Source organism: Candidatus Pelagibacter sp. HIMB1483 (genome assembly GCF_052048135.1).
GTDB lineage: Bacteria > Pseudomonadota > Alphaproteobacteria > Pelagibacterales > Pelagibacteraceae > Pelagibacter.
Genome location: NZ_JBNAIM010000002.1, coordinates 690,699 through 746,824, shown reverse-complemented (window position 1 = coordinate 746,824; position 56,126 = coordinate 690,699). Strand labels below are relative to the sequence as shown.

Annotated in this window: 65 protein-coding genes, 4 tRNA genes and 1 riboswitch (2 of these 70 cut by a window edge); of the genes, 26 read left to right on the top strand and 43 right to left on the bottom strand. The window is 27.0% G+C overall.

The window, feature by feature from the left end; all coding sequences use genetic code 11:
• Both thiL and ACTTAV_RS04630 read left to right on the top strand, forming a co-directional pair.
• Positions 1-76, top strand: the 3' portion of a protein-coding gene (thiL, locus tag ACTTAV_RS04635; RefSeq protein WP_440670534.1) for a thiamine-phosphate kinase. 884 nt of this gene lie to the left of the window's left edge; 76 of the gene's 960 nt are visible here — the last part of the coding sequence; its start codon lies off the left edge, out of view; its stop codon occupies positions 74-76.
• A gap of 78 nt (positions 77-154) precedes the next feature.
• Positions 155-2,260 carry a sodium-translocating pyrophosphatase gene (locus ACTTAV_RS04630; protein ID WP_440670533.1) on the top strand — a complete coding sequence of 702 codons (2,106 nt, stop codon included), beginning with the start codon at positions 155-157 and terminating at the stop codon, positions 2,258-2,260.
• On the opposite strand, the gene bamE is transcribed toward ACTTAV_RS04630, so the two are convergent.
• Positions 2,247-2,732 carry an outer membrane protein assembly factor BamE domain-containing protein gene (gene bamE / locus ACTTAV_RS04625; RefSeq protein ID WP_440670532.1) on the bottom strand — a complete coding sequence of 162 codons (486 nt, stop codon included), beginning with the start codon at positions 2,730-2,732 and terminating at the stop codon, positions 2,247-2,249. The two genes, ACTTAV_RS04630 and bamE, sit on opposite strands and share 14 nt — an antisense overlap.
• Between bamE and ACTTAV_RS04620 the strand changes: the two genes are divergently transcribed.
• From ACTTAV_RS04620 to ACTTAV_RS04595, 6 genes are read left to right on the top strand one after another with little or no spacing between them, the layout of a single operon-like run.
• A complete protein-coding gene (locus tag ACTTAV_RS04620; RefSeq protein ID WP_440670531.1) occupies positions 2,731-3,198 on the top strand; it encodes a ubiquinol-cytochrome C chaperone family protein in 468 nt (155 codons plus the stop codon). The genes bamE and ACTTAV_RS04620 overlap by 2 nt on opposite strands.
• Before the next feature lie 2 nt (positions 3,199-3,200).
• Entirely contained in the window at positions 3,201-3,383 is a 183-nt protein-coding gene (rpmF, locus tag ACTTAV_RS04615; RefSeq protein ID WP_440670530.1) for a 50S ribosomal protein L32, read from the top strand.
• A gap of 14 nt (positions 3,384-3,397) precedes the next feature.
• Positions 3,398-4,399, top strand: a complete 1,002-nt coding sequence (plsX, locus tag ACTTAV_RS04610; RefSeq protein ID WP_440670529.1) for a phosphate acyltransferase PlsX — start codon at positions 3,398-3,400, stop codon at positions 4,397-4,399.
• A gap of 4 nt (positions 4,400-4,403) precedes the next feature.
• On the top strand, positions 4,404-4,703 hold the full coding sequence (locus ACTTAV_RS04605) for an integration host factor subunit alpha (RefSeq protein ID WP_440670527.1): 300 nt from the start codon (positions 4,404-4,406) through the stop codon (positions 4,701-4,703).
• Positions 4,696-5,067 (top strand): MerR family transcriptional regulator, encoded by a 372-nt coding sequence (locus ACTTAV_RS04600; RefSeq protein ID WP_440670526.1) that lies wholly within the window; start codon positions 4,696-4,698, stop codon positions 5,065-5,067. Before ACTTAV_RS04605 ends, ACTTAV_RS04600 begins: the two co-directional genes overlap by 8 nt.
• Position 5,068: 1 nt before the next feature.
• Complete coding sequence (locus ACTTAV_RS04595) at positions 5,069-5,260, top strand: 50S ribosomal protein L33 (protein ID WP_440670525.1); 192 nt, start codon at positions 5,069-5,071, stop codon at positions 5,258-5,260.
• Here ACTTAV_RS04595 and ACTTAV_RS04590 read toward each other — a convergent pair whose 3' ends face one another.
• The gene (locus ACTTAV_RS04590) at positions 5,261-5,551 is read right to left on the bottom strand and encodes a chorismate mutase (RefSeq protein ID WP_440670523.1); all 291 of its coding nucleotides are present in this window, start codon (positions 5,549-5,551) and stop codon (positions 5,261-5,263) included. It abuts the gene before it with no gap.
• A gap of 88 nt (positions 5,552-5,639) precedes the next feature.
• Between ACTTAV_RS04590 and ACTTAV_RS04585 the strand changes: the two genes are divergently transcribed.
• Complete coding sequence (locus ACTTAV_RS04585) at positions 5,640-6,620, top strand: COX15/CtaA family protein (RefSeq protein ID WP_440670522.1); 981 nt, start codon at positions 5,640-5,642, stop codon at positions 6,618-6,620.
• Here the strand turns inward: ACTTAV_RS04585 and ACTTAV_RS04580 are convergent.
• Complete coding sequence (locus ACTTAV_RS04580; RefSeq protein WP_440670521.1) at positions 6,613-7,941, bottom strand: O-acetylhomoserine aminocarboxypropyltransferase/cysteine synthase family protein; 1,329 nt, start codon at positions 7,939-7,941, stop codon at positions 6,613-6,615. The genes ACTTAV_RS04585 and ACTTAV_RS04580 overlap by 8 nt on opposite strands.
• Positions 7,942-7,944: 3 nt before the next feature.
• A riboswitch (SAM riboswitch) is annotated at positions 7,945-8,011 on the bottom strand.
• 139 nt (positions 8,012-8,150) lie between these two features.
• Between ACTTAV_RS04580 and rplM the strand changes: the two genes are divergently transcribed.
• The 6 genes from rplM (at position 8,151) to ACTTAV_RS04550 (ending at position 13,391) form a co-directional block, all read left to right on the top strand.
• Complete coding sequence (rplM, locus tag ACTTAV_RS04575; protein ID WP_440670520.1) at positions 8,151-8,609, top strand: 50S ribosomal protein L13; 459 nt, start codon at positions 8,151-8,153, stop codon at positions 8,607-8,609.
• A gap of 1 nt (position 8,610) precedes the next feature.
• On the top strand, positions 8,611-9,048 hold the full coding sequence (gene rpsI / locus ACTTAV_RS04570) for a 30S ribosomal protein S9 (protein ID WP_440670519.1): 438 nt from the start codon (positions 8,611-8,613) through the stop codon (positions 9,046-9,048).
• A 33-nt stretch (positions 9,049-9,081) separates the two neighbouring features.
• Positions 9,082-10,104, top strand: a complete 1,023-nt coding sequence (gene argC, locus ACTTAV_RS04565; RefSeq protein ID WP_440670518.1) for an N-acetyl-gamma-glutamyl-phosphate reductase — start codon at positions 9,082-9,084, stop codon at positions 10,102-10,104.
• A 220-nt stretch (positions 10,105-10,324) separates the two neighbouring features.
• Complete coding sequence (locus ACTTAV_RS04560) at positions 10,325-11,617, top strand: homoserine dehydrogenase (RefSeq protein WP_440670517.1); 1,293 nt, start codon at positions 10,325-10,327, stop codon at positions 11,615-11,617.
• Positions 11,617-12,519: an AEC family transporter gene (locus ACTTAV_RS04555; protein ID WP_440670516.1), complete on the top strand. Its 903-nt coding sequence runs from the start codon at positions 11,617-11,619 to the stop codon at positions 12,517-12,519. Before ACTTAV_RS04560 ends, ACTTAV_RS04555 begins: the two co-directional genes overlap by 1 nt.
• Before the next feature lie 20 nt (positions 12,520-12,539).
• Complete coding sequence (locus ACTTAV_RS04550) at positions 12,540-13,391, top strand: DMT family transporter (RefSeq protein ID WP_440670515.1); 852 nt, start codon at positions 12,540-12,542, stop codon at positions 13,389-13,391.
• Positions 13,392-13,842: 451 nt separating this feature from the next.
• Here the strand turns inward: ACTTAV_RS04550 and ACTTAV_RS04545 are convergent, their stop codons facing one another.
• Positions 13,843-14,112, bottom strand: a complete 270-nt coding sequence (locus tag ACTTAV_RS04545; protein ID WP_440670513.1) for a methylated-DNA--[protein]-cysteine S-methyltransferase — start codon at positions 14,110-14,112, stop codon at positions 13,843-13,845.
• A gap of 23 nt (positions 14,113-14,135) precedes the next feature.
• Positions 14,136-14,627 carry an RDD family protein gene (locus tag ACTTAV_RS04540; RefSeq protein ID WP_440670512.1) on the bottom strand — a complete coding sequence of 164 codons (492 nt, stop codon included), beginning with the start codon at positions 14,625-14,627 and terminating at the stop codon, positions 14,136-14,138.
• Between the two features lie 80 nt (positions 14,628-14,707).
• Between ACTTAV_RS04540 and ACTTAV_RS04535 the strand changes: the two genes are divergently transcribed.
• On the top strand, positions 14,708-15,613 hold the full coding sequence (locus ACTTAV_RS04535; protein WP_440670510.1) for a site-specific integrase: 906 nt from the start codon (positions 14,708-14,710) through the stop codon (positions 15,611-15,613).
• A gap of 28 nt (positions 15,614-15,641) precedes the next feature.
• Here the strand turns inward: ACTTAV_RS04535 and ACTTAV_RS04530 are convergent, their stop codons facing one another.
• From ACTTAV_RS04530 to ACTTAV_RS04500, 7 genes are all read right to left on the bottom strand, one after another.
• Positions 15,642-17,747, bottom strand: coding sequence for a glycosyltransferase family protein (locus ACTTAV_RS04530; protein WP_440670508.1), 2,106 nt, complete (start codon positions 17,745-17,747; stop codon positions 15,642-15,644).
• A 1-nt stretch (position 17,748) separates the two neighbouring features.
• Positions 17,749-17,979 carry a GIY-YIG nuclease family protein gene (locus ACTTAV_RS04525; protein ID WP_440670506.1) on the bottom strand — a complete coding sequence of 77 codons (231 nt, stop codon included), beginning with the start codon at positions 17,977-17,979 and terminating at the stop codon, positions 17,749-17,751.
• Between the two features lie 23 nt (positions 17,980-18,002).
• Positions 18,003-18,077, bottom strand: a tRNA-Glu gene (locus ACTTAV_RS04520).
• Between the two features lie 45 nt (positions 18,078-18,122).
• Positions 18,123-19,073, bottom strand: coding sequence for a class II fructose-bisphosphatase (glpX, locus tag ACTTAV_RS04515; protein WP_440670505.1), 951 nt, complete (start codon positions 19,071-19,073; stop codon positions 18,123-18,125).
• Positions 19,073-20,062: a putative transporter gene (locus ACTTAV_RS04510; protein WP_440670503.1), complete on the bottom strand. Its 990-nt coding sequence runs from the start codon at positions 20,060-20,062 to the stop codon at positions 19,073-19,075. The genes glpX and ACTTAV_RS04510 overlap by 1 nt, the downstream gene beginning before the upstream one ends.
• Positions 20,063-20,066: 4 nt before the next feature.
• Positions 20,067-20,348 (bottom strand): ETC complex I subunit, encoded by a 282-nt coding sequence (locus ACTTAV_RS04505; RefSeq protein ID WP_440670501.1) that lies wholly within the window; start codon positions 20,346-20,348, stop codon positions 20,067-20,069.
• A 4-nt stretch (positions 20,349-20,352) separates the two neighbouring features.
• Positions 20,353-20,429 (bottom strand) — tRNA-Pro (locus tag ACTTAV_RS04500).
• A gap of 179 nt (positions 20,430-20,608) precedes the next feature.
• Between ACTTAV_RS04500 and ACTTAV_RS04495 the strand changes: the two genes are divergently transcribed.
• Genes ACTTAV_RS04495 through ACTTAV_RS04485 form a run of 3 tightly spaced genes read left to right on the top strand, consistent with a single transcriptional unit; the run spans position 20,609 to position 22,808 of the window.
• Positions 20,609-21,091 carry a zinc-ribbon domain-containing protein gene (locus tag ACTTAV_RS04495; protein WP_440670499.1) on the top strand — a complete coding sequence of 161 codons (483 nt, stop codon included), beginning with the start codon at positions 20,609-20,611 and terminating at the stop codon, positions 21,089-21,091.
• 2 nt (positions 21,092-21,093) lie between these two features.
• Positions 21,094-22,266 carry a Na+/H+ antiporter NhaA gene (gene nhaA, locus ACTTAV_RS04490; protein ID WP_440670497.1) on the top strand — a complete coding sequence of 391 codons (1,173 nt, stop codon included), beginning with the start codon at positions 21,094-21,096 and terminating at the stop codon, positions 22,264-22,266.
• Entirely contained in the window at positions 22,263-22,808 is a 546-nt protein-coding gene (locus tag ACTTAV_RS04485; protein WP_440670495.1) for a glutathione peroxidase, read from the top strand. The genes nhaA and ACTTAV_RS04485 overlap by 4 nt, the downstream gene beginning before the upstream one ends.
• On the opposite strand, the gene ACTTAV_RS04480 is transcribed toward ACTTAV_RS04485, so the two are convergent.
• The 9 genes from ACTTAV_RS04480 to rarD are packed head-to-tail and all read right to left on the bottom strand — an operon-like array spanning position 22,803 to position 31,138.
• Positions 22,803-23,573 (bottom strand): MBL fold metallo-hydrolase, encoded by a 771-nt coding sequence (locus ACTTAV_RS04480; RefSeq protein WP_440670493.1) that lies wholly within the window; start codon positions 23,571-23,573, stop codon positions 22,803-22,805. The two genes, ACTTAV_RS04485 and ACTTAV_RS04480, sit on opposite strands and share 6 nt — an antisense overlap.
• Positions 23,574-23,579: 6 nt before the next feature.
• Positions 23,580-24,341, bottom strand: a complete 762-nt coding sequence (locus tag ACTTAV_RS04475) for a TatD family hydrolase (protein WP_440670492.1) — start codon at positions 24,339-24,341, stop codon at positions 23,580-23,582.
• Entirely contained in the window at positions 24,334-25,872 is a 1,539-nt protein-coding gene (metG, locus tag ACTTAV_RS04470) for a methionine--tRNA ligase (RefSeq protein ID WP_440670490.1), read from the bottom strand. The genes ACTTAV_RS04475 and metG overlap by 8 nt, the downstream gene beginning before the upstream one ends.
• Positions 25,865-26,785 (bottom strand): AAA family ATPase, encoded by a 921-nt coding sequence (locus tag ACTTAV_RS04465; RefSeq protein ID WP_440670489.1) that lies wholly within the window; start codon positions 26,783-26,785, stop codon positions 25,865-25,867. The genes metG and ACTTAV_RS04465 overlap by 8 nt, the downstream gene beginning before the upstream one ends.
• Positions 26,782-27,393 (bottom strand): dTMP kinase, encoded by a 612-nt coding sequence (tmk, locus tag ACTTAV_RS04460; protein WP_440670488.1) that lies wholly within the window; start codon positions 27,391-27,393, stop codon positions 26,782-26,784. The genes ACTTAV_RS04465 and tmk overlap by 4 nt, the downstream gene beginning before the upstream one ends.
• Positions 27,386-28,537, bottom strand: a complete 1,152-nt coding sequence (locus ACTTAV_RS04455; RefSeq protein WP_440670486.1) for a D-alanyl-D-alanine carboxypeptidase family protein — start codon at positions 28,535-28,537, stop codon at positions 27,386-27,388. Before ACTTAV_RS04455 ends, tmk begins: the two co-directional genes overlap by 8 nt.
• Positions 28,530-29,282, bottom strand: a complete 753-nt coding sequence (locus ACTTAV_RS04450; protein ID WP_440670484.1) for a hypothetical protein — start codon at positions 29,280-29,282, stop codon at positions 28,530-28,532. Before ACTTAV_RS04450 ends, ACTTAV_RS04455 begins: the two co-directional genes overlap by 8 nt.
• Positions 29,272-30,273, bottom strand: coding sequence for a lytic murein transglycosylase (locus ACTTAV_RS04445; RefSeq protein WP_440670483.1), 1,002 nt, complete (start codon positions 30,271-30,273; stop codon positions 29,272-29,274). The genes ACTTAV_RS04450 and ACTTAV_RS04445 overlap by 11 nt, the downstream gene beginning before the upstream one ends.
• Positions 30,260-31,138 carry an EamA family transporter RarD gene (gene rarD, locus ACTTAV_RS04440; RefSeq protein WP_440670481.1) on the bottom strand — a complete coding sequence of 293 codons (879 nt, stop codon included), beginning with the start codon at positions 31,136-31,138 and terminating at the stop codon, positions 30,260-30,262. Before rarD ends, ACTTAV_RS04445 begins: the two co-directional genes overlap by 14 nt.
• 88 nt (positions 31,139-31,226) lie before the next feature.
• On the opposite strand from rarD, the gene ACTTAV_RS04435 reads away from it, so the two are divergent.
• Positions 31,227-31,316: transfer RNA gene (locus tag ACTTAV_RS04435), tRNA-Ser, on the top strand.
• Between the two features lie 4 nt (positions 31,317-31,320).
• On the opposite strand, the gene ACTTAV_RS04430 is transcribed toward ACTTAV_RS04435, so the two are convergent.
• On the bottom strand, positions 31,321-31,581 hold the full coding sequence (locus tag ACTTAV_RS04430; RefSeq protein WP_440670480.1) for a succinate dehydrogenase assembly factor 2: 261 nt from the start codon (positions 31,579-31,581) through the stop codon (positions 31,321-31,323).
• Between the two features lie 22 nt (positions 31,582-31,603).
• Between ACTTAV_RS04430 and recG the strand changes: the two genes are divergently transcribed.
• Positions 31,604-33,655, top strand: a complete 2,052-nt coding sequence (gene recG, locus ACTTAV_RS04425; RefSeq protein WP_440670479.1) for an ATP-dependent DNA helicase RecG — start codon at positions 31,604-31,606, stop codon at positions 33,653-33,655.
• Here recG and ACTTAV_RS04420 read toward each other — a convergent pair.
• Positions 33,652-34,269: a DUF502 domain-containing protein gene (locus ACTTAV_RS04420; RefSeq protein ID WP_440670478.1), complete on the bottom strand. Its 618-nt coding sequence runs from the start codon at positions 34,267-34,269 to the stop codon at positions 33,652-33,654. The two genes, recG and ACTTAV_RS04420, sit on opposite strands and share 4 nt — an antisense overlap.
• A gap of 111 nt (positions 34,270-34,380) precedes the next feature.
• On the opposite strand from ACTTAV_RS04420, the gene ACTTAV_RS04415 reads away from it, so the two are divergent.
• Positions 34,381-35,208 carry a M48 family metallopeptidase gene (locus ACTTAV_RS04415; protein WP_440670477.1) on the top strand — a complete coding sequence of 276 codons (828 nt, stop codon included), beginning with the start codon at positions 34,381-34,383 and terminating at the stop codon, positions 35,206-35,208.
• Between the two features lie 6 nt (positions 35,209-35,214).
• Here ACTTAV_RS04415 and ACTTAV_RS04410 read toward each other — a convergent pair.
• The 6 genes from ACTTAV_RS04410 to ssb all read right to left on the bottom strand — a co-directional run bounded on the left by ACTTAV_RS04410 (position 35,215) and on the right by ssb (position 40,577).
• A tRNA-Lys gene (locus ACTTAV_RS04410) sits at positions 35,215-35,290 on the bottom strand.
• A gap of 80 nt (positions 35,291-35,370) precedes the next feature.
• Entirely contained in the window at positions 35,371-36,483 is a 1,113-nt protein-coding gene (tgt, locus tag ACTTAV_RS04405) for a tRNA guanosine(34) transglycosylase Tgt (protein ID WP_440670476.1), read from the bottom strand.
• 6 nt (positions 36,484-36,489) lie between these two features.
• Complete coding sequence (locus tag ACTTAV_RS04400; RefSeq protein ID WP_440670475.1) at positions 36,490-37,050, bottom strand: peptidylprolyl isomerase; 561 nt, start codon at positions 37,048-37,050, stop codon at positions 36,490-36,492.
• Entirely contained in the window at positions 37,043-37,537 is a 495-nt protein-coding gene (coaD, locus tag ACTTAV_RS04395; protein ID WP_440670474.1) for a pantetheine-phosphate adenylyltransferase, read from the bottom strand. The genes ACTTAV_RS04400 and coaD overlap by 8 nt, the downstream gene beginning before the upstream one ends.
• Positions 37,537-40,116, bottom strand: a complete 2,580-nt coding sequence (gene gyrA / locus ACTTAV_RS04390) for a DNA gyrase subunit A (RefSeq protein ID WP_440670473.1) — start codon at positions 40,114-40,116, stop codon at positions 37,537-37,539. The genes coaD and gyrA overlap by 1 nt, the downstream gene beginning before the upstream one ends.
• Positions 40,117-40,121: 5 nt before the next feature.
• Complete coding sequence (gene ssb, locus ACTTAV_RS04385) at positions 40,122-40,577, bottom strand: single-stranded DNA-binding protein (RefSeq protein ID WP_440670472.1); 456 nt, start codon at positions 40,575-40,577, stop codon at positions 40,122-40,124.
• A 90-nt stretch (positions 40,578-40,667) separates the two neighbouring features.
• Between ssb and uvrA the strand changes: the two genes are divergently transcribed.
• The gene (uvrA, locus tag ACTTAV_RS04380; RefSeq protein WP_440670471.1) at positions 40,668-43,523 is read left to right on the top strand and encodes an excinuclease ABC subunit UvrA; all 2,856 of its coding nucleotides are present in this window, start codon (positions 40,668-40,670) and stop codon (positions 43,521-43,523) included.
• 45 nt (positions 43,524-43,568) lie between these two features.
• Positions 43,569-44,171 (top strand): urate hydroxylase PuuD, encoded by a 603-nt coding sequence (locus ACTTAV_RS04375; protein WP_440671030.1) that lies wholly within the window; start codon positions 43,569-43,571, stop codon positions 44,169-44,171.
• Here ACTTAV_RS04375 and secF read toward each other — a convergent pair.
• From secF to ACTTAV_RS04310, 13 genes are read right to left on the bottom strand one after another with little or no spacing between them, the layout of a single operon-like run.
• Positions 44,168-45,055, bottom strand: a complete 888-nt coding sequence (gene secF / locus ACTTAV_RS04370; RefSeq protein WP_440670470.1) for a protein translocase subunit SecF — start codon at positions 45,053-45,055, stop codon at positions 44,168-44,170. The genes ACTTAV_RS04375 and secF overlap by 4 nt on opposite strands.
• Complete coding sequence (gene secD / locus ACTTAV_RS04365) at positions 45,056-46,609, bottom strand: protein translocase subunit SecD (protein WP_440670469.1); 1,554 nt, start codon at positions 46,607-46,609, stop codon at positions 45,056-45,058.
• Between the two features lie 15 nt (positions 46,610-46,624).
• Positions 46,625-46,912 (bottom strand): preprotein translocase subunit YajC, encoded by a 288-nt coding sequence (yajC, locus tag ACTTAV_RS04360; protein WP_440670468.1) that lies wholly within the window; start codon positions 46,910-46,912, stop codon positions 46,625-46,627.
• A gap of 54 nt (positions 46,913-46,966) precedes the next feature.
• The gene (gene serS / locus ACTTAV_RS04355) at positions 46,967-48,226 is read right to left on the bottom strand and encodes a serine--tRNA ligase (RefSeq protein ID WP_440670467.1); all 1,260 of its coding nucleotides are present in this window, start codon (positions 48,224-48,226) and stop codon (positions 46,967-46,969) included.
• Positions 48,219-48,989, bottom strand: coding sequence for a twin-arginine translocase subunit TatC (tatC, locus tag ACTTAV_RS04350; RefSeq protein WP_440670465.1), 771 nt, complete (start codon positions 48,987-48,989; stop codon positions 48,219-48,221). Before tatC ends, serS begins: the two co-directional genes overlap by 8 nt.
• Positions 48,979-49,191 (bottom strand): Sec-independent protein translocase protein TatB, encoded by a 213-nt coding sequence (gene tatB, locus ACTTAV_RS04345; RefSeq protein WP_440670464.1) that lies wholly within the window; start codon positions 49,189-49,191, stop codon positions 48,979-48,981. Before tatB ends, tatC begins: the two co-directional genes overlap by 11 nt.
• Before the next feature lie 5 nt (positions 49,192-49,196).
• Positions 49,197-49,397: a twin-arginine translocase TatA/TatE family subunit gene (gene tatA / locus ACTTAV_RS04340; protein ID WP_440670463.1), complete on the bottom strand. Its 201-nt coding sequence runs from the start codon at positions 49,395-49,397 to the stop codon at positions 49,197-49,199.
• Between the two features lie 50 nt (positions 49,398-49,447).
• Entirely contained in the window at positions 49,448-50,149 is a 702-nt protein-coding gene (gene scpB, locus ACTTAV_RS04335; protein WP_440670462.1) for an SMC-Scp complex subunit ScpB, read from the bottom strand.
• Entirely contained in the window at positions 50,146-50,886 is a 741-nt protein-coding gene (locus tag ACTTAV_RS04330; protein ID WP_440670461.1) for a segregation and condensation protein A, read from the bottom strand. Before ACTTAV_RS04330 ends, scpB begins: the two co-directional genes overlap by 4 nt.
• A 9-nt stretch (positions 50,887-50,895) precedes the next feature.
• Positions 50,896-51,843, bottom strand: coding sequence for a glycoside hydrolase family 3 N-terminal domain-containing protein (locus ACTTAV_RS04325; RefSeq protein WP_440670460.1), 948 nt, complete (start codon positions 51,841-51,843; stop codon positions 50,896-50,898).
• Positions 51,836-52,099 carry a hypothetical protein gene (locus tag ACTTAV_RS04320; RefSeq protein ID WP_440670459.1) on the bottom strand — a complete coding sequence of 88 codons (264 nt, stop codon included), beginning with the start codon at positions 52,097-52,099 and terminating at the stop codon, positions 51,836-51,838. The genes ACTTAV_RS04325 and ACTTAV_RS04320 overlap by 8 nt, the downstream gene beginning before the upstream one ends.
• Entirely contained in the window at positions 52,099-53,832 is a 1,734-nt protein-coding gene (argS, locus tag ACTTAV_RS04315; RefSeq protein ID WP_440670458.1) for an arginine--tRNA ligase, read from the bottom strand. The genes ACTTAV_RS04320 and argS overlap by 1 nt, the downstream gene beginning before the upstream one ends.
• Positions 53,829-54,947: a deoxyguanosinetriphosphate triphosphohydrolase gene (locus ACTTAV_RS04310; protein WP_440670456.1), complete on the bottom strand. Its 1,119-nt coding sequence runs from the start codon at positions 54,945-54,947 to the stop codon at positions 53,829-53,831. Before ACTTAV_RS04310 ends, argS begins: the two co-directional genes overlap by 4 nt.
• Before the next feature lie 50 nt (positions 54,948-54,997).
• Between ACTTAV_RS04310 and ACTTAV_RS04305 the strand changes: the two genes are divergently transcribed.
• Positions 54,998-55,315, top strand: coding sequence for a HesB/IscA family protein (locus ACTTAV_RS04305; protein ID WP_440670455.1), 318 nt, complete (start codon positions 54,998-55,000; stop codon positions 55,313-55,315).
• Positions 55,315-56,091 carry an exodeoxyribonuclease III gene (gene xth, locus ACTTAV_RS04300; protein WP_440670453.1) on the top strand — a complete coding sequence of 259 codons (777 nt, stop codon included), beginning with the start codon at positions 55,315-55,317 and terminating at the stop codon, positions 56,089-56,091. The genes ACTTAV_RS04305 and xth overlap by 1 nt, the downstream gene beginning before the upstream one ends.
• Here xth and ACTTAV_RS04295 read toward each other — a convergent pair.
• Positions 56,083-56,126, bottom strand: partial view of an Ldh family oxidoreductase gene (locus ACTTAV_RS04295; protein ID WP_440670452.1) — the final stretch only. 955 nt of this gene lie beyond the right edge of the window; only the last 44 of its 999 coding nucleotides appear in the window; its start codon lies beyond the right edge, outside the window; the stop codon is at positions 56,083-56,085. The two genes, xth and ACTTAV_RS04295, sit on opposite strands and share 9 nt — an antisense overlap.

The following is a 56,126-nucleotide window of genomic DNA, read 5'->3' as shown; positions in this document are numbered from 1 at the left end:
GCAAAAATCACAAATTATCGATGAAAAAAATAAGAAAATTGCGCTTAAAAATAAAGGTTATTTTCATAAATTTTAAAAGTTAATTATTGCGTTTTATAGCTTTTTTTGTATTGTCCGGCTTTTAAAAACAAACAACAACTTAATTAAGGTCAATATGAACTCTACAGTCGAAACTATACTTTTGTATACCATTGCAGCAGGACTTTTATCCATTGTTTATGGATATTTTACAGGAAAAAATATTTTAAATTCAAGCGCAGGTAACTCAAAGATGCAAGATATTGCATCTGCTATTCAAATAGGAGCTAAAGCTTATTTAGCCAGACAATATAAAACTATTGCAATTGTTGGTGTTGTTGTTTTAATAATAGTTAGTGTTGCATTTAGTCCCCTTGTTGGACTAGGTTATCTTATTGGTGCAGCTTTATCAGGTATTGCTGGTTATGTTGGGATGTTAGTTTCCGTTCAAGCAAACGTGAGAACAGCAGAAGCTTCTCGTAAAGGTTTATCAAGTGGTCTTTCTGTTGCTTTTAAATCTGGAGCTGTCACTGGAATGCTTGTTGCTGGTTTAGCTTTATTAGCTATTGCTGTTTATTATTATTTATTATTAAAATTTAATGTTGATGAAAGAGAAATAGTGAATGCACTAGTGGCTTTAGGTTTTGGTGCATCTTTAATTTCAATTTTTGCAAGATTAGGTGGAGGAATTTTTACAAAAGGAGCTGATGTTGGAGCTGATTTAGTTGGAAAAGTTGAAGCTGGAATACCAGAGGACGATCCAAGAAATCCAGCGGTAATTGCAGACAATGTCGGAGATAATGTAGGTGATTGTGCAGGTATGGCAGCTGATTTATTTGAAACTTATGCTGTAACTATTGTTGCTACTATGGTCTTATCATCAATTTTTTTCCCAGGAGATATGTCAATGATGATTTATCCTTTAACAATCGGAGGAGCATGTATTTTGACATCAATAATAGGAACTTTCTTTGTTAAGCTTGGTAAAAGTAAAAATGTAATGGGAGCTTTATATAAAGGATTTGTTGTTTCTGCTTTAACTTCATTAGCAATATTATATCCAGTAACTGATTTTGTTTTAGGATTAGACAATTCATACAATCTAAATAATAGATCATTTTCTGGTATGAGTTTATATTATTGTGGTGTTATAGGTTTAGTAATTACAGGTTTATTAATTTGGGTTACTGAATACTATACTGGAACTAACTATAGACCAGTTAGAAGTGTTGCGAGCTCTTCTACAACTGGACATGGCACAAATGTTATTCAAGGTTTAGCAATTTCTTTAGAAGCTACAGCTATACCAGCTTTAATAATTGTTGCAGGTATTTTGCTAACTAATCACATCGCTGGTTTGTATGGTATAGCTATTGCTGTAACAACAATGTTAGCTTTAGCAGGAATGGTGGTTGCTCTTGATGCTTATGGACCTGTGACAGATAATGCCGGTGGTATTGCTGAAATGTCTAAGTTACCAAACAGTGTTAGAAAAACTACTGACGCACTAGATGCAGTTGGAAATACAACAAAAGCTGTTACAAAAGGCTATGCTATTGGATCAGCGGGTTTAGGTGCTTTGGTTCTTTTTGCTGCCTATACAGAAGATATAAAACATTTTTCAAAAGTAGCTGGATCAAAATTAGAGGGTATTGTGGTTACTTTCGATTTATCAAATCCATATGTAGTTGTTGGTTTGTTAATTGGAGGAATGCTTCCATATTTATTTGGTTCTATGGGAATGCAAGCCGTTGGTAGAGCAGGTGGTGCTGTTGTTATAGAGGTTAGAAGACAATTCAAAAAGTATCCAGGTATAATGAAAAAAAAACAAAAACCTGATTATGCTAAATTGGTAGACTTGTTAACAGTTGCTGCAATTAAAGAGATGATTATTCCATCTTTATTACCTGTTTTGTCACCAATAGTTTTATATTTTGTAATTTTTGCGATTGGTGGTCAAGTTGCTGCATTAGCGTCTGTTGGTGCTATGTTGTTAGGTGTAATCATAACTGGATTATTTGTAGCGGTATCAATGACAGCAGGTGGTGGTGCTTGGGATAATGCAAAAAAATATATAGAAGATGGAAATCATGGTGGGAAAGGATCAGAGGCTCATAAAGCAGCTGTTACAGGTGATACGGTTGGAGATCCTTATAAAGATACAGCGGGTCCAGCAGTAAACCCAATGATAAAAATTACTAATATTGTTGCATTACTATTATTAGCCGTTATCGCTGGTTAATTTCTTTTCTTTTTTTGGCCCTCACACCAAGAGGGTCATTAATTTTTTGTCTCATACTAGACATGAAATCATATATAAAAGAATTTCTAGCAAATGAAGCTTGCGTTGTATCTTTTACTATTTTAATCTTTTTCATATCTTCCATATTATAAAATTCTTTTTTTTGAAGTACTCCATAATTATCAATTTCTAAAACAAGAACATCATTTTTAAAAATTTTCATTTTACCTAAATTTTTTATCTTTGATTGAGTTTGTTTTCTCTCTATATAAATCCAGATATCATTATCAAATTTACTTTGAGTTGAAGGTGCGCCTAATATCATTCTGATGTCATTAGTGGTGCTCTCGTTTACAATTAATGATTTTTGTTTTTTTTCTAAAAAAGGTACCCCATGATGTTTGACAACTTTTTTAAAAGAACAATTTGTTACTATTATTGCAAAGAATATTATATATAATAATTTAATCATGAGTGAAAACTATATTAATATTTATAACAATTTAATCAATTTCTCTAGAAATAAAAATTTATATAAATCGTTAAATCGAGAAGATAATTTTTCTGATCGTTTAACACTTTTTCTCATTCATTTTGCTTTTTTTTTAAAAAACTTTAAAAACAAGGAAAATAAAGACATTTTACAAAAAATCTATGATTTTAATTTTAGGCAATTGGAACTCAGTATACGTGAAATTGGTTATGGGGATCAGTCAATAAACAAAAAAATGAAAATATATCTAAATTTATTTCATGCTATAGTTTCGGATATTCATTTCTGGGATGATCTGGATAAAAATGAAAAATCTAATAAACTCTCTTTTTTTTTAGAAGATTTTTCAAAAATAGACTTTTTAGTTGAATATTTTGATGATTTTAACCTAGATTTAAAGAAAAAAACTTTGACCTTTTTTTTAAAAGGTGTAATTAAACCATAATTATGGCTGTACCTAAACGAAAACAAACACCTTCAAGAACTGGTATGAGAAGATCTCAGAATATGAAATTCTCATCGAAGAATATCGTTGAAGACAAGAAATCTGGTGAATATAGATTATCTCATCATTTAGATTTGAAAACTGGAATGTATAAAGGTCGTCAAGTTTTAGATCCAAAAGATTAAAAATATTTAGAACAATGTCAAATTTAATTAAAATTGCAGTTGATGCAATGGGAGGTGATGGTTCACCTAAAAAAATTATTGATGGCATCATTCACAACAATAAATCAAATAAAGAAAACTATTTTAAAATTTTCGGTAATAAAAATGAAATTGAAAAATATATAAATAACAAAGTTGATAAAAGTTATTATGAGATAATTCATACTAATAGTATTGTCAAAAGTACAGATAGTCCACTTGAAGCTGCTAAAAGAGGAAAAGACACCAGTATGTGGCTTGCAATTGAAAGTGTAAAAAAAAAAGAAGCAGATATAGTTATATCTGCGGGTAACACAGGTGCATTACTTGTAATTGCTAAATTGAATTTAAAAATGATTGAGAATATCGATAAACCTGCATTGTCAGCTTTATGGCCAAATAAAAAAGGAATGAGTGTTGTTTTAGATCTTGGTGCTAATATCGAATGTAACTCAAAAAATTTAGTTGATTTTTCAATAATGGGAGCTGCTCTTTATAAATCTTTATATCCAAATGAAATACCAAATACAGCTTTATTAAATATTGGTTCCGAAGAATTAAAGGGAAATGAAACAATAAAAGAAACATTCAAGATTTTAAATGAAAAAAATTCTAATAATTTTAAATTTGACGGGTACATCGAAGGAAATGAGCTAATGAATGGAAATGTTAATGTGATTGTTTCCGATGGTTTCACTGGCAATGTTGCTTTAAAAACAGCTGAAGGAACTGCAAATTTTATTACCGAAGAACTTAAAAAAGTATTCAAAGGTTCAATTTTAGGAAAAATTTCAGCAATATTAAATATATCAAATTTAAATAAATTCAAAAAAAGATTAGACCCAAGACTTTATAATGGTGCGATATTTATTGGATTAGACTCACCAGTTGTTAAGAGTCATGGAGGGACAGATTTTATTGGATTTTCTAATTCTCTTAATGTTTGTAATAGAATAATAAAAGGTAATTTAATAGATAAAATTAGAGACAATATTTGATTAAATGAGAATAAATTTAACTAAAAAAGACTTAGTTAATATTGTTTATATGCAAATAGGTTTTTCAAAACAAATTTCAGAAAACCTTATTGATGAATTTTTTTCAATTATTATTAAAAATTTAATTAAAAACAAGAATGTTAAAATATCAAAATTTGGAACATTCTCAATTCGATCAAAAAAATCTAGGATTGGTAGAAATCCAAAAACAAAAGAAGAAAAAACCATATCATCAAGAGATGTAGTTCTCTTCAAACCTTCTAAAGAATTTAAAGAATTTTTAAATAAAAGTAATAATGATTAAATCAAATGAATCTTACAAAACTATTGGTGAAGTTGTTAAGTTATTAGGATTAAAATCAAGAAAAGGACAAACAGTTCCTACTCACACCATCCGTTTTTGGGAAAAAGAATTTAAGCAAATTAAACCAATGATTTTAAATGGTAACAGAAGATATTATGATAAAGAAAATATTGAATTATTAAAAAAGATCCATTTTTTATTAAAAGACCAGGGTATGACGATTAACGGAGTTAAAAAAATACTAAATAATAAAGAACCTTTAAAACTTGACGAAACACAAAATAATTCTATAAAGGCTCATAAATTAAAAAACAAGTTAGTAAAAATTTCTAATATTGTTAAAAGTTTAAAAAAACTAAAATAACATGGCAAAAAAAACACACGTAAAAGTAAGATTGGTTCCAGAATCTAAACCTGATAGTCCTTTTTTTTATTATGTTAAAAAACCTGCTGGTGGTGAAAAAGCTAAAATTAAACTAAAAGCAAAAAAATATAATCCAGCCACAAGAAAGCACGAAGTTTTTGTTGAAAAAAAACTTCCACCACATAGTAAATAATTATTTTTTTTTGAAATTTCTTTTTTCGTAATCAATATAAGACCAAATCATATTTTTCCAAATACGATTTGTTATTTTTGGATCTATTTTTAGTTTTTTTGACTTACCATTTATTTTTTTTAGAATAAAATTAATTCTTTTTTTATCTACGATTTCATTTTTATATGTTTTTAATTTTAAAACTTCTTTTACAAGATTTGTTCTATATTTAACCAAAGATAATAGCTTATTATCTAATTTATCTAGTTTTGATCTAATAATTTCTAATTTTTTTTTGTTACTAGGCGACATTAATTTTATTGGATTAATTAATAATTATTATATTTATTAAGTCATGTACAGAGAGAATAATCATTTAAACTCCCATCTAAAAATATGGATGCTGGTATTATTAGCAATGATAATACTTATTATTTTAGTAGGTGGACTTACCAGGTTAACTGACTCTGGTTTATCTATTACTACCTGGGAATTATTTGTAGGTTCATTACCTCCATTAACAACAGACAAATGGATGGAATATTTTAATCTATATAAAACCATACCAGAATTTAAAGAACAAAACTTTGATATGACTTTAAATGAATTCAAAGTCATCTTTTGGTGGGAATGGGCTCACCGTCAATTAGGAAGATTAATTGGTTTAACAGTTTTGATACCTATGATTTATTTTACTTTTAAAAATGGATTTTGGATTTTAAAAAAATATGGAGTAATTTTTTTTCTTGTATGCCTACAAGGATTTATTGGTTGGTACATGGTTTCAAGTGGATTAGTTGAAAGGGTAGATGTTAGTCACTATAGATTATCTGTACACTTATTAACGGCATTCCTTATATTATCTATCGTTTTCTGGAAATTTCTTCAGTTAACCAATCTTAAAGAAAATCAGATCTCAATAAGATTATACTTAATCAAATTTTTTATATTATTGATATTTTTACAATTAATAATAGGAGCATTTGTATCGGGTATGGATGCAGGAAAAATTTACAATTCTTGGCCTATGATGGGATCAAATTTTTTTCCTGATGATAGTAGATATAATGAATTTCTTAGTTTAAAAGTTTTTGATAATCCTTCGATTGTACAATTTTTACACAGACTTTTAGCTTATCTAATTATTGTAAATTATATTTATTTATTGATTCTTGCTTTCAAAGAAACAAATAAAGTAGTTTTAAAACCAGTTTTGATTATTGGAATTATCTTATTATTTCAAGTTGGATTGGGAATTCTAACAATTTTATCTGGTGTAAAAATTGTTTATGCTTCTTTACACCAGATAAATTCTATTTTTATAATACTTTCAACTTTATATTTTCTTTATATTTCAAAATACAAAGATGTAATTAACTAACAGCTTTAAGATTACCTTTTGAAGATTTATTTAGGGCTTGATCTAAATCTTCAATAATATCATCAATATGCTCTATACCAATGCAAAGTCTTACATAACTTTGTGTTACTCCAGAAGCAGCAAGCTCTTTTTCATTTAATTGGCTATGAGTGGTACTAGCAGGATGTATTGCTAAACTTCTAGCATCACCAATATTTGCTACATGATAAAACATTTTTAAAGATTCAATAAATCTTTTACCAGCTTCAATACCACCTTTCAGTTCAATTCCTACCATTGGACCGTTTCCACCTTTAAGATATTGTTTAGCTCTATCAGCAATTGGTTTATCATGTTCTGTAGAGTATATAACTTTAGTTACTTCTTTGTGTTTCTTAAGAAAATCAACAACATATTCCGCATTTGCACAATGTTGTTTCATTCTTAAAGCAACAGTTTCAAGTCCTTGAATAATAGCAAAAGCATTATCTGGTGAACATGCTGAACCTAAGTCTCTTAACAAACAAACTCGAGCTCTCACTGCAAAAGGAACATTTGCCCCAGTGAGTTCAGGTACAACTTTTCCCCAAACAGCACCATTATAACTAGCATCTGGTTCGTTAAACAAAGGTTGTCTTTTGGGATCAGCTGTCCAATCAAAATTTCCACTATCAACAATACTTCCAGCAATAGCAGTTCCGTGACCACCGATATATTTTGTTAGTGAATGAATAACTACGGCGGCACCATGCTCAATTGGTTTACAAATTACAGGTGCTGCAGTGTTATCCATTATTAGAGGGATATTGTATTTTTTGCCTATATCTGAAACTTCTTTAATCGGAAAAACCCTTAAGTATGGATTTGGTAAAGTTTCTCCATAAAAAGCTCTAGTTTTATCGTCGATTTTTTTTTCAAAATTTTTAGGATCTTTTGGATCAGCATATCTTATTTCAATACCAAGTTTACTTAGTGTGTGTGTAAACAAAGATACAGTTCCACCATATAAATCTGTTGAACTAATAATATTATCACCAGCTTGGGCAACATTTAATATTGAAAATAATGATGCAGTTTGTCCAGAAGAAACTGTTAAACAGGCCAAACCTCCTTCAAGTGCTGCAATTCTTTTTTCTAAAACATCATTTGTGGGATTCATTATCCTTGTGTAAATATTACCAAACTCTTTTAATGCGAAAAGATTGGCCGCATGATCTACACTATTAAATTGATAAGAAGTTGTTCTATAAATTGGAACAGCGACAGCATTTGTTGCTGGATCACTTCTGTAATCACCACCATGTATAGCTATGGTCTCAGGGTTATTTCTTTTTTTACTCATCATCTACTCCTTTTTTAGTGCTTTAACTTTGTGTAAGGCGCACAATACAGTTCAAATGCCTACCGATTATGTTATGAAAAATTCCTTTTTAGCAGTTATATGCCCGCAATAGGATCAAATCGGCAGTGTTTTTTTAACAGATTAGAGTTATTTTACAAGGCAAATATCAAATTGACTTTGGAGTTAATAATAGTATTAATCCTCGCACAATGACAAAATTTGTAAAAAAAGATCAAATATCCTCTTCTTGGTACGAAATTGATGCCAAAAATGCTGTGGTTGGAAGACTTGCAACAATAGTTTCAAAGATTATTAGAGGTAAAAATAAAACAACTTATACACCTCATATGGATCATGGGGATTTTGTTGTTGTTAAAAATATTGAACAAGCAAAATTTACAGGTAAAAAATTTCAAAATAAAAAATATTATAGACATACTGGACATCCAGGGGGCATTAAAGAAACTACACCTGAAAAATTACATGAAAAAAAACCTGGTGAAGCTTTAAAATTAGCAGTTAAGAGAATGTTGCCAGGTGGTGTATTAGGGAGAAAACAATTAACTAAATTAAAGATTTACTCAGGCAATGATCATCCGCATTCAGCTCAAAATCCAAAAATTATTGAATTAAACAAATTAAATAACAAAAACATAATTAGAAATTAATATGGAAAATACTCAAACAACAACAAAAACACCTAAATTAAAACTAGATTTTAAAGATAGTAAGTACGCAACAGGAAGAAGAAAAACTTCAATTGCTAGAGTTTGGTTAAAAAAAGGTACTGGAAGAATATACGTTAACGGTAAACTTTATAGTGACTATTTTTCAAGTGATAATCATAAAATGCAAATTACAAGACCATTTGAGATAATTAATCAGCCTACAGAATTTGATGTGAGATGTAATGTTAAAGGTGGTGGTCCCACAGGACAGGCAGGAGCTATGGTACATGGTATCTCAAAAGCTTTGGTCTTATTTGATGAGAATCTTAAATCAACCCTAAGAACGGAAAAACTGACCACTAGAGATTCTAGGGCAGTTGAAAGAAAAAAACCTGGAAGAAGAAAAGCAAGAAGAAGTTTCCAGTTTTCTAAAAGATAATTTTTTTTTAATTTTAAACTGTTATAATAAAAAATGCCTAAACTTAACGTTTTAGTTACTGGTTCTACTGGCTATATAGGAATTCAACTAATTAAATTATTAGTTAAACATAAATATGTAAAAATTAAATATTTGTGTGGAAATTCATCTATTGGGAAAAAAATTTCAGATTATGATAATTCAAGAACTTTAATTAAGTTACCTAAAATTATTAAATTTAATAGAAAATATTTAAAAGATGTTGATATTATTTTTACTGCATTACCTAATGGTGAGGCTCAAGTCATTTCAAGAAATTTAAATGATAAGAATATATTAATCGATCTTGCAGCAGATTTTAGATTGGAAAAAGCTTCTGATTATTTGAAATGGTACAAACAAAAACATAAAGCTATTAATAATATTAAAAATAGCATTTATTCATTACCTGAAATAACTGGAAAAAAAGTAAAAAATTTTAAAATAATTTCTTGTCCAGGATGTTATCCAACTTCAATTCTTTTGCCTTTGCTTCCATTGTTAAAAAAAAGATTAATTAAAAAAGATAATATTATCATAGACTCTAAATCAGGATACTCTGGTGCTGGACGTGGTGTTCATAAAAAATACAAAGATAAAAATTTATATGAGTCTCTTAGTGCTTATGGAATTGGTTTTCATAGACATAATCCTGAAATTGAACAAATGATTAAAAGATACTCTAAATTAAAAGCCATTTTTGATTTTACTCCTCATTTATCCCCAATGTTTAGAGGTATATTAAGTACCATCTATGTAGATTTAAATAAAACAGGCTCACAAACAAAACTTATTAAAACTTTATCTAATTTTTATAATAAATCTACTTTTGTAAAAATAATGAGTAAAGATAAATTGATCAGTACTAATGATGTGATAAATTCCAATTATTGTCATATTTCAATTTGTAAAACAAAAAATAAAAATAGAATAATCATATTATCTGCAATAGATAATTTAATAAAAGGTGGAGCAGGACAAGCTATTCAAAATATGAATATAAAATATGGCTTTCCAATAAATACAGGTCTAAAATGAGATTTTTCTTATACATCATTTTAACTATATTGATTACTAATTGTTGATTAAATAAAGACTCTAAATATTGGACTGAAGATAGTATAAAGAAAAAAGCAGATAACAAAAAATTAATTGAAATAATTAAAAAATCTAATGATATTAGATCAATGTCTGTTGAAGAGTATGAAATTTATATGGATGATTATATTAAAAAAAGTAAATTTCCGGACATTAACGAATGAATAAAATAGTAAACATAGCTATAGTAGGTTTAGGTCAAGTTGGTATTTATCTTTACAATGAACTAAATTCTAAAAAAAAAGAAATTGAGATTAAAACTGGAAAAAAAATTAATATTGTAGCTATCTCAGCCAAAAATAAGAATAAGAAAAGAAGATTTAAGATTAATAAAAATATTTTTTATTCAAATCCTATAAATATTTTTAAAGAAAAAAAAATTGATATTTTATTTGAGTCTATTGGACAGTCAGATGGCATTTCAAAAAAAGTTGTCGAGTATGCTTTAAAGAATAAAGTTAATGTAATTACCCCTAATAAAGCTTTAATAGCTAAACATGGCGATGCGCTTGCTAAACTAGCTGAAAAAAATAAAGTTAATTTAGAATTTGAGGCATCAGTTGCTGGTGGAATTCCTATTCTAAGGACAATTAAAGAGGGTCTGGCAACTAACAAAATCAATAAAGTTTATGGAATATTAAATGGAACGACTAATTATATTTTATCTGAAATGGAAAATAGTAATGAAACATTCGATAACGTTTTGCGAAAAGCCCAGAAACTAGGTTATGCTGAACCTGGTAATCCGAAATTAGACTTAAATGGCTTCGATGCTTTTGCAAAAATAAGAATTCTATCAGCACTTTCATTTAATATTAAAATTTCAAAAGCTAAATGTATAATGGAAGGAATTCAAAATATTAAACTAGAAGATATCAAGATTGCTAGTCAATTGGGTCTTAGAGTTAAATTATTAGGTATTTCTCAGATGATTAATGGACAGTTATTTGAAACGGTTCATCCATGTTTAGTAAACAAAAATACTTACATAGGAAATGTAAATGGGGTTATGAATGCTGTTATTACGGAGGGTAAGCCTGTAGGTGAAAGTGTTCTACAAGGTGAGGGGGCAGGTCCTGGACCTACATCTTCATCTTTGCTATCTGACCTATTGTCTATTTTAAGAGGTAATATTAAATATCCGTTTGGGATTTCATCATTAAAAAGAAGGTCAATTAAAGCATTTAATAATGATAATTATACAAATTCTTTATATCTCAGATTCGAAGTAAGAGATAAACAAGGTGTTCTTTCGTTAATAACTAATCGATTAGCTAAATATAAAATTTCAGTAAAAAGAATAATTCAGACACCAGATAAGAAGAATAAAAAAGCAACTATTGTTATAATCACACATAAAACATCTGAAATTAATGCAAAAAATTGTTTATCTATATTTAAGAAAAACAAGAATATTCTTAAATTTCCAACATTAATTAGACTTTATAATTGATGGCTATTTACATAAAACTTTTTGAAGTTTTGTTCCCAGTATTTTTTGTTGTAGGTATTGGGTATTATTTAGGTAAAAAAAATCCCAAAATCGATACATCATTTATTACTAATTTTGCTGCCAATGTAGGTACTCCTGCAATGATTATCTATGCTTTAAATCCAACAAATATATCTTTCAATGTATTCAAAAGTTATTTTTGGTATTATTTAATTGCTATTGGTGGTTTTTTTATAATTGGTTTTGTATTTTTATCTATATTAAAAACAAAAGATATCATTAGAGAATTACCACCATTTGTAATGCCTAATACTGGTAATATGGGTCTTCCTATATGTTTGTTTGCTTACGGTTCGCAGGGATTAGGTGTTGCTGCTGCAATATCAGCATTAATCATCTTATGTCATTTTACCTTAGGTGTTTTTTTAGCTGATAGACGTTTTAGTTTAGATGTTATTTTAAAAAGCCCACCATTTTACGCGATCATAATTGCTGTTATTTTACTTTATTATGAGATTAAACTTCCTGTATTTATTGAAAACACAACTTTCTTATTAATGTATGCTACAATTTTTTTAATTTTAATGTCTTTAGGCATAGCATTAACAAGATTAAAAGTTTTTTCTTTTAATAAAGCATTATTTTCTTCAATAGGTCGAGTAATTCTTGGTCCTGTGGTAGGTTATCTATTAATTATTTACTTTAATTTAGACGGTTTTGCTGCTGGTGCTTTATTAATACAATGTTCAATGCCTAGTGCAGTATTAACTTATTTAGTAGGCTCAATGTATTCTCCAAAAAAAATAGTTGATAGTATTGCTAGTATGATTGTTGTCTCTACTCTAATGTCATTTATTACTATTCCATTAGTTGTATTCTTTGCTTTAAAATACTTTAATTAATCTATATCCTTCTTTTACAAATGAAGGCTATAACTTTTAATCTTTTAGCGTGGGTAATGCTTCCTATAATGGATGGATTTGCTAAATATTTAAGTGCAGATCTTCCAGTATTACAAATTACATGGGCAAGGTATTTTTTTACAGTGGCTTTCACTTTTCCAATTATGTTTTTCTTTTTTCGAAAAAATCTTGTGTGGACGGATAAACCAAAATTGCAATTCATTAGAGGTTTAATTCTTTTAACTGCAAATATTTGTTTCTTTTATGCAATTTCGGTTATTTCTTTAGCAAAAGCATTAACTCTAGCTTTTGTTGCTCCTTTAATTGTTACAGCTTTTTCTCCAGTTTTTTTAGGTGAGAAGGTGGGTTTTAGAAGATGGTCTGCAGTAATTATAGGTTTTATAGGTTCTTTAGTAGTTATAAGACCAGGATTTGTAGAAATTAACTTAGCAAGTGTAGCCGCTCTTAGCACAGGTGTAATGTATGGGTTTTATTTAATAATTACTCGTAAGTTAAGTACCTCAGATAATCCATTATTAACTTTATTGTTAACCGGTGTAGTAGGGGCCATAATTATATCCAGTGTAATGCCATTTGTATGGGTTAAACCTAGCTTAAATCAGTGGTCTATGATGGCTGCGATAGGTATATTTGCCTGTATAGGTCATTTATTCTTAATATTGTCTCTTAAATACGCTGACGCTTCAAAATTAGCTCCATTTAGTTATTTTGAGATCATTACCAACATCATTATAGGCTATTATTTCTTTAATGATTTCCCTGATAATTGGACTTTCTTAGGATTATTTATTATTGTATTAAGTGGTATCTATATCTCCAAAAGAGAGAACTTAATTAAGAAAGTAAAATAATAGGTACTATTTATTTACTAATATATAAAGTATTACATTAAGTTTATTAACTAAATTATTGTTTTTATTGGATTTTTTATAATATATGAAATTATAATATTATGATCAATCTTAAATATAAATAGACATAATTACTATAATAGTTACTTATTTTTTTCAAAATAATGAAAAATATTAAAAAAACCAACAAAATTAACCTTTTTTAACCATACCAAATATTAAATTGATTGAAAAATAGGATGGTCTAAAAGTGTTGATATAGTTGAATAGTAGAGCGATGCACTAATTGAATATACCGTTTAAACGGCCATAGAGGGGTCTATTTTAAGTGTAGCCTCATATATGGTACAACTGAAGGGTGAACTTTGCAAATTTACAAGAAATCAATTAGAAAGATCAAAAAACGTTGAATTTATTGACTTTTTTAATGTAAAAAAGCCCTAAAATAGGGCTAAATTATTACTTTTTCAGATTTAAGTAATTTGAGCTTTTGCCTAATTCCACCTCTCCCAGAGTAGCCTCCAAGACCTCCATCAGACCTAATCACCCTATGGCAGGGTATTTTTGGAGCATATGGGTTTTTAGCACAAGCATTAGCTACAGCTCTTGCTGATTTAGGGCTTTTTATAGCAATAGCTACCTGTTTATAGGTTTTTACCTTACCTTTTGGTATTGTTTTAAGGTATTTCCAGACTTTTAATTGAAATTTTGTTCCTTGCACTGATTTTTAGCGTAAAGTAATTATTATTTAACTTTAATACATAAAGTTCTAGAAATCAAATTATGTAGACCTTGTTTTCTTGAGGTAAAACCAATCATAAAAAAACCTATAAATAGTATTAAAGAAGAGATTATAGTTAGATAGAAATTGCCTGTAGCTCTCCAAAAACCAATTTTTTGGTGATTTTCGTTACTAATTTGAATATCTAAAGCCCTCATTCCAAAAGTTGCTTGTTTTGTTGAAGAATGTTGTATTGCAAAATATAACCAAGTAACAAAAAAACTTGCTATCCAGCCAATAACTGGAATGAAAATTAGGACTATTTCAATTATAATCAATATTATCAAATCTATAAAACCAGCAATGAATCTTTGCCAGAATCCAGCATATATTTGTTTTTTACCTAACTTTTTATAAGGTTTTTTTTGAATTAACGTTAAACAAAGTATTAAAGCAATTAGAGCTGGTGAAAATAATATTATAACTATAAGTGTTTGCCAAATTCCTATGGACATAAATTATTAAATTATTTCATTTGACATTATAAATCTATTAATATATAACTTCCGATAATTAATGGTTATCGGAAATATATATGAATAATTTAGTAACTGATGTTAAAAGCTTAGAAATAGAAACTTTAAAAAATTTAAAGAATTCAAAAGCTAATAATACTTTAAGAGCTTACCGATCTGATTTTAAGGACTTTTCAGGATTTTGTGCAAAAAATTGCTTATCTTCAATGCCAACACAGCCAAAAATTATAGCTCTGTATATTACTCATCTCTCAAAATCATCAAAATTTAGTACATTAAAAAGAAGAATTGCATCTATAAGCGTATTACATAAGCTAAAAGGGCATTATCTGGACACTAAACACCCAATAATAATGGAGAATTTACATGGTATTAAAAGAACTATAGGGTCAAGACAAAGATCAAAAAAACCTATATTAATCAATGAGTTAAAATTAATAATTAAAGCAATAGATAAAGAAAAAAGTAGGGATAAAGCTTTAATTTTAATTGGTTTTGCTGGTGGATTTAGAAGATCTGAGCTTGTAAATCTTGATTATGAAGATCTCGAATTTGTTACAGAAGGTGTAAAAATTCTTATAAAAAAATCAAAAACAGATCAATCAGGTGAAGGAAGTGTTAAGGCCATCCCCTACTTTGATAACAGAGAGTTTTGTCCTGTTACAGCACTTAAAGATTATGTTAGCGAAAAATTTACAGAAAAAAATGAGGGTAAACTTTTTAAATTATCAGATAAATCAGTTGCTTTAATTATAAAAAAATATGCAGAAAAAGCTGGCTTAGACGCATCAAGATATGCTGGACATAGTTTAAGATCAGGATTTGCAACTACAGCTGCAGAATTTGGAGCAGAAGAGAGAAACATAATGGTCATGACAGGTCATAAAACTACACAAATGGTTAGAAGATATATTCAAGAGGCAAATTTGTTTAAAAATAATGCATTAAATAAAATTAAAATATAAATCTAAATTTTAATAAATAAAATTGATTTTAAGTGAGAGAAACTATTTTTCCTAAAGATAGATCAACAATATATTTAGCAATTTTAGTCTCATTAAATAGTTTGAAATATTTTTCTTTACCTTTTCTAGCGATATTTTTTCTTAATTTATCATTTTTTTTTAAAAATTTAATCCTACTTGCCAGATCATCAACAGAGTCATAAAAAACAATCTCATTTTTATTGAAAAATTTATTCATTTCAACTTTTTTATCAATAAAAACTAATAATCCATTTCCCATAAGTGAAGCAATTCTATTGCTTGAATAATGTTTTGTAGGTTCCCCCCTACTAAGATTTAAAGCCATTTTTGAGTTAAGAAGTGATTTGTAAAATTCATTACCCCAAACTGGTTCTTGTTTTCCAATTCCATAAAAATCATATTTTATTCCATCAATTTTTTTTATAAGTTTTTCTAAAAAAACAACTCTATTGTCAGTTTTTCCAACTTTTAAAGTTGCTCGATTAACCCCGTGACTCATTGCGTAAAAAATATCATTTTCAGGTTTATGTTTGAAAACATCAAAGCATTCAATATTTTTATCTACAGGTGTCATAAAAAAATGTATATTTTTTGAGTATTTCTTAGGCAAGTTAACAACTGATGGACTTGTTGTGATGAAAGAATGGTCTACAAATGGTAAAAATTTATTTAATTTATGGATATTTTCTGATGTATCTGGCAAGTTTTTCATCAAAGGATCCTCATTCCACTGCGATATAATTATATTCTTATTAAGTGATCTAAAATCAGTTAAAATATCTTGATTAATATTATCTGAGTGACCAAAAATGATTAGGTTTGGATTATAATTTCTAAATGTTTCAATTAAATATTCATGAAATTTGTCTTTAAAATTTAAGAAATTTAACCTTTTATTTTGCCTAACAAAATCTCTATCACTAATTTCAATTACATCATGTCCATTTCTTATAAAACCATTAGTAAATTTTTTTCCTAATGAAAGGTTATAAATTCTATGATTAAGTTTTTGTGCTAAATTATAGATATTTATTATTCTTAATTTATTCTTCAAAAAGTTGATTTTTTTAAATGGAAATAATGAGCTTCTCATTAAATCTATAACTTTTGAATTATTCTTAAGATTATGTTTAATATTCATTTGACTATTTAATTGAATTTTTTTTCTTAAACTTTTATTTTTAATCAATTTAATAGTTTCGATTTCAATATTTCTAACATCCAACTTTTTAAGTTTTATTGCATAATCTGTTGTCTCAGGAAGGCCTCCTTTATTTGAAATAATAGTAGCACAACCTCTTGAAGATGCCTCCATAGAGGTTCGACCAAAAGGCTCTTCCCATCTTGAGGGTATTATGGCTATTTCAGATTTACTTAAATATTTAAGAACTTTATTATGGGGTATTTGACCCAAAGATTTATGTCTAATATGTGTGGGAAAGTTTTGAAATCTTTTTTCTTCACCTATAGAATATGCAATCCAATCTTTGTTAAAATCCAAAACTTTAAACATTGCTTTACAATATAAATCATATCCTTTTGACTCATTTAATTTTCCCACAAATATAATTTGTTTGTTTTTTTTGACCTTTTTTTTGAATGGATCAATACTATGATAAATAATTTGTGTCTTATTATCGGATAAATTTGGTAATCCTTCAAAAAATTTTTTTTTTACCCATTTTGTTATAAAGATAATTTTATCAACACTATTTAATAAATAAATTCTATCATTAACAGTTTTTGCACCTTTCATTGTTGTTGGATCATTATGAAAATATAAAATTATTTTTGAATTTGTTTTTTTATAAAATTCCCTAATCATTATTGGTCTATTGTGTAACTCGATAATATCAAAATTCATATTTTGTATTTTTTTTATAATCCTATTTGAATATTCTTTTGTAGTGCTGCTTAATCTCGAATTAATAGTATTTATATTAATATTTATATAGTTTTTTGTTAAAAATTTTTTATTTGATGTGTTACCAAAAATAAAAATATTTTTTTTATAAATGGAATCTCTCATGAATTCGCTAATCCATAAAGCTACTGCTCCTGCTCCTTTTTCTGTATAATTTTCTTTATAAGGAAGAATAGATGCAATTTTCATATCAATTATTTATTAATAAATATTTTCTTTTTTTTTTATTTTTTTTTAAATGATACTCAAAGGACATAGCCTTTCTTTTATCATAAAATCTTTTTTTATAGATAATTTTCCACTCATAACCACGAGTTGACTTTGCTCCTTTACCAGTATTATGCTTTTTTAGTCTTAAATTTAAGTTATTTGTATATCCAACGTACGATTTTGTTATCTTATTATTTACGCTTTTAAGCATATAAACATAAAATATCATAAATGTGGCGGTCCCTAGGGGAATCGAACCCCTCTTTCGAGGATGAAAACCACGTGTCCTAACCGATAGACGAAGGGACCAAATTTGTTTTTTTTATTGTATAATAGCTTCTTTATCAAGTGTTATTAGGTTGCATTAATCTTTTGTTTAGCTTTAATATTCTTTTTAAGGCCAGTAGATTTATGAGTAATCAAAGTGTCAGTAATAATTGTATTATTCTCAATTTTGATACCCGAAACAAGCTCACCAGATGTTATGCCGGTCGCACAAAATATTGTGTCTCCTGTTACAATTTCATTTAAAAAATATTTTTTATTTAAGTCTTCAATTCCCATATTTTTTGCTCTTAATTTATCATTATCTTTTTCAAATAAAAATCTACCCTGAAAAAAACAATTAAACGAATCTAATGCTGAAGCTGCCAATACACCCTCTGGACCACCACCAATCCCTAAAAAAATATCAACATTGTATTTTTCATCAGTTACCAATAAGGCACCAGAAACATCTCCATCAGTAATAAGTTTAAGTTTAACTTTCATTTTTATCAATTCATCAATAATTTCTTTATGCCTAGGTCTATTAAGAATACAAGCTGTTAAATTTTCTGGTTTTTTATTCTTAAAATCAGCCAAGTTATGAATATTTTTTCTAACTGTGAAATCTAGATCAATTATTTGATCATTTGGTACGTTTGCTGAAATTTTATTCATATATGTTTCTGGGGCATTAAATAAATTGTTTTTTTCTGCTACAGATATTACTGAAAGAGCACCAGGGAGATTGTAAGCTGCAAATTTCGTACCTTCAAGTGGATCAACAGCTATGTCTAATTCTGGGCCAGACATTGTACCAAGTTTTTCACCTATAAATAACATGGGAGCTTCATCTAATTCACCTTCACCAATAACTACTCTACCTTTCATATTTATATTGTTTAATTCTGATCTCATAGCATCAACAGCAGCTTTATCTGCATGATCTTTATTTTTTTTTCCAACAAAATTATTACTTGCTATAGCTGCTTGAGTAGAAACTTTTAAAAAAAGATTTTCAAATTTTTTATCTAAAGCCATTAAGATACAGTTTCCATTTTGGATATTTCTAATTTTTCCTCAAATTCTCTTAATCTTTTCCAAACCGAAATTAATTCAACAATTGTAGACCAGCTTTTAACTAAATATTGTAAAGATCCCTCTACCCTTCCAAAAGCTCTAGTAATTTGTTGAACAAAACCCAATGTAATTGCTCCTGTAACTATAGTTGGAGCCAAAGCTAAATAAGGGACGATTACCATTCCTTGAAAATAACTCCACTTAACAGTGTTGAAATATAAGTAATGAAAATAAGACTTATAGTGAATTCCTCTTACTCTATTATATAGTTGTCCTATTGTTGGTGGTGCGGCTCTAATTGGATCATCTTCACCATGAACTAATTCTTTTCTATAACCTGCTTCTTCTTTTTGAATATCATATTCAATGCCAGGAAGTTTAATACCAACAGCAGCCAAGAGTAATGTTCCACCTAAAGCAGAAATTATAGCAACCCATACTAAAGCATGATCCACCTCCCCAATCCATGGTAATACATCTATTTGTTTTGATAAGCCCCAAAGAATAGGAGTGAATGCAATAAGTGTCATTATACTATCTAATAGTCCAGTTCCCAATCCTTCCATTATTCTTGCAAATTTTAATGTATCTTCTTGAACTCTTTGGGAAGCACCTTCGGTTAATCTCGCTTTTAACCATTGTTCATGGTAATAATCAGCCATTGATGTTCTCCATCTAAAAACCCAATGACTGGTAAAAAACCCTGTGAATACTGCTATAAGAATCCAAAGAGCTGCAATTTTTGCAAATGTAAAAAGATAACCAATAAACTCTGTTTCAGAAACTGAATTTGGAGTAGTTAAAGCTTTTTGTAAAGTATCATAGAACTCACCAAACCATTCATTAATTTTTACATCCAATTGAACTTGATACCAAGTTGAAACAAGAATAAAAATTGATCCGAAGATACTCCATAAAAACCATTTTTTTTGAACAAAAAATTTAAACATATATTTATTTTAAAAAATTATTAGCGTATGATTTTTTAACAATTTTTCTTTTTTTTGGCTCAATAATTTCAAATTCTATTTTTTTCTTTTTTGCATAATTGATTGCTAGTTCTTTTGTAGAAAACTCAAGTCTTAATTCGCTGTAAGTATCATTAGAACTTTCCCATCCCATTAAAGGATTTTTAGTAGGGTCATTTGTTTCAAATTCCAAAACCCATTTATCTAATTTACCTAAACCAGATTGCATGGCACTTTTATTTGGTTTGTAAATTTTAGCTTTTTTCATAAAGTGGTCGGAGTGGCAGGATTCGAACCTGCGACCCTCTGGTCCCAAACCAGATGCGCTACCAGGCTGCGCTACACTCCGAATGAGATCGTTATAGCGTTTTTGCTTATGTTTTCAATAAAAAGAAAAAGAGATTATTATAAGAAAAAGTAGTAATAATTGATTTCAACTTATATTTTTTCATATAATTTCTATTAACATTTGGATTAAAAACATTTTAATAGATATAAAAGAACCTATCATTTGTGATATAAAAAAATATGATTATACAATGTATTAATTGCAATAAAAATTTTGATGTAAATTCAGAACTTATACCAAGTTCTGGGAGAACTATTCAATGTGGCTCATGTAAACATGTATGGTTTTTTGATCCAAAAAGATTAATTGTTAAAAAAAAAGTAGATTTTGAAAATATTAAAATACAAGAAAAAAAACCTCTCTCAAAAATAAAATCAACCAATAATAAAAAATCAGAAATAGAGATTAAGAAAAAAAATATTAATGAATCTAAGAATAATAAGAATTACGAAATAACCCAATATCATGGTAAAAAGAATCTTTCATTAAGTAGCTTTTTGTCATATTTAATAGTGATAATAATCTCTTTTGTGGCTTTGATAATTGTTGTTGATACTTTTAAAAATCCTTTATATCAGATCTTTCCAAATTTGGAGTTAACAATGTTTAATCTATTTGAAACATTAAAAGATATAAAACTGTTTATTAGAGATTTAATTTAACTATGATTAATTATTTATCAAAACCTTTTAAATGGTTTTTTAAACTTGAGGCAGCAAGTGGTTTGGTTTTATTATTTGCTGCAATAATTGCATTAATAATAAGTAATTCAAATTTAGCTGATTTTTATTTTTCAACTTTAAATAAATATTTATTTATAGGTATAAATAATTTTGGATTAAAATTATCAGTTATTCATTGGATAAATGATGCATTAATGGCAATTTTCTTTTTCTTTGTAACATTAGAAATAAAAAGAGAATTTTTGCAGGGAGAACTTTCTAATATCAAGCAAGCTTTATTGCCAATTATTGCTGCTATTGGTGGAATGTTAGTACCAGCATTATTCTATGTTTATATAAATTTTGGCGATAGTGAAACCTTAAATGGGTGGGCTATACCATCTGCTACTGATATAGCTTTTTCTTTAGGTGTTTTATCTTTGTTAGGGAAAAGAGTTCCATTATCTTTAAAAGTTTTTTTAACTGCACTTGCAATTATAGATGATTTGGGAGCTATAGTTATTATAGCACTTTTTTATTCAGGTGATTTAAATATAAAATATTTAAGTCTCATGTTATTAACATTTATTATTTTATTAGTAATAAATAAATTTAATATCAAAAAATTTTTACCATATTTAATTGTTGGATTATTTCTTTGGGATTTTACTCATAATTCTGGAATACATGCCACAATAGCTGGCGTCTTATTAGGAATGACAATTCCTCACAGAAAAAAAGAGAAAGATTTTTCATTATTAATTAAAGTAGAGCATGCTATTAGTCCATACGTAGCTTTTGGAATAATGCCATTATTTGCATTTGCTAATGCTGGTGTATCATTAGAAGGTTTGTCACTATCTTCTTTATTAGATAAAGTGCCCTTAGGAATTTTATTAGGATTATTTGTTGGAAAACAATTAGGTGTCTTCATATTTTCATATGTATCAATAAAAACTAAAATTGCTCAAATGCCTAATAATTCAAATTGGTTTAATTTTTATGGTGTTGGAGTTTTAACTGGTATAGGTTTTACAATGAGTCTTTTTGTTGGAAATTTAGCATTTGTTGAAAATGTTCAATATATGGATGGAGTGAAAATTGGAGTACTGACAGGGTCACTTTTATCGACTTTATTTGGTTATTTTTTAATATTACTCACCCCAAATAAATGAATAAATTTATATTTATAGGATTAGCTTTAATTATGTTTTTTTTTAAAAGTTCAGTTACAGCAAATTATGAGAAGGTTTTTTTTGATTTAAAAATAGAAGATATATCTGGAGAGATAATCGAGCTAAATAAATATAAGAATAAAGTCATTTTACTTGTTAATACAGCAAGCTATTGTGGTTTTACAAAACAATATGACGAACTTCAAACATTATGGGAATTATATGAATCAAAAGGATTGATTGTTATTGGTGTTCCATCAAATTCATTTAATCAAGAAAAAACAAATAATTCTGAAGTAAAAGAGTTTTGTGAAGTAAATTTCAATATTACCTTTCCATTAACCAGTATTACAGAGGTTAAGGGAGAAAAAGCGCATGAAATATTCAAATGGGCTAAAGACAATTATGGAAAATCAGCTATTCCTAAATGGAACTTCCACAAGATTTTGATAAATAAAGAAGGTAAAGTTGAAGATACATTTTCATCTTTAACTAAACCGTTGTCGAAAAAAATTATAAATAAGATAGAAAATATTTTATAAATTTATAGCCATACCATCATGAGCTGGAATGATGTCTTTAGGTAGAATTTTTTTTAATTCTTTATAATCTAAAACAGGAGATAAGTTAGTTAAGATAGCTTTTTTTGGTTTAAATTGTTTGATCGTTGATAATGATGCATCTAAGTTAAAATGTGAAGGGTGATAGTTATACCACAAGCAATCAATTATTAAGTATTGAAGATCTTTGAAATATTTAAAATCTTTATTATAAATTTTATTAACATCACTTATGTAAGCTAATTTTTTATCAATGATAAAACAATTAGATTTAACTTTACCATGCTCGACTATAATTGATTTAATAGGTAGTTTTTTTTTATTATTTTTGGTTAAAATAATTTTGGGCAATTTGTTTAATCTTAAAGTCGCTGGGTATTCTTTTGAATAACTGCTAAAAATATATGAAAAACTTTGTTTTAAGTATTTGGAAGTGTATTTATCTGCATAAACGTTAATTTGTTTTTTATCTCTTAAGAAAAAGGATCTTAAATCATTTATTCCATGTGTTTGATCACCATGCATATGTGAAAAAAGAACTTTATCAATTTTTTTTATCTTATGTCTTAATAATTGTTGACGCAAATCTGGTGATGTATCAATTAAAATGTTTTCATCAGATGTTTGAAGTAAAGCTGAACATCTTGTCCTATAATTTCTTTTATTCTTAGGGTCACAATTGCCAAAAAATCCATCTGGTCTTGGTACACCCATTGAACTTCCACATCCCAGTATAATAAATTTCATAGAATTCTAATTTGAAAAAAGATTATTAAAATTATTTGTAGTACTTTGAATAAGTTTGTTTTTATCTACACCTTTTATATTTGCAAGTTTTGACGCAGTAAAATCAATATAAGATGGCTCATTTTTTTTCCCTCTTTTAGGTTCTGGAGCTAAAAATGGGCTATCTGTCTCGATCAAAATTTTATCTAAAGGTAAAAATTCAAATGTTTTTTGTAAATCTTTAGCATTTTTAAAAGTTATGATTCCACTTGCTGAAAAAAAAGCATTCAACTCTAAAAGTTTTTCTGCAAATTTTTGTGATCCTGTAAAACAATGCATTAGAATTTTTAGATCTTTATTTTTGTATTCATTTAATATTCTAAATGTATCTTCTTCTGCATCTCTTGAATGAATAATTAATGGTACATTACTTTTTAAAGATGCCTCAATATGAGTTCGAAAACTTTGAATCTGTTTATCTTTATCACTATTATTGTAAAAAAAATCTAAGCCAGTTTCTCCAATACCAATTATTTTTTTATTTTCTTTTATATTTTGAACAATAAATTCTATATCTATTGTATCATTATTTGTTTCATGAGGATGTATGCCAACTGTTCCATAAATAATCTTATCTTTATCTACAATCTTTTTAATTCTTTTAAAACTGTCAAAAGAAGTTGATATTGTTAATAATTTTTCAATTCCTATATCTTTAGATCGTTGAAGAACATTATCTAAATCGCTTAATAAGGGTTCATGATCTAAATGGCAATGTGAGTCAATCATTTTTATCTATTTTATTGAAAAGTATATCAATTTTATTAATTAAATTCCCCTTCTTTAAAAAATTATTATTTCCAATTGAATTAAATTCAATATCTTTTTCTTTTAGGTCAAAAATTTTTAAAGCTTTGATAGAAGATGCTGGAATTATTGGGTATAACATAAAGCTTATTTTTCTTACAATTTCTAGTGTAGTATATACAATTGTATTTAGTCTAATAGGATCTTCTTTTTTTTTCCACGGTTCTTGGTCATTAAAATATTTATTAGCCTCAAACAGTGAATTTACTATAAAATCTATATAAAAGTTTATATTTTGGTTATCAATATTTAATCTTATGTTTTCTAAATTATTACTAAATTTATCTAATATACTTAAATCATCTTTATTAAATTCAATTTTTTCAGGTATTTTACTTTGACAATTTTTAATTGCAAAAGCAGTAACTCTTTGACACAAATTTCCATAATTATTAGCCAAATCACTATTAATACAATCTTCCAATCTCTCTTGAGATATATTTCCATCATTTCCAAAAGACACTTCTTTTATTAAATAATATCTTAAAGGATCTAAGCCATATTGATCTATAATTTCCAGAGGATCTAAAATATTCCCTTTTGATTTTGACATTTTTTCTTGATTAGAAAGTATCCATCCGTGACCATAAACTTTTTTAGGTAATTCAATTTTAGCTGCAAGTAAAAAAGCTGGCCAATAAACTGCGTGGAATCTTAAAATATCCTTTCCAATTAGATGAAGAGAAGCTGGCCAAAAATTCTTATATAATTCATTATTTGTATCTGGATAATTGAGAGCGCTGATATAATTTGTTAAGGCATCTAACCAAACATATATTATATGATGATCATCATTTGGAACTTTAATACCCCAAGAAAAACTTTTTCTACTAACAGAAAGATCTTTTAAACCATTTTTAACAAAACTTATTACTTCATTCTTTCTTGAATTTGGCGAAATAAAATCAGGATTTTTTTCATAAAAGTCTAATAAAGGTTTTTCCCATTTTGATAATCTAAAGAAGTAAGACTCTTCATCTACCCATTCTACTGGTGATTTGGATGAAATTGCTATTTTTTTATTGTCTATTTCTTCTATTTCATCATTATTATAAAATGCTTCATCAGATACAGAGTACCAACCAGAATATTTTGATAAATAAATTTCATCATTTTTTTTTAACTCATTCCATAAATGTTGCACTGACTGTTTATGGCGATTTTCAGTGGTGCGAATAAAATCAGTATTTGTCAAATTTAAAGTTTTTGTTAAATCTTTAAAAGTTTTACTTATTTCATCACAAAATTTTAATGTATCTAAATTTTTTTTCTCAGCAGCCCTTTGTATTTTTAAACCATGTTCATCAGTACCTGTTAAAAAATAAACTTTGTACCCATCTATTTTTTTAAATCTTGCAAAGAAATCAGCAATAATACTAGAATAAGCATGTCCCATGTGTGGTTTAGCCGAAGGGTAATATATTGGTGTAGTAATATAATAATTCTTATCCATTTAATAATTTTGAATTAATTTCTAAAAATAATGTTTCATCATCTAGGTTAAATTTTTTATTATTATTAATCTTTTTTAAGAAATAACTAGATAATTCTGAATGAAATACTGATATCTTTTTTAAGAGAAAAAATTCAACTAAGTCATATAATAAAGCTTTATCATTTTTATTCTTTTTGTAATAAGATTCATTTATCATTAACGATAAAAGATCTTTCAAATCGATATCGCTTATATTAATTTTATTTTCCTCTGAAAATTTCAATAAATCATATAATTTCCCTGGTGTAATATAGTAATTTATTAAATCTTTATTCATTAAATTATTAGAAGTTTTGTTAAATAATTTTTGATTAATTTCTGTAATTTTTTTATGACTTAAAGCTATCTTAAAATTTAGACATCTTGATAATAATGTTGGAACTATTTTTTTATTATTATGTATTAAAATAAAGTATATATTGTCATTTGGTTCTTCTAATATCTTTAATAATGCATTTATTGAATTTAAATTTAGAAATTCAATATTATCAATCAAAACAAATCTTGGATTAGAATTTAATGAAGATTTATTTAGACTTATTATAAGGTTTCTAATTTTACTAATATCAATGACCTTTTTATCTGTTTCAATATCAATTAGATAAAAGTTTGGGTTTGAACCATTTTGAATTAATTTATAAGAATAGTTATCTGAATTAATTCTAAATTCATCTATGTTATATGAGTTTTCTTCATTTTTAGACAAAATGAAATTAATTAAGTGGTAAGCTAAAGTGCATTTACCTATACCTTTGTCTCCAGATAATAAAATCTTATTTGGAAGTTTGTCTATTTCAAATAATCTTACAAATTCTTTAAATTCATTTTCTAAACCATAAAGTTTAGTTTGAAAACTTGGTTCTAAATTCATTTAATTAGTTTTTCTATTTTTTCAATTATATTCTTTTTATTTAAATCTATTGGACGATTTGAGTCTATAATCATATATCTTTTTTTATTTTTAGATATTTTTATAAAACCTTTTTGAACTTTTGAGTAAAATTGCATCTTAAATTTATCATATCTATTTAATTTTTTTCTTTTATTTAATCTTTTCCTCATATTTTTTTCATCAACTATATTTAGAAAAGTAAAATCTACTTTAAAAGTACCTAATAAATAGTTATTTATCATTTTCAATATTTTGAGGTTAACTCCCATACCGAAATGTTGGTAAGCTATTGTTGAGTCTGTAAATCTATCAATCAAAATAATCTTTTTTTTATAATATTTTTTTAAATATTTTATATTTTCACTTCTAGAGGCAAGATATAATAACAAATCTGTATTTTTATTAAATTTTAAATTTTTATTTAGAATTAAATTTCTAATTTTTTCAGAATTACGATGACCTCCAGGTTCTCTTAATTTAATATGTGGTATTTTTTTTTTACTTAAATATTTTGAAACATTGTTGATATGATATGATTTTCCACTTCCCTCAATACCTTCAAAAACTATTACAAATTTTTTATACATCACCCCAGATTAAATAATTCAATGATTTCATTAATCTAGAAAATATATTAACTTTATTCACTTCTTCTGATGCCAAAAGATCATATTCACCAATTAAATTTTCATCATAGATAATTTTCAATTTAGCTAAAATTTGATCTTTTTCAATTGGCGCTTCCACTGGACCATCATAAATCATTTTTACTTTAAGTTTCTTTTTTTGACCTTTTTTAATAGTCTTATAAATATCTTCTTTTGTATAAACATTTACATTTTCATTTTTTCCAAGCCAAACTTCAACTTTATTAAATGCTTCACCTGATTTTGATATTTCTATTAAATCAAAATTAGTTAACCCATAAGTCAATAGTTTTGAACTTTCTCTTGATCTAGAATTTTTTGTCTCAAAACCACTTCCGACAGCAATTAATCTTCTACCATTTCTTACTAAGGATGACGCTAAGGAATATCTTTCTACTGCTAGATAACCGGTTTTTATACCATCAGCACCTATATTTTTATATAAGAGTGGATTTCTATTACCTTGAGTAATAGGATCTCCGCCGGTTCTATCCCACGTAAATTCCTTTTCACTAAACCAGGTATAATATTCAGGATGTTTTTTAATCAAATAGTTTGACATAATCATTATATCTTTAACTGTTGAATAATTATCAGGATCATTAATTCCTGAAGAATTAGCAAAATTAGTATTCGTCATACCAATTTCTTTAGCTTTTGATGTCATCATAATAGCAAATTCTTCTTCTGTTCCAGCTATACCTTCAGCTAAAGCAATACAAGCATCGTTACCTGACGCAACAATGATACCTTTTAATAAATCTTCAACACTTACTTGATCACCAACCATAACAAACATTGATGAATAACCAGCCGTCGACAGACGCCAAGCTTTTTCTGAAATAAAAAATTTTTCATCTAAACTTAAATCACCAGATTTAATTAAATCAAATGCAATAATGCTAGTCATTATTTTTGTCATTGATGCAGGATAAATTGATCTATCAGGTTCTTTTTCATATAATATTTCGCCAGATAAAAAATCTTGTAAAATTGCGGTTCTAGCTTTTATGTCTATGTTTGCAAAAAGTGTGTTACTAAAAAATATATTAAGTAAAAAAAATATTATAAGTTTTTTAAGCATTTTTTAAAATTTCCAGATTTTCAAAATTAAACAGACTCATATTTTCAAAAGTTTCTTTTAAGCTTTTTATATCATTAAAAGGACCTATTAGAAGTCTATATTTTGTTTTAGACATTTCAATAATTTTAAGATTTTTAACTAAAGATTCGCTTTTAATTTTTTCTAACATCATTTTAGCTGAATCTTTATAATAAAAATCTGCAACTTTAATTGAATATAAAAAATTTTTATCTTTTATAATTTTCTTTTTTATTTTTTTTTCATTTAAATCACTAATTTGTATTCCATCTACTGGTGCTTTCTCTGCCACTACAGACTCCTCTTCAAATGTTTTAGCTTTTTTTGCAATAAAAGTAGAATCTTTAGAAATTAAGATTATTTCTATATATGGTTCATTTTCATCTAATTCTAAAACTTCTGCAATTCTTAAACTTAAGACTGAGTTATAAAAATCAGAAAATTTAACTTTATTTGATTTTACTTTTGCAATTAAAGAAATTCCATTATTTAAATTTGTTATTTTAACCATGGAATTTTTTTTTAGAGTTTTATGATAAATATTTAAAGATCTTTCTTCAAGTTTCTTAATACCATCTAATTCATCATTATAGATGAGTGCAAATCCTGCATTTTTATACTTATTTTCTATTTCAAAATTTAATTTTTCTTTTTTTGTATTAATTGGAGATTCACAGCCATAAATAAAAAAAAATAAAAAAATTAATAAAATATTTTTATAATTCATTTTTAAATTTATCTTTTAATGTACAAACAGCTAAGGCAAATCTTAATGAACGGTTCCATTTTAAGATTATGTCATAATTGTCAAAAACAACATAAGCTGGCGAAAGTATGTTTGAGTCAGGAACGATATCTTTGTCTGGTGTAATAATTGCTACTTTTTTATTCATGTATTCAGTTTCTAAAATTTCTTTATTCTTAATGTATTTACTAAAATACTTAAGTTTTTTTTTATTATAAAGTTTTTTTGCTGATGTATTTAAATATTTTTCTGAAACATTTTTATCTAACTCTATTTTATAAAAACATGGAGACTCTTTATCCCATCCCATATTGTTTAAATAATTTGCGGCTGATGCAAAAGAATCATAAGAATTTTTAAGATCAATATACTTATCATTATTAAAATCAATCGCGTGATTTTTAATTGTAGATGGCATAAATTGAAAGAAACCAAAAGCTCCTGCCCAGGAACCATATAAAGTCTTATAATCTATCTGATTGTTATCAATAAGTTTAAGCAAAATAAGCAATTCATTAGTAAAAAAATCAGATCTTCTTTTATCAAAACTTAATGTAGCTAAAGATGAAAGTATATCCATTTTTCCTACATAAGTACCAAAATTAGTTTCTATTCCCATTAAAGATAAAAGTAATTCTTTTTCTATTCCAAACTTATTTTCAACATCATTTATTAGGTTGGTTTCATTTTTATAAAATTCAATTCCTTTTTTTACTTTATTGTCAGAGCTTCTTTTAGAAATATAAGTTTTAGTATCTTCATAAAATTCAGGTTGATATCTATCATATTTTATCACGTTGGGTAAAAATTTAGTATCAGACATTACTAAATCAAAGGTCTTTTCTGATATATTATTATTTAAAGCTCTTTTTTTAAAATTCTTTTTCCAATTTTCAAAATTCAAATTTTCATTTGCATTGGCTATAGAAAAAAAGAAAAATATAATTAAAAAAAAATTATTAATTTTTTTCATAAAGATCATTTAAATATATAATTACAGCAATCCAAATAATAATAAAACTTCCAAATTTAACTACTGAAAATTCCTCACCATAATAAAAATAACCTAAAATGAACTGTAATGTGGGTGTAATATAAAAAATCATTCCAGTAGGACCTAATCCAATCAATTCGACACCCCTCACATAAAGAAATAAAGGAATCACCGTCATTGGCCCTGCTAGTAATAAAAATAAACTCAAACCAGGATTCTCAAAATTGAAATCATTTAAACCATTTTTGGAAATTAGATAAAAAACAAATAAAGCAAATGGAAAAATGAATAAACTTTCAATTAATAATCCTATGTCAGTATCAATTTGGATTTTTTTTCGTACTAAATTATAAAAAGCCCAGCTGAAAGCTACTATAAGGCCTACCCAAGGCAGTGATTTCAAATTAAAGATTATCATAACAATGATTGAAACACCTACTAATAAAATTGAAATAATTCTTTTTTTGTTCAATAGTTCTTTAAAAAAAATATACCCTAACAAAACACTTATTATGGGCATTATAAAATATCCAAAACTTGCGTCAATTATTCTTTCTGTTGCAACTGCATAAATCCAGATTGACCAATTAATAAAAATTAAAAGACCAGAAATGAATAAAGCTATTAATTTTTTTTTATTTTTTATTTCTTTTATAAAAATTTTCCATTTTGATAAAAAAGTAGTTGTTATTATTAACATCACGGCTGTCCATAAACATCTATGAACAACAAGCTCAACATGACCAATAAATGAAACATACTCAAAATAGATAACACCAATAAAACCCCACCAAAAAGAACCCAAAGATGTTAATAATAAACCTTTATTAAAATTTCTATTCATAGATAATTTCATGAATTAAGTAATAATTAGACCTAATAGACTATTTTATTGTTGAATTAAATATTTTTAATTATAAAAGCTTTTACATGGAGAGATGGCTGAGCGGTTGAAAGCACCGGTCTTGAAAACCGGCAAAGGGGCAACTCTTTCCTGGGTTCGAATCCCAGTCTCTCCGCCATTTTTTATTTGAACTTAAAATTTTTAAATAAAGTATTTATCTTGCTGTTTTTAAATTCTATACTTGTCTCTAAACCATTATAGAAGTTATAAAGATTATTATCATCAATTTCTAATAGTTTAATTAACTCATCTAAATCTTCTTTATTTAATTTATCAATGTATTGATTAGTAAATGCACCAAGAAGTTTATCCATTTCTTTTGTCCCACGATAATTAGATCTGTAAATAATTTTCTTTTTTAATTGGTCTATATTGACTGACATAATTAGAATATATTAGTAGTTAATGAATTTTAAAAGTAATTATCAATATTTATTATCCGATTTGAATAAATTAAAAGGCGTTGGTAATAAAACAGCCAGTTTATTAAAGAAGAAAAAAATAAATACTATCTTTGATATCTTATGGAAACTTCCAAAATCATATACTGATAGGAGCAAATCTTCAAAAATTAAAGATTTAAAAATAGGAGAAATTCAGACTATTACAATAATTCCTCAAAAATACCAGTTTCCACGAATAAAAAATTTACCTAATAGAGTTATTTGCAAAGATGATACTGGAGAAATTGAATGTGTTTTTTTCAACAGTTATGAAGGTTATATAAAAAAAATATTACCCATTGGAAACGAAATAACATTAAGTGGCAAAATAAAATATTTTAGAAACAAATATCAGCTTACTAATCCTAAATATATTTCTGAAGATTCTTCTTTGATTAAACAAAAACATAATACTTACTCTTTAACTGAAGGAATAAGTGAAAAAATTTACAACAAAATTATTTCTCAAATATTACAACTTTTACCTGATTTTGATGAATGGCATTCTGAAGAAATCATGAAAAAATTTGACAATATAAGTTGGAACAATTCTATAAAAGAATTACACAAGCCACAAAATATTGGAAAATTTAAAGAAAATTTTTATCAAAGATTAGCTTTTGATGAAATTTTTTCAACTTTTTTGGTTAATTCAGAAATTAGAAAAAAAATTAAAAAAATCAAAAAAATTAAAAAAAAGTTTAATATTAAAAAACAAAATGAATTAATTTCAACCTTAGGATTCTCACTTACAAATGATCAAAAAAAAGCTATAGATGAAATTAATATTGATTTGCTCTCATCTAATAAAATGTTTAGACTTTTACAAGGAGATGTGGGTAGTGGAAAAACAATTGTATCATTATTAGCAGCACACAATACAATTAATTCAGGATTCCAAGTTGCCTTTATGGCACCTACAGAAATTTTAGCCAGACAACATTATTTATTAGCAAAAAAATTATTTACTAAAAATATAAATATTGCTTTAATTTCTGGAAAATCAAAATATCAAGAAAAAAAAGTAATATTAGAAGACTTATTAAATCATAAAACTAACATCATATTTGGAACTCACGCTATTTTTCAAAAAAAAATTGAATTTAAAAAACTTGGACTAATTATAATTGATGAACAACATAAATTTGGAGTTAATCAAAGAAAAAAATTGTCTGATAAAGGGGGTAAAAATTGTGATGTATTATTAATGACAGCAACCCCTATTCCAAGAACTCTTACCATGACTATATACGGTGATATGGATCTTTCTATTATTCGTGAAAAACCAAAAATGCGTAAACCAGTTAAAACTTATAGTAAACTTGAAAATAATATAGATGATATAATCAGATTTATCAAAAAAGAAATGAATCTAGGAAATCAAATTTTCTGGGTTTGTCCACTAATAGAAGAGTCTAAAAAAATTGACCATCAATCAGCTATAAAGAAATATGAATATCTTAAAAAAATTTTTCCAAATCAAGTATCTCTACTTCATGGAAAAACATCTATTGATGAAAAAGAAATTATTTTAAATAGATTTTTAAACAAAAAATTCAGCATATTAGTTTCCACTACAATTATTGAAGTTGGTATAGATTTTCCAAATGCTAATGTAATAATTATTGAAAATGCAAATAAATTTGGACTATCTCAATTACATCAATTACGAGGAAGAGTCGGTCGTGGATCTAAAGACTCCACTTGTATTTTAATGTTTAAATCAAATTTGAGTGATAATGCAAAAAAAAGAATAAATATTCTTAAAAATTCAAATGATGGATTTATAATATCTGAGGAAGATATGAAATTAAGAGGTTTTGGTGATATATTAGGATTTAAACAAAGTGGTATTAAAAATTTTAGATTAGCTGACCCTGTTCATAATAATGACCTTTTTCTTTTAGCTGAAAAAGAAATAAAAAGAATAGAAAATACAAAAGAGAATATTGGTAAATTTAAACCTTTAATTAAATTATACGATAGAGCAGATATAATAAATGATATTGCCTAGACTTTATCAGAAGAAGTTCCAGCAGAAACAATAAATTTAGATGCCTCTTCAAATGACATATCTAAATAAATAACATCTTCAATTGGAAACATTAATAAAAAACCACTCGTAGGGTTAGGTGTGGTTGGAACAAAAACATTAATTAATTTTTTATTTGTTTTATTAGCCATCTCACCTTTATTTTCTTTAGTAGCAAAGCCAACAGCCCAAACACCTTTTCTTGGATATTCAATCAAAACTACACTTTTTTTATTATTATCCTTATTTGAAAAAGTTTCAGTCATTTGTACTATTGCAGAATAAATAGCTCTTAAAAAGGGAATTCTTTTAAAAAGATCATCAATTAATTTAAGAATTCTTTTTCCTAAAAAAGAAAGAGATAATCCACCTACGATAGTAATTAAAATAACTGAGATAAGAATTTCAATTCCAGGGATTGCATAAGGAAGATAACTATTAGGATTTATGTTTTCTGGAATAATTCTTGATGAGACACCAATTAAAATTTTACTAAGATATAATGTAAATCCTATAGGAATTAGTACAACGACACCAGTTATAAAATAATTTCTTAGGATTAAGGTTATAGACCTTTTTTTTTTATCTTTTTTCATATTTTAAGTATAACTAGCATAAATTACAAATGAAATTGCAATTAAAAATAGGATTAATAGTATTTTATTGTTAAGATTCATATTAAAATATATTATCAATGTTATGTAAAAATGAATAGAAGAAAATTCTTATCATATGTTGGTTGTGGTTGTTGTGGTTTTTTACTCAATTCCTGTTCAACAGCTCCGATCACAGATAGAAAACAATTATCGATTGTTTCAGAAGCCAAACTAAATGCACAAGCTGCTCAAATATTTGAAAAAATAAAAAAAAAAGAAAAGATGAGCACTGACCTTAAATCGCTAAATCAAATAAAAGAAATTGGAAAAAAGATGGAATATTCTATAGGTGAGTATTTCTATAAATCAAAACTAGATGATCCAACTGTAAATTTTGATTGGGAATATATTTTAATAGAAAATAAAAAAGTAAGAAATGCATGGTGTATGCCTGGTGGTAAAATAGCAGTTTACACAGGTATGCTTGAGGTAACAAAAAATATAAACGGTTTAGCAGCTGTAATGGGCCATGAAATAGCTCATGCTGTTGCAAAACACTCTATTGAAAGAGCTAGTCGAGGTGTATTGTTGAATTCTGGTACTCAAATAGTTGATATTTTAAGTGGCGGTAAATTATCTAAAATTAATAGAACCACTGGAATGAATACTGTTGGTATGCTCTCTCAGCTAGGAATTATGTATCCATTTAATAGAAAACAAGAAAGTGAAGCTGATTATCTTGGTTTAATTTTCTCCTCTTTATCAGGTTATGATATCAGGGAAACGACTAAAATTTGGGAAAGAATGAAAGAATATAATAAAGGAAAAGAACAATCAGAATTTATGAGTACACATCCTTCTCCTGATAATAGAATTAAAAAAATTAACGAATGGACTAACAATATTATTCTAGATTTTCCACCAATAAAAAAAATTTAATTCTTATGGTGAGCCGTGATGGACTCGAACCATCGACCCATTCCTTAAAAGGGAATTGCTCTACCAACTGAGCTAACGGCCCATATTTCTCAAAAGAATAATGTGTATACAGATTTATATAAATAATTCAAATAGGAATTTGTGAGACAAATAGTTTCTAAATTACAACTTATCAATGTATTTATCGTGAAATTTGTCAAATGTGCCAGACTCAATATTTTTTCTGATACAACTCATTAGTTCTTGATAAAAATTAATATTATGTAGTGTTAATAACATTGAACCTAAGATTTCATTTGTGTTGAATAAATGATTCAAATAATTTTTTGAATATTTATTTAAATTCAAATTAGTACAACTTTCATCTAGCGGAGAATTATCATTTTGATACTTGTTATTTTTTATATTAATTCTTCCATTCCAGGTAAAGGCTAAACCTGTACGACCAGATCTAGTAGGCATTACGCAATCAAACATATCAATGCCTCTTTTAACAGCTCCTAAAATATCAGATGGAGTCCCTACTCCCATAAGATAATGTGGTTTATTTTCAGGCATTTCGTCTTTAATTTCATCTAAAACTTTAAACATTTCTCGTTGAGTTTCGCCAACAGCTAATCCACCAATCGCATATCCATCAAAGTCAATTTTCATTAATTCTTTTAATGAATGAATTCTCAAATCTTTAAATAAACCTCCCTGAATAATACCAAAAAGAGCTTTATGAGGATTTATTCCAAATGCCTTTTTTGATCTTTCTGCCCAATACAAAGATAATTGCATTGATTTTTTAATTAATTCATAATTATCAGTTTTTTTTGGACATTCGTCCATGATCATTACAATATCAGAATTTAAACCAAGTTGAATTCTTATACTCTCCTCCGGACTTAAATAAAATTTCTTTCCATCGATATGAGAATTAAAAATAGCACCTTTTTCACGATCTATTTTATTTAATTTTGAAAGAGACATGACTTGAAATCCACCTGAGTCAGTAAGAATTGGTAAATCACAGTTCATAAATTTATGTAAACCACCAGCATTTTTAATTCGATCAACACCTGGTCTAATCATCAAATGATAAGTGTTACCTAAGATTATTTCTGATCCAGTTTTTTTTATATCATCGATTGTACAAGCTTTAACTGTGGCCTGTGTACCAACAGGCATAAATGCAGGGGTTTTAATGTCTCCTCTATGGGTTTCGATTAAACCAACTCTAGCATAATTATCTTTTTTTTTAAGTTTAAAGGCAAAATCTTTTAATGCCATTAATTTTTATAATGATTTAAAACTAATTATCTTGTCTGGATCAGATACCGCACCATTATTATTTTCATCACCACGTTTTATTTTATCAACAAACTCCATACCTTCTATGACTTTGCCAAAAACAGTATATTGATTATCTAAAAAAGGAGCAGGTTTAAAACAAATAAAAAATTGACTATTAGCACTATTTGGATCTGATGATCTAGCCATAGACAAAGTTCCTCTATCGTGTGGAAGGGAACTAAACTCTTGAGCTAAATCTGGCAATTCAGAACCACCCATACCTGCCATTCTTAAATTAAAATCTTTTGATGATGAATTACCAAATTTTACATCCCCTGTTTGGGCCATAAATCCATCAATTACTCTATGAAATACTACATTATCATATTTACCACTATTAGCTAGTTCTTTAATTCGTTTTACATGATTTGGTGCGACATCCTCAAATAGCTCTATTTTAACATCACCATCTTTAAGTTTTAAGATCATTATATTTTCCTCCGACATTGTTTGATTTGTAATTAAAAAAAAGAAAATTAAAATATTTATAAATAATCTATTCATATTTGCTTTTTAATAATTTGATTGTGCTTTTAGTTGTAAATTTTTTAATATCACCTTTTAATTTAACAATTTCTTTTACAAATCTTGATGAAATAATTTGATTTTCAACATCAGACATTAAAAAAAGAGTTTCAATATTCTTATTTAATTTACGATTCATTCCTGCTAATTGAAATTCATATTCAAAATCTGATACAGCTCTTAAACCTCTTAAAATAACATTAGATTTATATTTTTTACATAGATCTGTTGTTAAAGATGAAAAAGAAATAACTATAACTTTTTTTTTACTTAATTTCAGATCTAAAAATAGAGCTTTTTTTACAATTTCAATACGCTCACTTGCGTCAAACAGGTAATCTTTATTATCTACATTAGAAACTGCTACTATGATTTTATTAAATAATTTTAAACCTTTTTTAATTACATCTATGTGACCAAATGTAATTGGATCAAACGTTCCAGGGTAAATAGCAGTTTTATTCATTAAACTAAATTATCATCTATTTTATCAGCTGAAACAACTTTTTCTTCTCCTGTGAGTTTGATAATTCTTACACCTTGCGTATTTCTTCCTGCTGTACGAATTTCTTTTACCGCAACCCTAATAACTCTACCTTTATTAGTTGATATCAATATTTCATCACCATCAAATACAGGAAAAGAAGAGGATATATTTCCATTTCTTGGAGAATTGACTATTCCAATAATGCCCTTACCGCCTCTATTTGTTAATCGATATTCTGTATGTGATGTTTTTTTTCCAAAACCATTTTCTGTTATTGATAAAATAAATTTTTCTTTGGCTTTTATTTCAGATTTTTCATCTTTTGTTTTTTTTCCATTTTTTGAACTTTTGTCATTATCTATGATCGAAAGAGATACTATTTTATCGTTAGGAGCTAAAATAATCCCCTTTATTCCTTTAGAAGATCTACCCTTGAAAACTCTCAGTTTTTTTGATTCAAACCTAATACATTTACCAAATTTAGTGCTTAAAATAACATCTTGATCGTCAGTACAAATCTTAACACCAACAATTTTATCATTATTATCTAATTTCATTGCAATTTTACCAGCAGTATTTATTGAAGAAAAATCTTCCAAACTATTTTTCCTAATTTTACCCTGAGCTGTAGCAAAAATAATTTGATAATTCTTTAGTTCTGAATCATTTTCAGGGAAAGGCATTATAGAACTTATCGATTGATGGTTTTTTAAAGGTAAAATATTAAATAAAGACTTGCCTTTTGATGCAGCGGAGCCCTCAGGTATTTTCCAAGCTTTAATCTTATATACGAGACCTTCAGTAGAAAAAAACAATACTGATGTATGGGTATTTACAGATAAAGTTTGAACTACAGAGTCTTCATTTCTAGTAGTAATACCTGTTTTTCCTTTGCCGCCTCTTTTTTGTGTCTTAACACTGTTTAAAGAACCTCTTTTGATATAACCTTGTAATGTAACAGTGATTAAAACTGATTGTTTTTGAATTGTTTCCTCAATATCATAATTCAATACTGCATCAATTATTTTTGTTCTTCGGGGGATAGAGTATTTTTCCTTGATATTTTTTAGCTCTTCACTAATTACTTTTAATAATTCTTTTTTTGAAGAAATTATTTTCTTATATTGAGTTATTAAGTCAGCTAATTTTTTTATTTCAATTTCAATTTCATTAATCCCTAGTGCTGTTAATTTTTGCAATCTTAATTCTAAAATTGCATTAACTTGAGATTCTGAAAGAGAATATAAATTAGTAGATTTTTTATTTTCAACTAATGAAATTAATTTTCTTGATTTATTAATTTTCCATTTTGTTTTTAAAATTGATTTTTTTGCATCATCCGGAGTTTTAGATGATCTAATAATCTTAATTACCTTGTCTAAATTTTCAACTGATACAGATAATCCAATTAATATATGAGCTCTTTCTTCTGCTTTTTGTAAATCAAATTTAGTTTTTTTAACTACAACATCTTCTCTGAATGATAAAAAATTTGTTAAAAAATCTTTGAGGTTACACGTTTCAGGTTTGCCATTGACAATAGCTAGAGTATTAAAACCAAATGAACTTTCTATTTGTGTATTTTTGTATAGTTGTCTTTTGACTGTTTCTGGCTCAACACCATTTCGTAAATCTATTGAGACTCTAATACCCTCGCGATTTGACTCATCTCTAATATCTCTGATACCTTCTATTTTTTTTTCTCTTACTAATTGGGCAATTCTTTCATTCAAAATTGACTTGTTTACCTGGTAAGGTATTGAGGTAATAACTAATCTTTCTCTTCCATTTTTTAAACTTTCGATAGAAATTTCTCCTCTAATTTTAAATGACCCTCTACCTTTATTATATCCCTGTTTAATCATGTCTTTTCCAATTATCACACCACCAGTTGGAAAATCTGGTCCAGGAATATATTTCATAAGATCTTTTATTTTAATATCTTTATTTTCTATAAGAGCTAAAGTTCCATTAATAATCTCTCCTAAATTATGTGGAGGTATACTTGTGGCCATACCTACAGCTATACCACCTGCTCCATTGACTAATAAATTAGGAAATTGAGCTGGTAAAACTGTTGGCTCTTTTTCAGTTTCATCATAATTATTCTTAAAAGAAATTGTATTTTTTTCAATATCATCAATTAAAAATTGAGAAACTTTGGAAAGTCTCGTCTCAGTATATCTCATTGCAGCTGCTGGATCACCATCGATAGACCCAAAATTTCCTTGTCCATCTACTAATGGCAAACTCATTGAAAAATCTTGCACCATTCTTACTAATGCATCGTAGACAGATTGATCACCATGAGGATGATATTTACCTATCACGTCACCCACAATTCTAGCTGATTTCCTAAATTGTTTAGACCAATCGTAACCACCTTTGTACATTGCATACAAAATTCTTCTATGAACTGGTTTTAAACCATCTCTAATATCTGGGAGTGCTCTACTAACTATAACACTCATTGCATATGAAAGATAAGATGAGCTCATCTCATCATGCATTGATATCAGTTTAATATTTCTATCTTCAGGAACTTCTGTTTTTTGCATAATAATTAAAATGGAATATCATCATCCATGTCATTAGAAATTTGAGACATGTCATCGTTACCACTAGAAGACTGGGTATTATCATTTGAAATACCACCACCAGTGTTTCCTCCACCAAGCATTGTTAAAGAAGAATTATATCCTTGAATAACTACCTCTGTTGAATATTTGTCTTGACCAGATTGTTCATCTTTCCATTTTCTAGTTGTGAGCTGTCCTTCAACGTAAATCTGCGCACCCTTTTTTAAATATTGCTGGACTACATTTACCAAACCTTCATTAAATACAACTATACGGTGCCACTCTGTTTTTTCTTTTTTTTCACCAGTATTTTTATCTTTCCAAGATTGACTTGTGGCTAAACTCAGTCTAGCTACACTTTTTCCATTTACCATTTGTTTGATTTCTGGGTCTGCGCCCAAACGACCAATTAAAAGTACTTTATTTAAACTTCCAGCCATAATATTTTAATATTTGTTAAATTAATTAATTAGAATTATATCACAATTTACTCTGAATATTAATTTTATTAAGTCAAAGCAACAAAAATTATGATTAAAAAGATAGTTATTAAGGGAGCAAAAGAACATAATTTAAAGAATATTTCTTTAGAAATTCCAAAAGATAAATTTGTGGTAATTACAGGCTTATCTGGATCTGGAAAATCGTCACTTGCTTTCGATACAGTATACGCTGAAGGTCAACGGAGATATGTTGAAAGTTTATCTGCTTATGCAAGACAATTCTTAGATAAGATGAAAAAACCAAATGTTGATTTAATTGAAGGATTAAGTCCAGCTATCTCAATAGAACAAAAAAATACATCCAAAAATCCAAGGTCAACTGTGGCTACTGTAACTGAGATTTATGACTACATGAGAGTATTATACGCAAGAGCCGGCGTACCATATTCTCCTTTCACAGGTAAACCAATAACTTCACAAACAATCACTCAAATTGTAGATCGTATTAAAGAACTTCCTAAAAAAGCAACAATTTATGTTTATGCACCAGTTGTTAGAGGGCGTAAGGGTGAATATAAAAAAGAAATATTGAGTTATAAAAAAAGAGGTTTTAGAAAAATTAAAGTAGATAATGTAATATATGATATCGATAAAGTTCCAGAATTAAATAAGAAAACCAAACATGATATCTATATCTTAGTAGATAGAATAATTCTTAATTCTTCTTTAGGTAATAGATTAGCTGAAAGTATTGAAACTTCAGTAAACCTAGCCAACGGATTAGTTTTTGTAGAATATGAAGATGAAACATTGCCAAAAAAATTTAGAAAATTAGAAAAACTAATATTTTCAACTAAATTTGCATGTCCTGAGAGTGGTTTCACTATTGAGGAAATAGAACCTAGATTATTTTCCTTTAATAGTCCATTTGGTGCTTGTGAAGAGTGTGAAGGTATAGGTATTAAATTAAACGTTGATCCAAATCTTGTTGTTCCAAATGAAAAAAAATCCATTGCTGATGGTGCTATTGAGCCTTGGGCGAAAACAACAACACTATATTATGCACAAACATTATCTTCATTAGCTAAACATTATAATTTTTCTTTAGATGAGAAATGGTCGAAGTTACCAAAAAAAATTAAGGATATCATTCTTTATGGATCTGATGAAGAAGAAATTAAATTTTCATATGATGACGGTTATGAAAAATATTCACACAAAAAAACTTTTGAAGGAGTTATTAATAATCTTGAAAGAAGATATTTAGAAACAGATAGTGACTGGAAAAGAGAGGAAATTGCTCAATATCAATCAGATACTAAATGTGAAAGATGTAATGGCCATAGGCTGAAAGATGAAGCTCTATGTGTAAAAATTGATGGATTGCATATTAGTGAAGTAACTGAAAAATCTATTTTAGATGCTGCAAAATGGTTTGAAGATCTTCAAAATAATTTAGATAAACGACAATTTAAAATTGCTGAACACATCTTAAAAGAAATTAATGAGAGATTAACATTCTTATTAAATGTTGGTCTTGATTATCTGACTTTATCAAGAGAATCTGGAACACTATCTGGTGGAGAAGCTCAAAGAATAAGATTAGCCTCTCAAATTGGATCTGGTCTTACAGGTGTACTTTATGTACTAGATGAACCTTCAATAGGATTGCATCAAAAAGATAATGTTAAATTAATTAATGCATTAAAAAGATTAAGAGATTTAGGAAATACTGTTATTGTTGTTGAGCATGATACAGAAACAATGGAAAATGCAGATCATATAATTGATCTTGGACCCGAAGCTGGTAATAAAGGTGGACAAGTAGTAGCTCAAGGAAATTTTAAAGAAATAAGTCAAAATAAAGATAGCATTACAGGAAAATATTTATCAAATAGGTTAAAAATAGATGTACCAAAGAAAAGAAGATTAGCAAAAAATGGAAGGTTTTTAGAAATAACTGGAGCAACTGGTAATAATTTAGATAATGTTAACTTAAAGATTCCTCTAGGAAGTCTAACATGTGTTACTGGTGTATCAGGGAGTGGAAAATCAACACTAGTTTTGCAAACATTGTACAACGCTTTAAATTTAACTTTAAACAATAATAAATCTAGAAAAATCCCAAAACCATTTAAAGGTTTTAAGGGAACAGAACTTATAGACAAGATAATTGATATTGATCAATCACCAATTGGTAGAACTCCTAGATCAAATCCTGCAACGTATACTGGAGCATTTGGTCCTATAAGAGATTGGTTTACAGGACTGCCAGAGTCAAAAACAAGAGGATATAAACCAGGAAGATTTTCATTTAATGTCAAAGGAGGTAGATGTGAAGCTTGTGAAGGAGATGGTGTTATAACTTATGAAATGCACTTTCTTCCTGATGTTTATATTCAATGTGATGAATGTAAAGGAACGAGATATAATAGAGAAACTCTTGAAATAAAATTTAAAGATAAAAGTATAGCAGATGTATTGAACATGACAGTTGATGAAGGTTGTGAATATTTTGAAAATATTTCGAATATAAAAACAAAATTACTAACTCTTAAAAAAGTAGGTTTGGGTTATATAAAAATTGGTCAACAAGCGACCACTTTATCTGGTGGTGAAGCTCAAAGAATAAAATTAGCAAAAGAATTATCCAAGAGATCTACTGGCAGAACAATGTATATACTTGATGAGCCAACTACTGGACTCCATCAACATGATATTAAAAAATTATTAGAAATTCTGCATACTTTTGTCGCGCTAGGAAATACAGTTGTTGTAATAGAACACAATCTTGATGTGATAAAAACTGCTGATTATATAGTAGATATGGGGCCTGAAGGTGGTGTTAAAGGTGGAAAAATAATTGCTGAAGGAAAACCTGAAGAAATTTGTAAGGTTGGTGAGAGTTATACAGGGAAATTTCTAAAAGCCCTTTTAAATTAAATAATTAATATTGTCATATCCATTAATTTGAGTATAAAATTAGAAATGGGAAATTTACTTTCATCATTATCAAAAACAATTCATGCTTCATTATCTATTGCTGTTGTTTTGTTTATTGGCCTTTTTTATCAAAATGATGGATTTAGTTTTGACAGAATTTTTTGGAGCTGGTTCACAAGATATGTTCATGTTGTTGTAGGTATAATGTGGATTGGTTTATTATGGTATTTTAATTTTGTTCAAATACCTAATATGGGAAAAATTCCCGATGAACAAAAACCTGCAATTGGAAAAGTAATTGCACCAGCTGCATTATTTTATTTTAGATGGGCAGCAGCTTTTACTGTTTTATCAGGATTAATATTGGCTGGTCTTAATGGTTATTTACATGATGCAATGACTTTAAGTATTGGTTCAGGCGTACCAAAACATACTGCTATTGGATTAGGTATGTGGCTTGGGCTAATTATGGCATTTAATGTTTGGTTTGTTATATGGCCAAATCAAAAAAGAGCATTGGGTATCGTTGAATGTGATCCTGAACTCAAAGCTAAATCAGCCAGAACAGCAATGTTATTTTCAAGAACTAATACGCTATTGTCTTTACCGATGTTATTAACAATGGTAGCGGCTCAAAATTTATATTAATTTTTTTCGTCTTCTCTTAAAATAGTTTTTTGAGATACTTTAAGTCTCACCAGGACTGTATTAGCTATATATATCGATGAATATGTTCCAAATACCACTCCAAAAATCATTGCCAAAGAAAACCCTTTTAATATTTCACCACCAAAGAAAAAAATTGATAATAAAGCTAAAAGTGTAGTTATTGAGGTAATTAAAGTTCTAGATAAAGTTTCATTTATAGAAATATTTGTTAAATCATAAATTTTTATATCTGAATATTTTCTAAGATTTTCTCTAACTCTATCAAAAATAACTACCGTATCATTCATAGAATATCCTACTATTGTTAATACAGCAGCAATAATAGATAAATTTATTTCAAGTCCAAACAAAGAAAACAAACCTAATGTTACTATCACATCATGGAATAAAGCAAAAATAGCTCCTAAGCTAAATTGCCACTCAAATCTTATCCAAATATAAATAAGCATTAATAAAAGAGCTACAGAAATAGCTATTACTCCTGATTTAAGTAATTCAGCACTTACCTTGGGTCCAACATTTTCAACTCTTCTAAAGTCAAATTGATTACCAAAAGATTTGTCTAAATTAATTTTAATTTCTTCAATGACATTTTTGTTACTATTATTTTCAAATTTAATTAAAAAGTCTTTATTATTTCCAAAATTTTTTACTGAAACATCTCCCAAATTCATCGAATTAAGATTATCTCTTAAAGATGAAACATTAATTTTATTATCACTCGCTCTAAGCTCAATTAATGTTCCACCTTTAAAATCGATACCAAAATTAAGACCTTTGAAAGAAAGCAACAATAAAGAGGCTACAACTAGCGTTATAGATAGAATATTAAAATGGTTATAATATTTATTAAAAGCAATCATCTAGATTAATCCTTCTTTCTCTTTATTTTTCGATACGTACAAAACAGTTAATAATCTAGCTATAAAATAAACAGAGAATAATGTTGTGAATATTCCAATTCCTAACGTTAAAGAAAATCCTTTTATTGGACCAGATCCCATAAAAAATAAAATAATTGCAGCTAACAAAGTTGTTATATTTGCATCTAAAATAGCTGTTCTTGATTTAGTGTATCCACTATCAAAAGCTATAAGATTATTCTTTTCATTTTTCAATTCTTCTTTAATTCTCTCAAAAATAAGAACATTCGCATCTACTGCCATACCAACAGTTAATATTATTCCAGCTATACCAGGTAATGTTAAAGTGGCCTCAAAAATTGTTAAGATTCCAATTAATAAAAATAAATTAATAATCAAAGTTACATTTGTGATTAATCCAAATATTTTATACTTTGTAAAAATAAATATTATTACAAGGACAAAACCAATCGCTAAAGCTATCATTCCAGCATTGATAGAATCTTGTCCCAAATCAGGACCTACAGTTCGCTCTTCGATTATATTCATTGGAGCAGGTAATGCTCCTGATCTTAGAAGTAGAGCAAGGTCTGTAGCTGATTGAAAAGTAAATCCACCACTTATTTGTCCTGATCCACTAGCAATTGTATCCCTTATAACTGGAGCACTTATTATTTTACCATCTAGAACTATTGCTAATTGTTTACCAATACCAGTTGAAGTTGCTTTACCAAATCTTTTAGCTCCTACCCTATCAAGTGTAAAGGAAACCACTGTCTCGTTTGTTTCACTATTCATTCTTGGTTGAGCATCTAAGAGGTTATCTCCACTTAAAATAATTCTTTTACTAACTGTAGCTTCTTCGGAAGTATCTGCATATTTTAGTTTTTCTGTGCCAAATGAATCTTCTTGATTATTAGTAACAAATCTAAACGTTAAATTAGCTGTTTTACCCAATAATGATTTTATTCTCATCGGATCGTCTAATCCCGGTAATTCAACTAATATTCTATCATTACCTCTTTTTAAAATATTAGGTTCATTAGTTCCAATTTCATCTATACGTCTTCTTACTATTTCTAAAGCTTGATCCTGTGATGAAGTTTTAAGTTTAACAATTCCTTGATCTGAAAAACTTACATAAAAGATATTGTCTTTTTCAATTATATCTAATTGATGTTTTTTAAACCTAGGATAATAAGGATTTAAATCACTTTCTTGATTATTAAATTCATCTAAAATTGTCTGTTTAAAATCATCATCTACCGAAAATATAATTTGTTGATCTAAAAGTTTAAGATTTTTTATTCTAATATTTTTTTCTTTAAAATAATTTCTAATAGTTGTAGTTAAATTTTGTAATTTTTGTTCTATAACTGGTGTGTTATCAATTTCTAATAAAAGATATGAACCACCTTGTAAATCTAAACCAAGATTAATCTTTTTATTTAAAAATTTATTATCAAAATTGAAAAGATTTGATGAAGCAATTAAAATAAATACTAGCGATAATAAAAAAATAGTAATTATTCTTAACTTTGAAAAATATAACACTTTATTTCAACAAAATTATTTTTTAACTTCTGTATTATTCATTAAGCTTTGAACACCTGTGCCTCGAATAACTTCGACAGTAACATTATCAGCAATTTCTACTTCAACTTTATCATTATCAACAACACGAGTGATAGTTCCAGTAATCCCACCAGATGTCACAATCTTGTCGCCTTTTTTTAACCCTTCAACCATTGCTTTGTGTTCTTTAACTTTTTTTTGCTGAGGTCTTATTAAGAAAAAATAAAAAATAACAAAAATTAATATTAATGGTATAAATTGACCTATTCCTGAACTTTCCATAAAACTCCTTAATTAAAAAAGAATATTTATACTATCTATACAGTTAAAACAACTTTAATTGAGTGAAATTTTTTCTAAATTATTCATATATGGTCTAAGTGCCTTTGGTACTATTACTGAACCATCTTTTTGCTGATAATTTTCTAAAATAGCAATTAAAGTTCTTCCAACAGCTAAGCCGCTTCCATTAAGTGTACCAGCAAATACAGTTTCTTTGTTTTGATCTTTATATCTTGCTTTCATCCTGACAGCTTGAAATGTTCCACAAGAAGAACAAGATGAAATTTCTCTATATTTATTTTCTGAAGGCAGCCATACTTCTATGTCATAAGTTTTTTCAGCACTAAAACCCATATCACCACTACATAAAATTACCTTTCTATAAGGTAGCTCTAATAAATCTAAAATACCTGTTGCACAATTAGTCATTCTTTCTAATTCTTCCATACATTTTGATTGTTCAACAATACTAACCATTTCAACTTTATAAAATTGATGTTGTCTAATCATTCCTTTTGTGTCTTTACCATAACTACCAGCCTCCTTTCTAAAACAGGGTGTGGATGCAACAAATCTCATAGGAAGAGATTTAAGATCTATCATCTTATCCTTAACAATATTTGTTAAAATAACTTCTGCTGTCGGTATTAAAAATTTTCTTTCACTACCTTCATCTAATTTTACTTCAAATTGATCATTTTCAAATTTAGGAAGTTGACCAGTTCCATACATAGTATTTTCAGAAGCTAATAATGGTGGTGAAATTTCTTCATAACCATTTTTACTTATATGAATATCTAACATAAAATTTGAAATAGCCCTCTCTAGTAATGCTAATTTATTTTTTACAAAAACAAATCTTGAGCCTGTAGTCTTAGTTGCTAAATCAAAATCAAGCATATTAAGATTTTCTCCAATTTCGTAATGAGATTTTGGATTAAAATCAAACTGAGGTATTTTTCCTGATTTTATAACTTCAAGATTATCATTTTCATCTTTTCCATTTGGAACGTCATTATGCGGAATATTTGGTATGTTTGACAAAATTTTTTCCAAACTATCTTTAATCTTTTTCTGTTTTTCTGAAATTTCATCAATTGTTTGTGAAATTTCTTTAGATTTAGCAAATAAAGATTTATCTTTAGATTTTGATATATCTTTTTTTTCTTTTTCTAGTGTTTCTTTTTTTTGAATTAAATCTCTATTTTGAAAATCTAAATCTTTTAATTTTTTAAAATCTATATCTACAGATCTTTTTTCAAGAGATTTTTCAAAATTATCAAAATCTTTTCTAATTTCTTTTAAATTATGCATCAGAATTTTTTAAATTTTTGTTCTCTATAAATTTTACCGAAAAAATTGACAATTCATATAAAATTAATAATGGTATTGCTAAACCAATTTGAGTAATTGGATCCGGTGGTGTCAATAAGGCAGCAGCTGCAAATATAATAACTACGACATATTTTCTCCTTTTTTTCAAAAATTCAGAATCAACTAAACCTACTCTAGCTAAAAGACTTAGAACAACTGGTAATTGGAAACTTATTCCAAAAGCGAAAATTAACTTCATAACTAAAGAAAGATATTCATTAACTTTTGCTTCAAGTTGAATTGGTAAATTAGTGGACAAACCACTGCTTTCAAATGATAAAAAAAACTTAATCGCTAGCGGCATTATTAGATAATAAACCAACATACCACCCAAGAAAAATAAAATTGGTGTTAATACCAGATAAGGCAAAATTGCTATTTTTTCGTGTTTATAAAGACCTGGGGCAATAAATTTCCAAATTTGCATTAAGATATAAGGACACGTAACAAAAAAAGCTGTAAAAAAAGAAACTTTTAAATATGTTAAAAATGTTTCTTGTAGTGCAGTAAAAATTAATCTTCTGTCTGATCCATCATCCTTTACAGCTTTAGCAAAAGGCTCTACCAAAAATCCATATAAATGTTCTGCAAAAAAATAACAAACTACAAAAAAAATAATCAAAAATATAAAACTATTAATCAGTCTTTTTCTTAATTCTGCTAAATGACTTACAAAGCCACTTTCATTTTCATCATGATTCATCTTTATTTTCTTCTTTTTTTTCTATTTTATTGTCTTCAAGATCAATATTTGAAACTTCATTTTGAATATTGTTTATATATTTTTTTGTTGTGCCAATCCAAGAACCAACTTTTTTCAACATAATAGGAAAGTCTTTTGGTCCAAGAACTACAATAGCTATCGCAACCACTATTAAAATCTCAAACCAACCAATAGTAGGCATGTGATTTATTCTTTTTTGTTTGTATCTTGATTATCGTCGGAAAGATTTTTAGGTTCGTTGTCATCAGTCACATCTGATGCCATTCCTTTTTTAAAACTCTTAATTCCTTTAGCAACGTCACCCATTAAACTAGATATTTTACCTCTACCAAATAATAATACTACTAGTATTACAACAATTGCTATTTGCCAAATTCCAATGCTCATGAAAAAGTTATAACCTTTTTATTAATGATTTAAAAGTCAAATATGATGTTTTATTTTTCTTCTTCTGAATCAAGAGTACTATTAAGCATTTCATCAATATTTGAATAAATGTCTTCTTTTTTGTCGTCTTGCTTTTCTTTATAGAATTTACCTGTACCAAAAATGGCGTTATCTATATTTGTACTATCAATTAAACCAGCTGCACCTAGTTCATCTACAGTTGGCAAATCGGAGAGTTTTTGTAAGTTAAAATGACTTAAAAAATCATCTGTTGTTATATATTGAATGGGTTTACCAGGAACATTTTTTCTTCCTCCTGGTTTGACCCAGTTTAACTCCATTAATATCTCTAAAGTATTTGTTCCAAAAGCAACCCCTCTTATTTCTTCAATTTCAGCTCTCGTAACTGGTTGATGATAAACAATAATTGCAAGAGTTTCGATTGCTGCTCTTGATAATTTCTTTTCGACAGTTTTTTCCTGTGTCATCAAATTTGATAAATTTGGTGAAGTTCTAAATGACCATTTTTTGGAAATACAAACTAAATTTATTCCACGGTCTGAATATTCTGATTGAAGTTTTAATAGTATCTTTTCTACATCAGTTTTTTTAGAAATTTTATTTTCAATAGTTTCAATATCTAAGGGTTCGGCTGCAGCAAAAACTATACCTTCAATTTCTTTTTCAATGGAAGATAGTTTTGTTGGAAAATTTATTATATTGTCTTTTTTTTTAATTTTTTTTTTTATCATTTGTTCTCTTTTATATAAATATCATCAAATAAGTTATCTTGTTTAATACTCAAATTACCTTCTTTCACTAATTCTAAAGAACCTGCAAATATTCCGGCCTTGCCAGTTCTTTTATATTTAGTTCCCTTCTTAAAATTTTTTGGAATCAGATCATCCAGTTTTTTCCAGTCTATTAATTTACCAAAAAAATCTCTTATAGTTTTTATCCCTTCTTCAGTAGTGAATACAGGCAATTTGGGAATATTTATTTTCTGAAAATCTTTAGTCATAATTATTGTAGAATAAGTCTTTAATAATTCGAATAAATTAACTTTGTATTCACTATTATAAATTGGTCTAATACCTGCTCTCATACCTCTGGTTCTAATTTCTCTTCCTAATCTTTTTCTTTTTAACATTTGTTCAGATAACAATCTTATCAGTTCAAGTTTTTTAAGTTGAAGTTTTAATTTTTCTGCAACTTCTTGAACTTTAAATTCTTCTTCTGGTGTACCTGGTAATAATAATTTAGATTTTAAATAAGCTAACCAAGTAGCCATTAATAAATATTCTGAGGCAATTTCTAAGTTTAAATTTTTTTCTTTAGTTATGAAGTCATGAAATTGATCTGCTAATTTTGTAATTGATATATTTTCTAAATTTACTTTTTGAGCTTTAGCTAAATCCAAAAGAACATCTAAAGGACCATTATAATTTTCAATATCTACTTTAAAAAATGCAGAATCATTTTCTATCATAAAATAATATTAGCTTAAAATTTTATAAAATTGTGATGTTTTTTTTAAAATAAACTTATTTAATAATGGTGCATTTTTTCCAACAATTTCCATTTCTTTTAAATTACCATTGCAATGTAAAGCTATATTGCAACCTGCATTAAACGTTTTAATTGTATTTTTTTCTAAACTATATTTAAGACTTTTCATTGATAAATCATCTGAGATTAAAATGTTTTTAAATCCAATTTTGTTTCTTATTAATTTAATTAATTTTTTGGAGTGAGTTACAGTATTTTCATTATCAATTTTTTCAAAAATTATATGTGCTGTCATTGCAAAAAAAATTTTTTTATTTCTAAAAGGCACAAAATCATTTTTTTTTAAATAGTTTAAATTTTTTTTAATTATTGGGGTAAAATTGTGACTATCTACTTTTGCAAGTCCATGACCTGGAATATGTTTCATAACAGTTCCAATACTATTTTTATGAAAATAATCTATGCAAAAATCACCTATCTTAGAAACTATTTTTGGATTTTTAGAAAAAGATCTATTACCAATTATATTAGAGCTTCCTTTTACTCTTAAGTCTAAAACAGGAGATGTATTTACATTTACTCCTATTGATTTAAGTAAAAACGACGTTTTATCTATAAATAATTTATAATATAATTTGAATTCTTTAATATTTTTAATGTATTTTTTTCCAAAAAATTCAGATGTAAGATTGTCAAAAGAAATAATATTTTTTAGTCTATTAACTCTACCCCCTTCTTGATCAATTAATATAGGATATTTTTTATCATTAAAAATCTTTCTAATTGATGAAGTAAGTTTAAATGTTTGTTCAATATTTTTTATATTTCTTGTAAACAAGATAACACCCCACGGCTTATATTTTTTTAAAAAGTTTTTTTCTTTTTTTAATAGTTGAGTGGACTTTATCCCGATTATAAAAGCACGTCGTTTATTCATTTTTTTCTAATAATTTCCAAAAGTTAAATTTCTTTTTTTTTTTATTATTAGTTTGTTCAACATATTCTATGATATTTTTAGTATCATTTTCTAAAATTGGGAGTTTTTCTGCATAAATTTTTATCTTTTCATCAATTTTATTTAAAGCTCTAAAAGATTTTTTTTTATGATTGTCAGAAAAATAATACTTAGCTGTAAAAAAAATGAAAAGAATAATTGCTAATACATATATTGAATATTTAATTTCTTTAAACATTACATTTTTTCAGGAACATTAACTCCAACAATATCCATCCCAGATTTTACAACATTTGATATTGCTTTTAAGAAAACTAATTTATCATTAGTTATTTTTTTATCATTATTTATAAATCTTTTTTCTGGGTTATCTTTTCCTAAATTCCAGTATGAATGAAATAAAGAAGCCAATTCATACAAATAAGTTGGAATTCTATGAGGCTCAAGTTTATTACTCGCAGACTCAATGCATTTAGGCCACTCAGAAATTTTTTTTAGTATCTTTATTTCATCTTCTGAATATTGAAAATCAAATTTTTTAATTTCAATATCTGAACTCAAGTTTAATTCTAAGTGTCTAAAAACTGAAGCAATTCTAGCATAACAATATTGAACGTAATAAAGTGGGTTATCTTTTGATTTTTCAATAACATTGTCAAAATCAAAATCTAATTCTACATCGCTACTTCTATTCAACATAATAAATCTTGTAGCATCCTTTCCAACTTCATTTATCAAATCATCAACTGTTATATAATCACCTTTTCTTTTAGACATTTTGAAAGGTTTTTTATCTTTAATAAGTTTTACTAACTGACTGACTTTACAAACAAGTTTATCTTTTGATTTTGATATTGCCTCAACAGAGGATGAAATTCTTTTTATGTAACCTGCATGATCAGCACCTAAAATATTAATTAAATAATCAAAATTTCTATCTAATTTATTTTTGTGATAAGCAACATCACTTGCAAAATAAGTCCATGCACCATCAGATTTTTGTAAAGCTCTATCTTTATCATCACCAAAATCAGTAGATTTAAATAGTAATTGTTCTCTTTCAACCCAACTCGAGGCATCTTCACCAGCAGGTGCTTTTATTTTACCCTTATAAACAAAATTATTTTTTTGCAAATAATCTATTACATTTTCAACCTCTTTATTCAAAACTAATTTTTTTTCACTAACAAAATTATCATGAACAATACCAAGGCTATTAAGATTCTTTTTAATTAATTTTAAAGCTTCTTCAATTGATAGAACTGTTAATTTATCTGAAATATTATCAAAATTGCTAAAATCAATTTCATTATTAGAAGAAACAATATTATTGGCAAAATCAATTAGATATTCACCAGGATATAAGTCCTCATTATCAGATGGAAAAGGTTCATTAAATTTTATTTCTCTTATTCTAAAGTAAACAGATTTTGTAAAATTTATAATTTGATTTCCATAGTCATTTACATAATATTCTTTTGTAACTTTGTGATTGTTAAAAGATAAAACATTTGCAATAACATCACCTAATATTGCTCCTCTACAATGACCAACATGTAATGGTCCTGTGGGATTAGCTGAAACAAATTCAACTAAATAATTTTTCTTTTTTTCCTTTGTATTTATTCCAAAAGTTTTTGAATTTTTAATTATATCTTGAATAAAATTTGACCAAAATATTGGTTGAAATTTAATATTTATAAAACCTGGTTTTACTACAGATATATCTTTTATTAATTTGTCATTTTTTTTTAATTCATCAACTAAAATCTCTGCTAATTGTATTGGAGGTTTTTTATTTATTTTTGATATAACCATCGCAATATTTGTTGAAATATCACAATTAAATTTTTCTGGAGGGATTTCAGCAGTTATACCATCTAACTTATCTGGCAAAGAAATAGTTCCTTTTTTGGATAAATCTGTAAGGATTTTTTTTAATCTATCTATGTATTGATCAAAAATATTCATTTGATATTTGTATAAAGATTTATTGCATATCTATCAGTCATTCCAGATATAAAATCTGAAACCGCTCTATATTTATCTTTTGATAATTGTTCTTTTGTAAGAAATTTTCTTGGATTTTTAATTATTTTGTTAAACAAATACTTAATTATTGCTTTGCCTTTATTATTTTTGGCCAAAACATCTTTATTATTATACATTTTTGATTTTAAAAAATATCTTATTTCACTTTCAGAATTTTTAATTTTATCAGAAAAATCAACTATTGGAAAATCTGATTTAAATATATCTTTTGTCGTTCTAATTTTATTTTGAACTATATTTTTCATTGTATTTCCAATTAAATCTTTAATCATTAAATCGATTGAGTCTCTAATTATTTGATAAGTTGCTATTTTATAATTTTTTTTATTAATTTTTTTTCTATATTTAATGTAAATATCTTTAAAAAAGTCTATTTCAACTAACTCTTCTAACTTAAATAGATTTGCTTTTATTCCATCTTGTATATCGTGATTATTGTAAGCAATATCATCAGATATAGCTGAAATTTGTGCTTCTAGAGAAGGATAAGTATTGAAATTAATCATATTTTTGAACTTGGTAATTCCTATGAGATTATTTACTAAATCCAAATCATCTACAGGTCCATTATGTTTCAACAAACCTTCCAATGTTTCAATTGTAAGATTTAAACCATTAAATCTTAAATATTTATTTTCTAGAAACATTACAATTCTCAAAGTTTGAAGGTTGTGGTCAAAACCGCCATACTCGCTCATACAGTCATTTAATGCATCTTCGCCAGCATGACCAAATGGTGTGTGACCTAAATCATGCGAGAGACTCAAAGTTTCGGCCAAATCTTCATTTAAATTTAGATAACGTGTTATTGATCTTGCTATTTGAGCAACCTCCATAGAATGAGTTATTCTTGTTCTATAATGATCACCCTCTGTATTAACAAAAACCTGTGTTTTATGTTTAAGTCTTCTAAAAGATGCGCTGTGAATTATACGATCTCTATCTCTTTGAAAAGGAGATCGGTATTTGGACAAAGATTCCTTATAAATTCTTCCTTTGCTTTTGAATAAACCTAACTTTGAGTATTTTTTCATCCTTTAAAATAAATTATTAAGTATTATATTAGTAATACCAGTGTTCAATTATGATTAAAGAAATTAAATTTACTGATAAAGCTTTAAAACAGATCAATGTTTTATTATCTAAAAAAGATAAAGGATCTTTTTTTAGAATCGCTATTAAAGGTGGTGGTTGCTCAGGTTTTCAATATGAATTTACTTTTGACAAAGAAAAAGCTGTAGATGATTTGAATTTCGAAAATATACTAATTGATAAAACTTCTGCCGATCTTCTAAAAGGATCAGAAGTTGACTATGTTTCAGAATTAATTGGTGAACAATTCAAAATCACTAACCCACAAACTAAATCTTCTTGTGGTTGTGGTGTTTCTTTCTCTCTTTAATGATTATTTCCTCTTGGAATGTAAACTCGGTTCGAGCTCGTATTGAAAATATTAAAAGCTATCTTTTAAAATATAAGCCAGACATTGTAATGATGCAGGAAATTAAAACAGAAGATGTAAACTTTCCATACGATGATTTTTCAGGAATGGATTACGAAAGTCATGTATTTGGCCAAAAAAGCTACAATGGTGTTGCTATTATTTCTAAAGGAAAATTAAAAAATATTAGAACAGATTTAATCAAAGATAAGTTAAAACAATCTAGAATAATTTCAGCTGAATTAGAATATAAGAAAAAGATTATTCAATTAATAAATATTTACACACCCAATGGTAATCCTGTTGATACTGAAAAATATGATTATAAAAAAAAGTGGCTTGATGATTTAATTAAACAATTAAAGTCACTAAATAAAAAAAATCCGAATATCATTCTTGCAGGTGATTTTAATATCATTCCAGCTGCTGAGGATGTTTATAATCCAAAAAGCTTTGAGGATGATGCTTTATTTAGATTAGAAATAAGAAAAAAGTTACGAGAGATGATTAATTTAGGGTTTAATGATGTTTATAGACATTTTAATGAAACTAAAGAAGGATATACTTTTTGGGATTACATGAGAGGTGCTTGGCAAAAAAATAATGGTATGAGAATTGATCACTTCTTAGTTTCAAATTCTTTAATTGATCAAGTTAAAAGTATAAACATTAATAAAGATCCAAGAGGTCGTGAAAAACCTTCAGACCACACTCCTATTGAGATAACTTTAGCTTAAAGATTTTATTTTATTTACTAACTCTTCGTTAATAT

What these genes read in the sequence shown, in the direction of transcription:
- ACTTAV_RS04630 (WP_440670533.1), top strand. Translation starts at nt 155, where the DNA reads ATGAACTCTACAGTCGAAACTATACTTTTGTATACCATTGCAGCAGGA.
- ACTTAV_RS04620 (WP_440670531.1), top strand. Translation starts at nt 2,731, where the DNA reads ATGAGTGAAAACTATATTAATATTTATAACAATTTAATCAATTTCTCT.
- bamE (WP_440670532.1), bottom strand. Translation starts at nt 2,732, where the DNA reads ATGATTAAATTATTATATATAATATTCTTTGCAATAATAGTAACAAAT.
- rpmF (WP_440670530.1), top strand. Translation starts at nt 3,201, where the DNA reads ATGGCTGTACCTAAACGAAAACAAACACCTTCAAGAACTGGTATGAGA.
- plsX (WP_440670529.1), top strand. Translation starts at nt 3,398, where the DNA reads ATGTCAAATTTAATTAAAATTGCAGTTGATGCAATGGGAGGTGATGGT.
- ACTTAV_RS04605 (WP_440670527.1), top strand. Translation starts at nt 4,404, where the DNA reads ATGAGAATAAATTTAACTAAAAAAGACTTAGTTAATATTGTTTATATG.
- ACTTAV_RS04600 (WP_440670526.1), top strand. Translation starts at nt 4,696, where the DNA reads ATGATTAAATCAAATGAATCTTACAAAACTATTGGTGAAGTTGTTAAG.
- ACTTAV_RS04595 (WP_440670525.1), top strand. Translation starts at nt 5,069, where the DNA reads ATGGCAAAAAAAACACACGTAAAAGTAAGATTGGTTCCAGAATCTAAA.
- ACTTAV_RS04590 (WP_440670523.1), bottom strand. Translation starts at nt 5,551, where the DNA reads ATGTCGCCTAGTAACAAAAAAAAATTAGAAATTATTAGATCAAAACTA.
- ACTTAV_RS04585 (WP_440670522.1), top strand. Translation starts at nt 5,640, where the DNA reads ATGCTGGTATTATTAGCAATGATAATACTTATTATTTTAGTAGGTGGA.
- ACTTAV_RS04580 (WP_440670521.1), bottom strand. Translation starts at nt 7,941, where the DNA reads ATGAGTAAAAAAAGAAATAACCCTGAGACCATAGCTATACATGGTGGT.
- rplM (WP_440670520.1), top strand. Translation starts at nt 8,151, where the DNA reads ATGACAAAATTTGTAAAAAAAGATCAAATATCCTCTTCTTGGTACGAA.
- rpsI (WP_440670519.1), top strand. Translation starts at nt 8,611, where the DNA reads ATGGAAAATACTCAAACAACAACAAAAACACCTAAATTAAAACTAGAT.
- argC (WP_440670518.1), top strand. Translation starts at nt 9,082, where the DNA reads ATGCCTAAACTTAACGTTTTAGTTACTGGTTCTACTGGCTATATAGGA.
- ACTTAV_RS04560 (WP_440670517.1), top strand. Translation starts at nt 10,325, where the DNA reads ATGAATAAAATAGTAAACATAGCTATAGTAGGTTTAGGTCAAGTTGGT.
- ACTTAV_RS04555 (WP_440670516.1), top strand. Translation starts at nt 11,617, where the DNA reads ATGGCTATTTACATAAAACTTTTTGAAGTTTTGTTCCCAGTATTTTTT.
- ACTTAV_RS04550 (WP_440670515.1), top strand. Translation starts at nt 12,540, where the DNA reads ATGAAGGCTATAACTTTTAATCTTTTAGCGTGGGTAATGCTTCCTATA.
- ACTTAV_RS04540 (WP_440670512.1), bottom strand. Translation starts at nt 14,627, where the DNA reads ATGTCCATAGGAATTTGGCAAACACTTATAGTTATAATATTATTTTCA.
- ACTTAV_RS04535 (WP_440670510.1), top strand. Translation starts at nt 14,708, where the DNA reads ATGAATAATTTAGTAACTGATGTTAAAAGCTTAGAAATAGAAACTTTA.
- ACTTAV_RS04530 (WP_440670508.1), bottom strand. Translation starts at nt 17,747, where the DNA reads ATGAAAATTGCATCTATTCTTCCTTATAAAGAAAATTATACAGAAAAA.
- ACTTAV_RS04525 (WP_440670506.1), bottom strand. Translation starts at nt 17,979, where the DNA reads ATGCTTAAAAGCGTAAATAATAAGATAACAAAATCGTACGTTGGATAT.
- glpX (WP_440670505.1), bottom strand. Translation starts at nt 19,073, where the DNA reads ATGGCTTTAGATAAAAAATTTGAAAATCTTTTTTTAAAAGTTTCTACT.
- ACTTAV_RS04510 (WP_440670503.1), bottom strand. Translation starts at nt 20,062, where the DNA reads ATGTTTAAATTTTTTGTTCAAAAAAAATGGTTTTTATGGAGTATCTTC.
- ACTTAV_RS04505 (WP_440670501.1), bottom strand. Translation starts at nt 20,348, where the DNA reads ATGAAAAAAGCTAAAATTTACAAACCAAATAAAAGTGCCATGCAATCT.
- ACTTAV_RS04495 (WP_440670499.1), top strand. Translation starts at nt 20,609, where the DNA reads ATGATTATACAATGTATTAATTGCAATAAAAATTTTGATGTAAATTCA.
- nhaA (WP_440670497.1), top strand. Translation starts at nt 21,094, where the DNA reads ATGATTAATTATTTATCAAAACCTTTTAAATGGTTTTTTAAACTTGAG.
- ACTTAV_RS04485 (WP_440670495.1), top strand. Translation starts at nt 22,263, where the DNA reads ATGAATAAATTTATATTTATAGGATTAGCTTTAATTATGTTTTTTTTT.
- ACTTAV_RS04480 (WP_440670493.1), bottom strand. Translation starts at nt 23,573, where the DNA reads ATGAAATTTATTATACTGGGATGTGGAAGTTCAATGGGTGTACCAAGA.
- ACTTAV_RS04475 (WP_440670492.1), bottom strand. Translation starts at nt 24,341, where the DNA reads ATGATTGACTCACATTGCCATTTAGATCATGAACCCTTATTAAGCGAT.
- metG (WP_440670490.1), bottom strand. Translation starts at nt 25,872, where the DNA reads ATGGATAAGAATTATTATATTACTACACCAATATATTACCCTTCGGCT.
- ACTTAV_RS04465 (WP_440670489.1), bottom strand. Translation starts at nt 26,785, where the DNA reads ATGAATTTAGAACCAAGTTTTCAAACTAAACTTTATGGTTTAGAAAAT.
- tmk (WP_440670488.1), bottom strand. Translation starts at nt 27,393, where the DNA reads ATGTATAAAAAATTTGTAATAGTTTTTGAAGGTATTGAGGGAAGTGGA.
- ACTTAV_RS04455 (WP_440670486.1), bottom strand. Translation starts at nt 28,537, where the DNA reads ATGCTTAAAAAACTTATAATATTTTTTTTACTTAATATATTTTTTAGT.
- ACTTAV_RS04450 (WP_440670484.1), bottom strand. Translation starts at nt 29,282, where the DNA reads ATGAATTATAAAAATATTTTATTAATTTTTTTATTTTTTTTTATTTAT.
- ACTTAV_RS04445 (WP_440670483.1), bottom strand. Translation starts at nt 30,273, where the DNA reads ATGAAAAAAATTAATAATTTTTTTTTAATTATATTTTTCTTTTTTTCT.
- rarD (WP_440670481.1), bottom strand. Translation starts at nt 31,138, where the DNA reads ATGAATAGAAATTTTAATAAAGGTTTATTATTAACATCTTTGGGTTCT.
- ACTTAV_RS04430 (WP_440670480.1), bottom strand. Translation starts at nt 31,581, where the DNA reads ATGTCAGTCAATATAGACCAATTAAAAAAGAAAATTATTTACAGATCT.
- recG (WP_440670479.1), top strand. Translation starts at nt 31,604, where the DNA reads ATGAATTTTAAAAGTAATTATCAATATTTATTATCCGATTTGAATAAA.
- ACTTAV_RS04420 (WP_440670478.1), bottom strand. Translation starts at nt 34,269, where the DNA reads ATGAAAAAAGATAAAAAAAAAAGGTCTATAACCTTAATCCTAAGAAAT.
- ACTTAV_RS04415 (WP_440670477.1), top strand. Translation starts at nt 34,381, where the DNA reads ATGAATAGAAGAAAATTCTTATCATATGTTGGTTGTGGTTGTTGTGGT.
- tgt (WP_440670476.1), bottom strand. Translation starts at nt 36,483, where the DNA reads ATGGCATTAAAAGATTTTGCCTTTAAACTTAAAAAAAAAGATAATTAT.
- ACTTAV_RS04400 (WP_440670475.1), bottom strand. Translation starts at nt 37,050, where the DNA reads ATGAATAGATTATTTATAAATATTTTAATTTTCTTTTTTTTAATTACA.
- coaD (WP_440670474.1), bottom strand. Translation starts at nt 37,537, where the DNA reads ATGAATAAAACTGCTATTTACCCTGGAACGTTTGATCCAATTACATTT.
- gyrA (WP_440670473.1), bottom strand. Translation starts at nt 40,116, where the DNA reads ATGCAAAAAACAGAAGTTCCTGAAGATAGAAATATTAAACTGATATCA.
- ssb (WP_440670472.1), bottom strand. Translation starts at nt 40,577, where the DNA reads ATGGCTGGAAGTTTAAATAAAGTACTTTTAATTGGTCGTTTGGGCGCA.
- uvrA (WP_440670471.1), top strand. Translation starts at nt 40,668, where the DNA reads ATGATTAAAAAGATAGTTATTAAGGGAGCAAAAGAACATAATTTAAAG.
- ACTTAV_RS04375 (WP_440671030.1), top strand. Translation starts at nt 43,569, where the DNA reads ATGGGAAATTTACTTTCATCATTATCAAAAACAATTCATGCTTCATTA.
- secF (WP_440670470.1), bottom strand. Translation starts at nt 45,055, where the DNA reads ATGATTGCTTTTAATAAATATTATAACCATTTTAATATTCTATCTATA.
- yajC (WP_440670468.1), bottom strand. Translation starts at nt 46,912, where the DNA reads ATGGAAAGTTCAGGAATAGGTCAATTTATACCATTAATATTAATTTTT.
- serS (WP_440670467.1), bottom strand. Translation starts at nt 48,226, where the DNA reads ATGCATAATTTAAAAGAAATTAGAAAAGATTTTGATAATTTTGAAAAA.
- tatC (WP_440670465.1), bottom strand. Translation starts at nt 48,989, where the DNA reads ATGAATCATGATGAAAATGAAAGTGGCTTTGTAAGTCATTTAGCAGAA.
- tatB (WP_440670464.1), bottom strand. Translation starts at nt 49,191, where the DNA reads ATGCCTACTATTGGTTGGTTTGAGATTTTAATAGTGGTTGCGATAGCT.
- tatA (WP_440670463.1), bottom strand. Translation starts at nt 49,397, where the DNA reads ATGAGCATTGGAATTTGGCAAATAGCAATTGTTGTAATACTAGTAGTA.
- scpB (WP_440670462.1), bottom strand. Translation starts at nt 50,149, where the DNA reads ATGATAAAAAAAAAAATTAAAAAAAAAGACAATATAATAAATTTTCCA.
- ACTTAV_RS04330 (WP_440670461.1), bottom strand. Translation starts at nt 50,886, where the DNA reads ATGATAGAAAATGATTCTGCATTTTTTAAAGTAGATATTGAAAATTAT.
- ACTTAV_RS04325 (WP_440670460.1), bottom strand. Translation starts at nt 51,843, where the DNA reads ATGAATAAACGACGTGCTTTTATAATCGGGATAAAGTCCACTCAACTA.
- ACTTAV_RS04320 (WP_440670459.1), bottom strand. Translation starts at nt 52,099, where the DNA reads ATGTTTAAAGAAATTAAATATTCAATATATGTATTAGCAATTATTCTT.
- argS (WP_440670458.1), bottom strand. Translation starts at nt 53,832, where the DNA reads ATGAATATTTTTGATCAATACATAGATAGATTAAAAAAAATCCTTACA.
- ACTTAV_RS04310 (WP_440670456.1), bottom strand. Translation starts at nt 54,947, where the DNA reads ATGAAAAAATACTCAAAGTTAGGTTTATTCAAAAGCAAAGGAAGAATT.
- ACTTAV_RS04305 (WP_440670455.1), top strand. Translation starts at nt 54,998, where the DNA reads ATGATTAAAGAAATTAAATTTACTGATAAAGCTTTAAAACAGATCAAT.
- xth (WP_440670453.1), top strand. Translation starts at nt 55,315, where the DNA reads ATGATTATTTCCTCTTGGAATGTAAACTCGGTTCGAGCTCGTATTGAA.